This is a genomic window from Nocardioides sp. AX2bis (genome assembly GCF_902506435.1).
GTDB lineage: Bacteria > Actinomycetota > Actinomycetes > Propionibacteriales > Nocardioidaceae > Nocardioides.
Map to the genome: position 1 here is coordinate 1,759,467 of NZ_LR733215.1, position 56,777 is coordinate 1,816,243.

General features: G+C 74.0%; 53 protein-coding genes and 1 pseudogene (1 of these 54 only partly in view). 32 read left to right on the forward strand and 22 right to left on the reverse strand.

What is annotated here, in order from left to right:
* From GV155_RS08430 to GV155_RS08455, 6 genes are all read left to right on the forward strand, one after another.
* The coding region (locus GV155_RS08430; protein ID WP_236554170.1) for a bifunctional acetate--CoA ligase family protein/GNAT family N-acetyltransferase at positions 1–2,716 on the forward strand (2,716 nt) is incomplete at its 5' end.
* Between the two features lie 6 nt (positions 2,717–2,722).
* Positions 2,723–3,349, forward strand: coding sequence for a sulfotransferase family 2 domain-containing protein (locus GV155_RS08435; protein ID WP_160007079.1), 627 nt, complete (start codon positions 2,723–2,725; stop codon positions 3,347–3,349).
* A 32-nt stretch (positions 3,350–3,381) separates the two neighbouring features.
* The gene (locus GV155_RS08440; RefSeq protein ID WP_160007081.1) at positions 3,382–3,969 is read left to right on the forward strand and encodes a DUF5998 family protein; all 588 of its coding nucleotides are present in this window, start codon (positions 3,382–3,384) and stop codon (positions 3,967–3,969) included.
* Positions 3,966–5,120: an alkaline phosphatase family protein gene (locus GV155_RS08445; protein ID WP_160007083.1), complete on the forward strand. Its 1,155-nt coding sequence runs from the start codon at positions 3,966–3,968 to the stop codon at positions 5,118–5,120. The genes GV155_RS08440 and GV155_RS08445 overlap by 4 nt, the downstream gene beginning before the upstream one ends.
* A 237-nt stretch (positions 5,121–5,357) precedes the next feature.
* Positions 5,358–5,978, forward strand: a complete 621-nt coding sequence (locus GV155_RS08450) for an ANTAR domain-containing protein (protein WP_160007085.1) — start codon at positions 5,358–5,360, stop codon at positions 5,976–5,978.
* A 22-nt stretch (positions 5,979–6,000) separates the two neighbouring features.
* Positions 6,001–6,711: a GAF and ANTAR domain-containing protein gene (locus GV155_RS08455; protein ID WP_160007087.1), complete on the forward strand. Its 711-nt coding sequence runs from the start codon at positions 6,001–6,003 to the stop codon at positions 6,709–6,711.
* Between the two features lie 181 nt (positions 6,712–6,892).
* Here the strand turns inward: GV155_RS08455 and GV155_RS08460 are convergent, their stop codons facing one another.
* The gene (locus GV155_RS08460) at positions 6,893–8,179 is read right to left on the reverse strand and encodes an alpha-hydroxy-acid oxidizing protein (protein WP_160007089.1); all 1,287 of its coding nucleotides are present in this window, start codon (positions 8,177–8,179) and stop codon (positions 6,893–6,895) included.
* A 39-nt stretch (positions 8,180–8,218) separates the two neighbouring features.
* Positions 8,219–8,773, reverse strand: a complete 555-nt coding sequence (locus GV155_RS08465; RefSeq protein ID WP_160007091.1) for a type 1 glutamine amidotransferase domain-containing protein — start codon at positions 8,771–8,773, stop codon at positions 8,219–8,221.
* Positions 8,774–8,910: 137 nt separating this feature from the next.
* On the opposite strand from GV155_RS08465, the gene GV155_RS08470 reads away from it, so the two are divergent.
* Positions 8,911–9,588, forward strand: a complete 678-nt coding sequence (locus GV155_RS08470; RefSeq protein WP_160007093.1) for a response regulator transcription factor — start codon at positions 8,911–8,913, stop codon at positions 9,586–9,588.
* A 53-nt stretch (positions 9,589–9,641) separates the two neighbouring features.
* Here GV155_RS08470 and GV155_RS08475 read toward each other — a convergent pair whose 3' ends face one another.
* A complete protein-coding gene (locus tag GV155_RS08475; protein ID WP_236554172.1) occupies positions 9,642–11,111 on the reverse strand; it encodes a protein adenylyltransferase SelO in 1,470 nt (489 codons plus the stop codon).
* 130 nt (positions 11,112–11,241) lie between these two features.
* Between GV155_RS08475 and GV155_RS08480 the strand changes: the two genes are divergently transcribed.
* Positions 11,242–13,428 carry a glutamine synthetase III family protein gene (locus tag GV155_RS08480; RefSeq protein ID WP_160007097.1) on the forward strand — a complete coding sequence of 729 codons (2,187 nt, stop codon included), beginning with the start codon at positions 11,242–11,244 and terminating at the stop codon, positions 13,426–13,428.
* Positions 13,429–13,605: 177 nt separating this feature from the next.
* Here GV155_RS08480 and GV155_RS08485 read toward each other — a convergent pair whose 3' ends face one another.
* The gene (locus GV155_RS08485; protein ID WP_236554174.1) at positions 13,606–14,604 is read right to left on the reverse strand and encodes a 5'-3' exonuclease; all 999 of its coding nucleotides are present in this window, start codon (positions 14,602–14,604) and stop codon (positions 13,606–13,608) included.
* Between the two features lie 113 nt (positions 14,605–14,717).
* Here GV155_RS08485 and GV155_RS08490 point away from each other — a divergent pair, with 113 nt between their 5' ends.
* Complete coding sequence (locus GV155_RS08490) at positions 14,718–15,713, forward strand: glycoside hydrolase family 26 protein (RefSeq protein ID WP_160007099.1); 996 nt, start codon at positions 14,718–14,720, stop codon at positions 15,711–15,713.
* 51 nt (positions 15,714–15,764) lie between these two features.
* Positions 15,765–16,844 carry a phosphatase PAP2 family protein gene (locus GV155_RS08495; protein ID WP_160007101.1) on the forward strand — a complete coding sequence of 360 codons (1,080 nt, stop codon included), beginning with the start codon at positions 15,765–15,767 and terminating at the stop codon, positions 16,842–16,844.
* Here GV155_RS08495 and GV155_RS08500 read toward each other — a convergent pair.
* From GV155_RS08500 to GV155_RS08525, 7 genes are all read right to left on the reverse strand, one after another.
* Positions 16,771–17,037: a metal-sensitive transcriptional regulator gene (locus GV155_RS08500; protein WP_160007103.1), complete on the reverse strand. Its 267-nt coding sequence runs from the start codon at positions 17,035–17,037 to the stop codon at positions 16,771–16,773. The genes GV155_RS08495 and GV155_RS08500 overlap by 74 nt on opposite strands.
* On the reverse strand, positions 17,037–17,459 hold the full coding sequence (locus GV155_RS08505) for a DUF302 domain-containing protein (RefSeq protein ID WP_160007105.1): 423 nt from the start codon (positions 17,457–17,459) through the stop codon (positions 17,037–17,039). Before GV155_RS08505 ends, GV155_RS08500 begins: the two co-directional genes overlap by 1 nt.
* Before the next feature lie 98 nt (positions 17,460–17,557).
* Entirely contained in the window at positions 17,558–17,725 is a 168-nt protein-coding gene (locus tag GV155_RS20440; RefSeq protein WP_201300108.1) for a hypothetical protein, read from the reverse strand.
* A gap of 50 nt (positions 17,726–17,775) precedes the next feature.
* Entirely contained in the window at positions 17,776–19,971 is a 2,196-nt protein-coding gene (locus tag GV155_RS08510) for an MMPL family transporter (RefSeq protein ID WP_160007107.1), read from the reverse strand.
* Positions 19,972–20,009: 38 nt separating this feature from the next.
* Entirely contained in the window at positions 20,010–20,831 is an 822-nt protein-coding gene (locus GV155_RS08515; protein ID WP_160007109.1) for a sulfite exporter TauE/SafE family protein, read from the reverse strand.
* Entirely contained in the window at positions 20,828–22,201 is a 1,374-nt protein-coding gene (locus GV155_RS08520) for an MBL fold metallo-hydrolase (protein ID WP_160007111.1), read from the reverse strand. The genes GV155_RS08515 and GV155_RS08520 overlap by 4 nt, the downstream gene beginning before the upstream one ends.
* Positions 22,198–22,536, reverse strand: coding sequence for a rhodanese-like domain-containing protein (locus tag GV155_RS08525; RefSeq protein WP_160007113.1), 339 nt, complete (start codon positions 22,534–22,536; stop codon positions 22,198–22,200). Before GV155_RS08525 ends, GV155_RS08520 begins: the two co-directional genes overlap by 4 nt.
* Positions 22,537–22,733: 197 nt before the next feature.
* On the opposite strand from GV155_RS08525, the gene GV155_RS08530 reads away from it, so the two are divergent.
* Positions 22,734–23,150, forward strand: coding sequence for a BLUF domain-containing protein (locus tag GV155_RS08530; protein ID WP_160007115.1), 417 nt, complete (start codon positions 22,734–22,736; stop codon positions 23,148–23,150).
* A 103-nt stretch (positions 23,151–23,253) separates the two neighbouring features.
* On the forward strand, positions 23,254–24,003 hold the full coding sequence (locus GV155_RS08535) for a hypothetical protein (protein ID WP_160007117.1): 750 nt from the start codon (positions 23,254–23,256) through the stop codon (positions 24,001–24,003).
* Between the two features lie 77 nt (positions 24,004–24,080).
* Here the strand turns inward: GV155_RS08535 and glnA are convergent, their stop codons facing one another.
* The gene (gene glnA, locus GV155_RS08540) at positions 24,081–25,496 is read right to left on the reverse strand and encodes a type I glutamate--ammonia ligase (protein WP_160007119.1); all 1,416 of its coding nucleotides are present in this window, start codon (positions 25,494–25,496) and stop codon (positions 24,081–24,083) included.
* Between the two features lie 181 nt (positions 25,497–25,677).
* Here glnA and GV155_RS08545 point away from each other — a divergent pair, with 181 nt between their 5' ends.
* Positions 25,678–26,100 (forward strand): RDD family protein, encoded by a 423-nt coding sequence (locus GV155_RS08545; RefSeq protein ID WP_236554176.1) that lies wholly within the window; start codon positions 25,678–25,680, stop codon positions 26,098–26,100.
* Between the two features lie 190 nt (positions 26,101–26,290).
* Here the strand turns inward: GV155_RS08545 and GV155_RS08550 are convergent, their stop codons facing one another.
* The 5 genes from GV155_RS08550 to lipB all read right to left on the reverse strand — a co-directional run bounded on the left by GV155_RS08550 (position 26,291) and on the right by lipB (position 30,921).
* Positions 26,291–27,025: a DUF4191 domain-containing protein gene (locus tag GV155_RS08550; RefSeq protein ID WP_201300109.1), complete on the reverse strand. Its 735-nt coding sequence runs from the start codon at positions 27,023–27,025 to the stop codon at positions 26,291–26,293.
* Positions 27,026–27,087: 62 nt separating this feature from the next.
* Positions 27,088–28,032 (reverse strand): lipoyl synthase, encoded by a 945-nt coding sequence (gene lipA, locus GV155_RS08555; protein ID WP_160007123.1) that lies wholly within the window; start codon positions 28,030–28,032, stop codon positions 27,088–27,090.
* Between the two features lie 45 nt (positions 28,033–28,077).
* Positions 28,078–29,103 (reverse strand): ABC transporter permease subunit, encoded by a 1,026-nt coding sequence (locus tag GV155_RS08560; protein ID WP_160007125.1) that lies wholly within the window; start codon positions 29,101–29,103, stop codon positions 28,078–28,080.
* Positions 29,100–30,107 (reverse strand): ABC transporter ATP-binding protein, encoded by a 1,008-nt coding sequence (locus tag GV155_RS08565; protein ID WP_201300110.1) that lies wholly within the window; start codon positions 30,105–30,107, stop codon positions 29,100–29,102. The genes GV155_RS08560 and GV155_RS08565 overlap by 4 nt, the downstream gene beginning before the upstream one ends.
* A gap of 88 nt (positions 30,108–30,195) precedes the next feature.
* Positions 30,196–30,921, reverse strand: coding sequence for a lipoyl(octanoyl) transferase LipB (gene lipB, locus GV155_RS08570; protein WP_160007127.1), 726 nt, complete (start codon positions 30,919–30,921; stop codon positions 30,196–30,198).
* Between the two features lie 92 nt (positions 30,922–31,013).
* Between lipB and GV155_RS08575 the strand changes: the two genes are divergently transcribed.
* Entirely contained in the window at positions 31,014–31,703 is a 690-nt protein-coding gene (locus tag GV155_RS08575; RefSeq protein WP_160007129.1) for a hypothetical protein, read from the forward strand.
* 42 nt (positions 31,704–31,745) lie between these two features.
* Here GV155_RS08575 and GV155_RS08580 read toward each other — a convergent pair whose 3' ends face one another.
* Genes GV155_RS08580 through lpdA form a run of 3 tightly spaced genes read right to left on the reverse strand, consistent with a single transcriptional unit; the run spans position 31,746 to position 35,892 of the window.
* Positions 31,746–32,663, reverse strand: coding sequence for a TIGR01777 family oxidoreductase (locus GV155_RS08580; protein ID WP_160007131.1), 918 nt, complete (start codon positions 32,661–32,663; stop codon positions 31,746–31,748).
* Between the two features lies 1 nt (position 32,664).
* Positions 32,665–34,455 (reverse strand): 2-oxoglutarate dehydrogenase, E2 component, dihydrolipoamide succinyltransferase, encoded by a 1,791-nt coding sequence (gene sucB, locus GV155_RS08585; protein WP_160007132.1) that lies wholly within the window; start codon positions 34,453–34,455, stop codon positions 32,665–32,667.
* A 57-nt stretch (positions 34,456–34,512) separates the two neighbouring features.
* Entirely contained in the window at positions 34,513–35,892 is a 1,380-nt protein-coding gene (gene lpdA / locus GV155_RS08590) for a dihydrolipoyl dehydrogenase (RefSeq protein ID WP_160007133.1), read from the reverse strand.
* 153 nt (positions 35,893–36,045) lie between these two features.
* Here lpdA and GV155_RS08595 point away from each other — a divergent pair, with 153 nt between their 5' ends.
* Complete coding sequence (locus GV155_RS08595; RefSeq protein ID WP_236554178.1) at positions 36,046–36,435, forward strand: hypothetical protein; 390 nt, start codon at positions 36,046–36,048, stop codon at positions 36,433–36,435.
* A gap of 21 nt (positions 36,436–36,456) precedes the next feature.
* On the opposite strand, the gene GV155_RS08600 is transcribed toward GV155_RS08595, so the two are convergent.
* Positions 36,457–37,989 carry a leucyl aminopeptidase gene (locus tag GV155_RS08600; RefSeq protein WP_160007134.1) on the reverse strand — a complete coding sequence of 511 codons (1,533 nt, stop codon included), beginning with the start codon at positions 37,987–37,989 and terminating at the stop codon, positions 36,457–36,459.
* A 74-nt stretch (positions 37,990–38,063) separates the two neighbouring features.
* Here GV155_RS08600 and gcvT point away from each other — a divergent pair, with 74 nt between their 5' ends.
* The 17 genes and pseudogenes from gcvT (at position 38,064) to GV155_RS08685 (ending at position 55,288) form a co-directional block, all read left to right on the forward strand.
* Positions 38,064–39,173: a glycine cleavage system aminomethyltransferase GcvT gene (gcvT, locus tag GV155_RS08605; protein WP_160007135.1), complete on the forward strand. Its 1,110-nt coding sequence runs from the start codon at positions 38,064–38,066 to the stop codon at positions 39,171–39,173.
* Entirely contained in the window at positions 39,173–39,430 is a 258-nt protein-coding gene (locus tag GV155_RS08610; protein WP_160007136.1) for a hypothetical protein, read from the forward strand. Before gcvT ends, GV155_RS08610 begins: the two co-directional genes overlap by 1 nt.
* A gap of 4 nt (positions 39,431–39,434) precedes the next feature.
* The gene (locus GV155_RS08615; RefSeq protein ID WP_236554180.1) at positions 39,435–40,313 is read left to right on the forward strand and encodes a PhzF family phenazine biosynthesis protein; all 879 of its coding nucleotides are present in this window, start codon (positions 39,435–39,437) and stop codon (positions 40,311–40,313) included.
* A gap of 10 nt (positions 40,314–40,323) precedes the next feature.
* Positions 40,324–41,136, forward strand: a complete 813-nt coding sequence (locus GV155_RS08620) for a thymidylate synthase (RefSeq protein WP_160007137.1) — start codon at positions 40,324–40,326, stop codon at positions 41,134–41,136.
* Positions 41,133–41,642 (forward strand): dihydrofolate reductase, encoded by a 510-nt coding sequence (locus GV155_RS08625; protein WP_160007138.1) that lies wholly within the window; start codon positions 41,133–41,135, stop codon positions 41,640–41,642. The genes GV155_RS08620 and GV155_RS08625 overlap by 4 nt, the downstream gene beginning before the upstream one ends.
* Before the next feature lie 800 nt (positions 41,643–42,442).
* The gene (locus GV155_RS08630) at positions 42,443–43,267 is read left to right on the forward strand and encodes an amidohydrolase family protein (protein ID WP_160007139.1); all 825 of its coding nucleotides are present in this window, start codon (positions 42,443–42,445) and stop codon (positions 43,265–43,267) included.
* 55 nt (positions 43,268–43,322) lie between these two features.
* Positions 43,323–43,847 carry an MSMEG_0572/Sll0783 family nitrogen starvation response protein gene (locus GV155_RS08635; protein WP_160007140.1) on the forward strand — a complete coding sequence of 175 codons (525 nt, stop codon included), beginning with the start codon at positions 43,323–43,325 and terminating at the stop codon, positions 43,845–43,847.
* A gap of 8 nt (positions 43,848–43,855) precedes the next feature.
* The gene (locus GV155_RS08640; protein WP_160007141.1) at positions 43,856–44,953 is read left to right on the forward strand and encodes an MSMEG_0568 family radical SAM protein; all 1,098 of its coding nucleotides are present in this window, start codon (positions 43,856–43,858) and stop codon (positions 44,951–44,953) included.
* Entirely contained in the window at positions 44,950–46,422 is a 1,473-nt protein-coding gene (locus GV155_RS08645) for an MSMEG_0567/sll0787 family protein (protein WP_201300111.1), read from the forward strand. Before GV155_RS08640 ends, GV155_RS08645 begins: the two co-directional genes overlap by 4 nt.
* Complete coding sequence (locus GV155_RS08650; protein ID WP_160007142.1) at positions 46,419–47,285, forward strand: carbon-nitrogen hydrolase family protein; 867 nt, start codon at positions 46,419–46,421, stop codon at positions 47,283–47,285. The genes GV155_RS08645 and GV155_RS08650 overlap by 4 nt, the downstream gene beginning before the upstream one ends.
* A complete protein-coding gene (locus GV155_RS08655) occupies positions 47,278–47,580 on the forward strand; it encodes an MSMEG_0570 family nitrogen starvation response protein (RefSeq protein ID WP_160007143.1) in 303 nt (100 codons plus the stop codon). Before GV155_RS08650 ends, GV155_RS08655 begins: the two co-directional genes overlap by 8 nt.
* A complete protein-coding gene (locus GV155_RS08660; protein ID WP_160007144.1) occupies positions 47,577–48,890 on the forward strand; it encodes an MSMEG_0569 family flavin-dependent oxidoreductase in 1,314 nt (437 codons plus the stop codon). Before GV155_RS08655 ends, GV155_RS08660 begins: the two co-directional genes overlap by 4 nt.
* A gap of 3 nt (positions 48,891–48,893) precedes the next feature.
* The gene (locus tag GV155_RS08665; RefSeq protein ID WP_160007145.1) at positions 48,894–49,754 is read left to right on the forward strand and encodes a carbon-nitrogen hydrolase family protein; all 861 of its coding nucleotides are present in this window, start codon (positions 48,894–48,896) and stop codon (positions 49,752–49,754) included.
* Entirely contained in the window at positions 49,751–50,887 is a 1,137-nt protein-coding gene (locus GV155_RS08670) for an MSMEG_0565 family glycosyltransferase (protein ID WP_236554184.1), read from the forward strand. Before GV155_RS08665 ends, GV155_RS08670 begins: the two co-directional genes overlap by 4 nt.
* A 54-nt stretch (positions 50,888–50,941) precedes the next feature.
* Positions 50,942–51,760: pseudogene (gene dapA / locus GV155_RS08675) on the forward strand (4-hydroxy-tetrahydrodipicolinate synthase); the annotation flags it as partial.
* 1 nt (position 51,761) lies between these two features.
* On the forward strand, positions 51,762–53,432 hold the full coding sequence (locus GV155_RS08680; RefSeq protein ID WP_236554186.1) for a ribonuclease J: 1,671 nt from the start codon (positions 51,762–51,764) through the stop codon (positions 53,430–53,432).
* Between the two features lie 101 nt (positions 53,433–53,533).
* Positions 53,534–55,288, forward strand: a complete 1,755-nt coding sequence (locus GV155_RS08685) for a sensor histidine kinase (protein WP_160007146.1) — start codon at positions 53,534–53,536, stop codon at positions 55,286–55,288.
* Positions 55,289–55,394: 106 nt separating this feature from the next.
* Here GV155_RS08685 and GV155_RS21035 read toward each other — a convergent pair whose 3' ends face one another.
* Positions 55,395–56,777: the final stretch of a M4 family metallopeptidase gene (locus tag GV155_RS21035; protein ID WP_160007147.1), read on the reverse strand. 1,647 nt of this gene lie beyond the right edge of the window; only the last 1,383 of its 3,030 coding nucleotides appear in the window; its start codon lies off the right edge, out of view; it ends in the stop codon at positions 55,395–55,397.

The following is a 56,777-nucleotide window of genomic DNA, read 5'->3' on the forward strand; positions in this document are numbered from 1 at the left end:
CCCCGCTGCTCCGGCGGGCACGACCGCCCCGGCCCCCCAGCACTGGGAGGCCGACGTCCTGCTGCGCGACGGCCGCACCGCCCACGTGCGCCCGATCGTGCCCGAGGACGCCGAGCTGCTGGTGTCCTTCTACGCCCGCGTCTCCGACCGGTCGAAGTACTACCGCTTCTTCAGCCCGATGCCGACGCTGAGCGCGCGCGACGTGCGGCGCTTCACCGAGGTCGACCACGTCGGCCGGGTGGCGCTGGTGATGCTGCTCCAGGGCCAGATGATCGCCGTCGGCCGTTTCGAGGCCCTCGGCGACGGCGAGGCCGAGGTCGCCTTCCTGGTCGAGGACCGCCACCAGGGCCGCGGCATCGCCCAGCTGCTGCTCGAGCACCTCGCCGCCGCGGGGCGCGAGCGCGGCCTGGAGCGGTTCACCGCGGAGGTCCTGCCCGACAACCACCGGATGATCCAGACCTTCCGCGACGCGGGCTACCGGGTGGCCAGCGGCTACGAGGACGGCGTGCTGAGCCTGGAGTTCCCGATCGACGCCACCGACACGGCGATCGGCGTGATGCGCGGGCGTGAGCAGCGTGCGGAGGCCGCCTCGATCGAGCGGTTCTTCAACCCGCGCTCGGTCGCGGTGATCGGCGCCTCGCGCCGCCAGGACACGATCGGCCAGCAGCTGGTGCGCAACCTGGTCACCGGCGACTTCACCGGCCGGGTCTACGTGGTCAACCCCAGCGCCGGCGCCGTCTCGGGGCTCCCGGCCTACCAGAGCGTCGGCGACATCCCCGACGAGGTCGACGTGGCCATCGTCGCGGTCCCGGCCGAGGCCGTGACCGACGTGGTCCTCGACTGCGCGGCCAAGGGCGTGCACGGGCTGGTGGTGATCTCTTCGGGGTTCGCCGAGACCGGCGAGGAGGGCCGGCAGCGCCAGCGGCACCTGGTCGGGCTGTCCCGCTCGTACGGCCTGCGGCTGATCGGCCCCAACTGCCTCGGCGTCATCAACACCGACCCGGCCGTCTCGGTCAACGCCTCGCTGTCCTCGGTGATGCCCCCGCGCGGGCGGGCCGGGTTCTTCTGCCAGTCCGGCGCGCTCGGCTCGGCGATCCTGGAGAAGGTGCAGAACCGTGGCCTCGGGCTGTCCACCTTCGTCAGCGCCGGCAACCGCGCCGACGTGTCGGGCAACGACCTGCTGCAGTACTGGGAGGAGGACGACTCCACCGAGGTCGTGCTGCTCTACCTGGAGTCCATCGGCAACCCGCGCAAGTTCTCCCGGATCGCGCGGCGGGTCTCGCTGCGCAAGCCGATCGTGGCGGTGCGCTCCGGGCGGAGCACCCAGGGCGTCCCGATGGGCCACACCGTGCGCCGGATCGGTGCGCCGCCGCAGGCCGTCGACGCGATGTTCCGCCAGGCCGGGGTGATCCAGGTCGACACCCTCGAGGAGATGTTCGACGTCGCCCAGCTGCTGGCCCACCAGCCGCTGCCGCGGGGCCGCCGGGTGGCGATCGTCGGCAACTCCGACGCCCTGGGCCTGCTCGCGGCCGACGCGGCCGCCCCCATCGGCCTCGAGGTCACCCGGGCCGTCGCGCTGGGAGCCGACGCCGGGGCCGAGGACTTCGAGGACGCCATCGACGCCGCCATCGACGACCCCGAGGTCGACGCGGTGATGGCGGTCTACATCCCGCCGCTCAACGTCTCCGGCGAGGACGTCGCCAACGTGCTGGCCGCCGTCGGCGAGCAGTCCGACAAGCCCCTGGTCTCCACCTTCCTCGGCGCCGAGGGCGTGCCCGAGCTGCTCCGCGTGCCGGACGTGGCCGGGTCCACCGCCGGTCGCGGGTCGGTGCCGTCCTACCCGGCGGTCGAGTCCGCCGTCCGCGCCCTGGCCCGGGTCGTGGAGTACGCGGTGTGGCTGCGCACCCCCGACGGGCCGCCGCCGGACCCGGCGCAGAGCGACGAGCCGGCCGCCCGGGCCGTCGTGCGCCGTGCCCTGCAGGCCGACCCGGACGGGGTCAACCTCGGCGAGGACGCCCTGCGCGAGCTGCTCGCTGCCTACGGGATCGACCTGTGGCCCGTACGCCGGGTCGCCACGCTCGCCGAGGCGCGCGCCGCCGGGCACGACCTCGGCTGGGCCGGCGGCCACGACGTCGTGCTGAAGGCGACCGCGGAGCCGTTGCGCGAGCGCCCCGACCTGGCCCACGTGTGGCGCAACATCGCCGACGCCGACGAGATGGCCACCGCGTGGTCCTCCCTGGCGCACTCGGTGACCTCCGTGGCGGAGCCGGACTTCGTCGTCCAGCGCACCGCCCAGCCCGGCGTGCCGGTCTCGATCCGCAGCATCGAGGACCCGCTCTTCGGGCCGGTGGTCTCGTTCGGCATCGCCGGACCCGTCATCGAGCTGCTGTCCGACCTCTCCTACCGGATCCCGCCGCTCGGCGAGCGGGACGCCCGGGCGATGGTGCGGGAGGTGAAGAGCTCCCCGATGCTGTTCGGCTACCGCGGCGCGGAGGCCGTCGACGTGGCGCTGATCGAGCGGCTGATCGGCCAGGTCTCCCAGCTGCAGCTCGACTTCCCCGAGGTGGCCTCCCTCGAGCTCGGCCTCGTGGTCGCCGGCGCCGACCACCTCTCGGTGCTGACCGCCACGGCCCGCGTCCAGCGCGTGGCCACGCCCCGTTCCGACCTCTACGCCCGGCGGATGCCGGACCTGCCCGGCGACACCGCCCCGGACTGAGCCGCGGTGATCGTCTCCGACGCGGCGGGGCTGCTGTTCGTCCACGTCCAGAAGACCGGCGGGGTCAGCGTCGAGCGCTGGCTGCAGGAGGTGGCCCCGGACGCGCGCCGGGTGCCGGGCTGCGACCGGCACGCCGGCCTGCGGGCGATCCTGGCCGCCGAGCCGGCGCTGACCGACCACCTCGTCGTCGGGGTCGTGCGCAACCCCTGGGCGCGGTTGCTGTCGTGGCACCGGATGGTGCGCCGGTGGGTGTCCTGGGTGCCCGAGGGCGAGCCGCTGGAGTCGCTGGAGAACTTCCGCGGCAACGCCTTCGCGCGGCGGGTGGCCCTCGAGCTGCCCGACTTCGAGGACTTCGTGATGCGCGGGACCACCGAGATCCCCCGGCTGCGTCGCCCGCAGGTGGCCTACCTCGAGGCGCCGGGTCGCCGGGCCGACGTGGTGGCGCGCCAGGAGACCCTCGACGACGACCTGCGCGTGGTGGCGGCGCGCTGCGGCCTGCCGCCGCGCACGGGGGAGCGGTGGAACGCCGACGACGAGCGGGTCGACCACCGCAGGGCGTACACCCCGGCGATGCGCGACCGCGTGGGTGAGGTCTTCGCACGCGACGTCGCGACGTTCGGCTACGAGTTCTGAGCACCGCGGGACCCCGTGCGAGACTTCCTGGCATGCGCAGCACCCGCACCGACGACAGCGACCGCACCCGGGAGCTGCTCGGGGCCATCGAGCAGACCGGGTACTACCCCGAGGTGGTCGCCGACGGCGTCGCCGCCGCGGTGGCCGGCGAGCAGGTGGTCTCCTACTACGTCCACCACGAGCCGACCTTCGAGCACGACGAGGTGCGCCGCCACCAGAGCGTGGTCGTGCTGACGCCGAGCCGCCTCGTGCTGGCCCACACCGACGAGCACGCCCCCGACGACCTGCTCCCGGAGCCCTACACCTCGACCTCGACCGAGGCCGTGCGGCTGGACTCCGTGCGCTCGGTCGTGGTGACCCGGATGGTCGCGAACCCGACCCAGGGCCCCACCCCGCCGGCCGAGGCCGTGATGACGATCGGGTGGGGCGGGGTCAGCCACCTCGACCTCGAGCCCGCCGGCTGCAGCGACCCCGAGTGCGAGGCCGACCACGGCTACACCGGCTCGATGACCGCCGACGACTTCACCCTGCGGGTCTCGGCCACCGCCGACGGCCCCGACGCCGTGGCGGGCCTGCTCTCCTTCGCCGAGTCGCTCTCGGCGCGCACCCACCTGCGGTGACGCTGCTGGAGCCGGAGTACGGCCGCCGCTCCCTCGGCGACGTCGTCCCGGCGGTCGCCCGTGCCCTGGGCCGCCCGCTCGACCCGGCCACCGACCGCGACCATCGCGCCGGGGGTGCGCCCGGCGCTGCGCCCGGGCTCGTGCTGCCCGACGCCGAGGCGTACGTGCTGTTCCTCGTCGACGGGCTCGGCGCCCGCCAGCTGGCCCGCTACGAGCACGCCGCGCCGTACCTCTCCTCGCTGCAGGTCGTCGATGCCGCCGCGACCGCAGGGGTGCCGTCCACGACCGCCACCAGCCTTACCTCGTTGGGCACCGGCCTCCCGCCGGGCGCCCACGGGGTCGTCGGCTACAGCTCGCGGATCCCCGGCACCGACCGGCTGCTGTTCGCCCTCGGCTGGGACGCCGCGGTCGACCCCCGCGAGTGGCAGCCGCACCCGACCGCCTTCACCCGCCTGCAGGCCGCGGGCGTCACGACCACCGTGGTCAACAAGCGCGAGTTCGAGGGCAGCGGCCTGACCGAGGCCGCCCACCGCGGCGCCGACTTCGTGGGCGCCGACAAGGTGGGGGAGCGGATCGCGGCGACCCAGCGCGTCTCGGCCCGCACCCCGTCGCTGACCTACCTCTACGACGGCGACCTCGACTGGACCGGGCACCGCCACGGCGTCGCCTCGACCGCCTGGCTCCAGCAGCTGGCGATGATCGACAGCGAGGCCGAGCAGCTGCGCGAGTCGTTGCCGGCCTCCGTACGCCTGCTCGTGGTCGCCGACCACGGCATGGTCGACGCCGACCCCGCGCAGCGCTTCGACGTCGACGCGCTGCCCGAGCTGTCCGCCGGGGTCAGCCTCTTCGGAGGCGAGGCCCGCTTCCGCCAGCTCTACTGCCAGCGCGGCGCGGTGGACGACGTCGTCGCTGCCTGGAGGGGGACGCTGGGGGACGCCGCCGAGGTGCTGACCCGGGAGGAGGCGGTGGCCCGGGGCTGGTTCGGCCCGGTCTCGCCCACGGTCGTGCCCCGATTGGGCGACGTCCTGGTGGCGTGCCGCGACCGGGCGTCGGTCGTCTCCACCGTCGGCTGGTCCTACGAGTCCCGGCTGGTCGGCCTGCACGGGTCGCTGACGCCCGACGAGATGCTGATCCCGGTCCTCCTCGGCTGAGGCCCGGGCCGCGCTCGCGGGTCGGGCGTCCTGGGAGCGATAGGGTCGCCTGACCCGGTGACCCCGGGCACCGCCGACCGGAGGCAGCTCATCGACCGTCCCGCACACCCAGTGGACGCCCGCACCCGCGCGCGTGCGTTCCTGGACGCCCAGCCCCCGCCCCTACCTGGGCTGCCGCCCCTGCTCGACCGCGTGTGCTGTGCCGCGACGGAGGCGCTCGTGGCCGACGGTGCCACGGTGACGCTCGTCCCGGCGCGCGGCCTGGACCACGACGTCGCCGAGGTGCAGGTGGTGGCCGGCTCCTCCGGCGACCTCTACCGGCGCGCCGCCGAGGTCGAGCTGGACCTGGGGGAGGGGCCGGTCACCCAGGCGCTCCTGGGCGGGCACCCCGTCCTCGTGCCCGAGGTGGGCGCCTCCGACGGGTGGCGCTGGCCGGCGTGGGAGGCCCGTGTGCAGAACCTCGGCATCGGGGCGGTGCACGCGTTCCCGCTCCAGCTGGGCGCGGCGCGGTTCGGGGCCCTGTCGGCCTTCCACGGCCGACCGTTCGCGCTGGTGCCGGCCGTGGCCGGCCTCGGGGTGGCGCTCGCGGCGCTGACCACCGAGCTGCTGCTCGACCGCGCGGCCCGGACCGACCGGAGCGGCCGGCCCGGGGGACTCCCGCCGCTCGGGGACGACCTCGACCTCCGGATCGAGGTCTACCAGGCCCAGGGAATGGTGATGGCCGCGCTCGGCGTCACGATGGCCGAGGCGCTGGCCCGGATGCGCGCCCGTGCCTTCGCCACGGGCAAGGACCTGCCGGCCGTGGCCGCCGAGATCGTCGCAGGTCGTCTCGACCTGTCCGGGGACGGCACACGTTGAGCACCACCGAGAGGACCACGCCATGATCGACCTCCACCGCATCCCCGAGCTGTTCGTCGACGTGGCCGACACCCTGGTCGCGGAGTTCGACCTGCTGGAGTTCCTGCACCGCCTCACCGAGCACGCCGCCACCGTGAGCGGCGCCAGCGCGGTCGGGCTGATGATGCTCGACCAGAACGACGTCCTGCGCTACATGGCCTCGACCAGCGAGAGCGCCCGGATGCTCGAGCTGCTGCAGCTGCAGACCGAGGAGGGGCCCTGCTTCGACTGCTCCCGCACCGGGCAGGCCGTGGTCAACGCCGAGCTCGCCGAGGCGACCGGTCGGTGGCCCGTCTTCGCCCGGGCCGCCCTCGACGCCGGGTTCCGGTCGGTGCACGCCTTCCCGATGCGGCTGCGGGACGAGTCCATCGGCGCGCTCAACCTGCTCGGCGACGAGGACGGCACGTTCGAGCCCGAGGAGGTCCGCCTGGTGCAGGCGCTGGCCGACGTCGCCACGATCGCGCTCCTCCAGGAGCGCCAGCTCTCCCGTGCCGGCGCGGTGACCGAGCAGCTCCAGGGCGCGCTGAACAGCCGGATCGTGCTCGAGCAGGCCAAGGGAGTGCTCGCCCAGCAGATGGGCAGCACGCCCGACGCGGCCTTCGAGATCCTGCGTCGACGCGCTCGCTCCGAGCAGGTCCGACTGTCCGACCTCGCCCGCTCCATCGTCGACGAGGTCGAGCGCCGCGCCCGCTGACCGACCAGTCTCGTGTCGTCTGGCCCGCCGGGCCCGCCTCTGCTACTTTCTCCGCTGACCGCCCCAGACCCCGGTGGTCCGCACCCTTGCCGGCATCCGCGTCGTGACGACGCCCCGCTCTCCGGACGGTGCTGTCCCCGGGGGGAGCGACAGCGCCGTCCGGTCCCGGTGTCCGCGCCGCTCAGGCGTGCTGCGCCACCAGCGCGTCGCGGGTGATCGAGCCGAGGTCGGGCGTCCCCGCCAGGGCCATCGTCAGGTCGAGCTCGGCGACGACGTTGCCGAGCACCTCCTCCAGGCCCCGCTGACCGGCCACGGCCAGGCCGTAGATCGGCGAGCGGCCGAGCAGCACCGCGTCGGCGCCCAGCGCGCGGGCCACGAAGACGTCGGCGCCGGTGCGCACCCCGCTGTCCAGCAGCAGCGTGGGGTCCGGGCCCACCGCCTCCCGGACCTGCACCAGCGCGTCCAGGGAGGCCACGGCGTTGTCGACCTGCCGGCCGCCGTGGTTGGAGACCACCAGGGCGTCGGCCCCGAGGTCCAGGGCGCGTCGGGCGTCGTCGGGGTGCAGGACGCCCTTCAGGACCACGGGCAGCGAGGTGCGCGAGCGCAGCGTCGCGAGGTGGTCCCAGGACAGACCGGGGTTGGAGTAGACGTCGAGGAAGGTCTCCACGCTCGCGCGCGGCTCGGGGGCCCGCAGGTTGTCGCGGAAGCGCCCCGGGTGGTGCCGGGCGATGTCCAGCAGGGTGCGGACGGCGCCGACGGTGACCTCGACGGCGTCCCGCCCCTCGCGTGCGGCCGCAGCCACCCGGGTCCGCACGATCTCGGTGAAGCGGTCGTCGGAGGTGTACTGCGCGATCCCGATGCCCCGGCTGAAGGGGAGCGAGCCGAGGTCCAGGTCCTGCGGCCGCCAGCCCAGCACCGTGGTGTCGAGGGTGACGACCAGGGCCTGCGCCCCGGTGGCCTCCGCCCGCCCGATCAGGCTGTCGACCAGGCCCTCGTCCTTGCTCCAGTACAGCTGGAACCAGTGCGGGCTGCCGCCGAGCTCGGCGACGACCTGCTCCATCGGGCTGCTGGCCTGGTTGGAGAGGACGTACGTCGTGCCGGTCGCCGCCGCGGCCCGGGCGACCGCCAGGTCGGCGTCGCGGCGGACCAGACCGGCAGCTCCCACCGGGGCGAGCAGGACGGGGGCGGCGAGCCGGTGACCGAGGACGTCGAGCGAGAGGTCACGGACCGCATGGCCGTGCGCCATCCGTGGGAGCACGCCCCAGGCGTCGAAGGCCCGCCGGTTGCGCGTCATCGTGCGGCCCTGGCCGGCCCCGCCGGCGACGTAGGCCCACGCCCGGTCGCTCATCGCCCGGCGGGCGGCGCGTTCCAGGGCCGCGTCGTCGGTCGGGACCGCCGGGCGCCGCCCGAGCGCCCCCTGGCGGTAGACGTGACCCTGGCGTAGACGTCCGACCCCGGTGCTGACCATGGCCCGACCCTAGGAGACCGGACCCTGGGCGCGTGCTTGTCAGCCGGCGAACGCCGCCACGGAGGCCTCGACGAAGGCGTCCAGGTCGTCGGGGTTGCGGCTGGTCACCAGGGTCCAGCCGTTGGCCGGGCAGGTGAAGGACTGCTCGTCGACCCAGGTCGCGCCGGCGTTCTTGAGGTCGGTGCGGATGCTGGGGAAGCTGGTGAGGGTCTTGCCCCCCAGGACGTCGGCCTCGGCTAGGGTCCAGGGGCCGTGGCAGATGGCGGCGACGGGCTTGCCGGCGTCGACCAGCGTGCGGACGAGGGCCACCGCGGCCTCGTCGAGCCGCAGCTGGTCGGGGTTGGTCGTGCCGCCGGGCAGCACGAGCGCGTCGACCGTGGTCGGGTCGAGCTCGGCCACGGTGGTGTCGACGTCGAACGTGTCGGCCTTGTCGACGTCGTTCTCGAACGCCTGGACGGTCCCGGCCTCGGGCGCCACCAGCACGCACCGTGCACCGGCGGCCCGCAGCCCCTCCCAGGGCCGGGTCAGCTCGACCTGCTCGACGCCGGAGTTGGCGGTGAGGAAAACGATCGTCTTGCCGTCGAGCTGTGCCACGGTGGGTGACTCCTGGGGTGCGAGGTGGGTGGGTGGTCGTGCTCCTCCACCTCACTAGGCGCTCCGACGCCACCCAACACCCGCACGGGTGACGTGCCCGGGACGTGCCCGGGCGCGCTTCTCGTAGGATGGCGCTCATGTCCTCCTCGCCCGTGCGCATCGCCGTGGTCAACGACTACGCCATCGTGGTGGCCGGGACCGCGCGGGTCCTCGAGCCCTTCGCCGGGCGGGTCGAGGTCGTGGAGCTGGACAGCCGCAAGCCGGTCGCGAGCGACGTCGACGTCGTCCTCTACGACACCTTCGGCAAGCCGCAGGGTTCCGCGTGCCACCCCGAGCAGCTGATGGGTGCCGGCGGCCGGTTCCTGGTGTTCAGCTGGAACACCGACCCCGACCAGGTGCGCGCGGCGCTCGACCGCGGGGCGCACGGCTACGTGTCGAAGGCGTGCAGCGCCGAGGAGCTGGTCGAGGCGATCGAGCGGGTCCACCGCGGCGAGCGGGTCACGCCCGGCGGGGACACCGACCCCGAGCGCGGGGAGATGTTCGGCCGCTGGCCCGGGGACGAGCACGGTCTGAGCGCCCGGGAGTCCGAGGTGCTCGCCCTGATCTGCCAGGGCCTGAGCAACGTCGAGATCTCCCAGCGCGCCTACATCGGCATCAACACCGTCAAGACCTACATCCGCTCGGCCTACCGCAAGATCGGCGCCACCACTCGTCCGCAGGCCGTGATCTGGGGCCTCTCGCACGGCTTCGAGCCGGACCGCGTCCGGCGCGTGCTGCAGGACCGCACCCCGCCGTCGGCGTCGTCGGCCGGCTGACCCCGGCCACCTGACCTCGGCCGGCCGAGGACGCGGCCGCAGCGACAGCGGGCTCAGGTCCCGCAGAACGTCCGGAACCCGGCGCCGCCGTCCGGGTCCGGCTGGGCGAAGCGCTCCAGCCCCGGGCGCTCGTCGTACGGCGCGGCGAGGACGTCGATCAGCGTCCGCACCGGGCCGAGGTCGCCGCCCGTGGCCGCGGTCAGCGCCTCCTCGACCAGGTGGTTGCGGGGGACGTAGACCGGGTTGTGCCGGTCCATGACCGCGGGGTCCGGGTCAACCGCGCGCCAGCGCTCGCACCACGCGTCGAAGGCGGCGAGGTCGAGGACCATCGCGCGGGCCGGCTCGGCGTCGCCGCGGGCGGCGGCCGAGAGCCGACGCCAGAAGGAGGTGTGGTCGACACCGGTCTCGCGCATCAGTGCGAGCAGGTCGGCGGCCAGGGCGTTCGCGACGTCGTCGGCCAGACCCTCCGGCAGGCCGAGCTTGCGCCGCATCCCGGCGTCGAGGCGCGCGGTGTAGGTGGCGCTGTAGCCCTCCAGGGAGGCGGTGGCCAGGGCGACGGCCTGCTCCTCGTCGTCGTCGATGAGGGGCAGCAGGGCCTCGGCGAGGCGGGCCAGGTTCCACAACGTCACCGTGGGCTGCTGGCCGTAGGCGTAGCGGCCGCCCTCGTCGATGGAGCTGAACGACGTCGCGGGGTCGTAGGCGTCGAGGAAGGCGCAGGGCCCGTAGTCGATGGTCTCCCCGGAGATCGTGACGTTGTCGGTGTTGAGCACGCCGTGCACGAAGCCGACCAGCATCCACTGCGCCACCAGGGCGGCCTGGGCGGCGGTGACGGCCTCGAGCAGGGCGAGGTAGGGCCGCTCGGCGGTGCGCGCGTCGGGGTGGTGGCGGTCGATCGCCTGGTCGGCCAGGCGCCGCAGGAGGGCGGGGTCGCCGAGCGAGCGCGCGTACTGGAAGCTGCCGACCCGCAGGTGGCTGGCGGCGGTCCGGGCCAGCAGGGCGCCGGGCAGCAGCGTCTCGCGGCGCACCTCGCGCCCGGTGGCGACCACCGCCAGGGCCCGGGTGGTGGGGATGCCGAGGTGGTGCAGGGCCTCGCTGACGACGTGCTCGCGCAGCATCGGGCCGACCGCGGCCAGCCCGTCGCCCCCGCGGGCGAACGGGGTCCGGCCCGAGCCCTTGAGGTGCAGGTCGCGCATCCGGCCGTCGGGCAGCGCGAGCTCACCCAGGAGCAGCGCTCGGCCGTCGCCGAGGCGGGGGGACCAGCCGCCGAACTGGTGCCCGGCGTAGGCCTGCGCCACCGGGGTCGCCCCGGCGGGCACGACGGTCCCCGTGAGCAGGCCCAGCCCGGCCGGGCTGCGCAGGTGGGCGGGGTCCAGGCCGAGCTCGAGCGCGTGCTCCTCGTTGAGGGTCAGCAACGTCGCGGCCGGGACGTCCTCGGCCTGCCAGGCCATGGCCAGCTCGGGCAGGGCGTCGGCGAAGCGGTGCTCGAGGTGGACGTCGAGGGGGGTGGGGGCGGTGGTGCTCACCGCTTCAGCGTAGGCCGGGGGGAGGTCGCCGCCCGGTGTCACCTCGACGAAACAACCCCGACACCGGAGCCGCCTACCGTCGTGGTCGAGCGTCGGCGCCCGGCGGCGCCGCGTCCGTACGAGGAGTCCCATGACCGCCAACCCCGTCCGCCAGCAGGCCATCGCCGCCGTCGAGGCGCGGGTCGCCCCGCCGATCAGCTTCGACCCCGGCGAGGAGCCGGGCTCGATCTTCGGCGAGAACGTGTTCAGCCTCACCGTGATGCAGAAGCGGCTGCCGAAGAACGTCTACCGCTCGATGCTCTCGACGATCGAGAAGTCGGCGCCGCTGGACCCCGACGTGGCCGACGCGGTGGCCTCGGCGATGAAGGACTGGGCGCTGGAGAAGGGCGCGACGCACTACGCGCACGTCTTCTACCCGCTGACCGGCCTGACCGCCGAGAAGCACGACAGCTTCCTGGACCCGGTCGGCGACGGCACCGCCTTCGCCTCGTTCTCCGGCAAGACCCTGGTCCAGGGCGAGCCGGACGCCTCGTCGTTCCCCAACGGCGGGCTGCGCAACACCTTCGAGGCGCGCGGCTACACCGCGTGGGACGTGATGAGCCCGGCGTACGTCCTGGAGAACCCGAACGGCAACACGCTGTGCATCCCCACCATCTTCATCTCGATGACCGGCGAGGCGCTGGACCACAAGACGCCGCTGCTGCGCTCGCAGCAGGCCATGTCGGTGCACGCCCGGCGCGTGCTGGAGCTGTTCGGCCACGCCGACCCCGACAACGTGGTGGCCTACTGCGGCGCCGAGCAGGAGTACTTCCTCGTCGACTCCCACTTCTTCCTGGCCCGCCCGGACCTGCTGAACGCCGGGCGCACCCTGTTCGGGGCGAAGCCGCCGAAGGGCCAGGAGTTCGACGACCACTACTTCGGGGCCATCCCCGAGCGGGTGCTCGGCTACATGATGGACACCGAGCGGGAGCTGTTCAAGCTCGGCATCCCGGCCAAGACCCGCCACAACGAGGTCGCCCCCGGGCAGTTCGAGGTGGCGCCGATGTTCGAGCGGGCCAACGAGGCCTCCGACCACCAGCAGCTGCTGATGACGACCTTCAAGTCGGTGGCCAGGAAGCACGGCATGGAGTGCCTCTTCCACGAGAAGCCGTTCGACGGCGTCAACGGCTCGGGCAAGCACGTGAACTTCTCGCTCGGGAACTCGACCCTGGGCAGCCTGCTGGTGCCCGGGGACAACCCGCACGACAACGCCCAGTTCCTGGTGTTCTGCGCCGCGGTGGTCCGCTCGGTCCACCGCTACGGCGGCCTGCTGCGCGCCTCGGTGGCCTCGGCCTCCAACGACCACCGACTCGGGGCGAACGAGGCGCCGCCGGCGATCATCTCGATCTTCCTCGGCGACCAGCTCGCCGACGTCTTCGACCAGATCGCCAAGGGCGGTGCGACCAGCTCCAAGGACCGCGGCACCCTGACCATCGGCGTGGACACCCTGCCGAACCTGACCACGGACCCGGGCGACCGCAACCGCACCAGCCCGTTCGCCTTCACCGGCAACCGCTTCGAGTTCCGTGCCCCGGGCTCGAACCAGACCGTGGCCGGGCCGATGGTGGTGCTGAACACGATCATGGCCGAGGCGCTCGACCACTGCGCGACCACGCTCGAGGAGGCCGTGGCCGGCGGGACGGACTTCAACGAGGCCGTCCAGACGCTGCTGGCCTCGATCGTGGCCGACCACGGTGCGGTGATCTTCAACGGCAACGGCTACTCCGACGAGTGGCCGGTCGAGGCCGAGCAGCGCGGGCTGAAGAACCTCCGCACCACCGTCGACGCCCTGCCCGAGCTGATCACCCCGGAGGCCGTCGAGCTGTTCGGCACCTACGGCGTCTTCAACGAGCACGAGGCGCACAGCCGCTTCGAGATCGGCATCGAGCAGTACGTCCTCGCGGTCGCCGTCGAGGCCAACCTGACCCTCGAGATGGCCACCACGACCGTCCTGCCCTCCGCGATCCGCTACCAGACCGAGCTCGCCGGCAACGTGGCGGCGCTGCTGGCCGCCGGCGTCGAGGCCGACCGGTCGACGCTGGAGACGGTCTCGGCGCCGATCGGCGCGCTGCGGTCCGCCCTGGGGGTGCTCGGCGACGCCCTCGCCCAGGACCACCCGGTCGACGGCGGGGACCCGCTCGCCGCGGCGACCTTCTCCCGCGACACCGTGCTCCCGGCGATGGCGGCGGTCCGCACGGCCGCCGACACCCTCGAGACGCTGGTGGCCGACGACCTGTGGCCGCTGCCGACCTACCAGGAGATGCTCTACATCCTCTGAGCCTCACCGCCGGCGAGGTCCCGTCGTCCCGTCGCTTCGGGGCCGGGGCCGGGGCCGGGGCGCGGCCGAGCTACCGTACGGGCGCAATGGCGGACGTGTGACGCATTACTGGCCGGTAACCCTGCAGGAACCACGCAATTGTGCCAGTTCAGCAACCCCGGCGGTACGCCCGCCGCGTCACCGCCCGGCGCCGCCGGCCAGCACCCGGACCGCGAGGTCGGTGGTCGAGGGGACGCCGAGGTAGTCGACCGCGCGGGCGACGCGGTCGGCTGCCACCGGCAGCAGCCCGGGGGAGCCCGGCACCTCCGGGGTCAGGCCCAGGTCGACCTCGGTGCGCCCGGCCATGATGCCCAGGTTGAAGTCGAACCGCTCCCGGGCGCCCGCGGCGGACAGCTTGCGGACCAGTCCGGCGCCGGCACGGCGGCGGCCCTCCTCGCGGCACTGGTCGTCGACGGCCGCGGCCAGGGTCGCCCCGTCGCAGTGCTCGAGGTCGGCCCACACCTCCCGCATCGAGCCCACCTGCGCCAGCAGCAGCGAGGCCGCCTTCTCGCCGATGCCGGGCACGCCCGGCAGGTTGTCGCTGGCGTCGCCGCGCAGGGCGGCGTACTCGAGGTACTGCTCGGCGCGCACGCCGTACATCGCGTGCAGGCGGGCCGGTGTGAGCAGCGGGGAGCCGTCGACGCCGCCGGTGATCAGGCGCAGCACGTGCGTGCGCTCGCTGATGTGGGCGAAGGCGTCGCGGTCGGAGGTGACGACCACGCAGCGCCAGTCCCGCTCCTCGGCCCAGGCGGCGGCCGACGCGCTGACGTCGTCGGCCTCGAGCCCGGCCGGCGTCACCGCGCGCAGGCCCAGGGCCCCGAGCAGGGGCCCCGACCGCTCAAGCTGCTCGACCAGCGCGGCGTCCTTCTCCGCGCGCCCGGCCTTGTAGTCGGGGTAGGCCTCCCGGCGCACCGAGGCCTCCCGGTCGTCCAGGCCGAAGACGACGGCGTCGGGCGCGAAGCTCTCGACCGTCTCCAGGATCTGCAGCAGCATCCCGTGCAGCGCCCACGCCGGGCGGCCGCCCCGGTCGCGGAGGTCGGTCGAGGCCCGGGCGTGGTGGTGGCGGTGCAGCAACGAGGGCGCGTCGACGGCGAGCAGCAGTGGACGCTCGCGCGGCTCGTCGGTCGGGGTGGTCACGGTGCCCTCAGGGTACGCAGCACCGCGGTGGTCCGCCCTCAAGACGACGGTGCCCGCGACCGATACCACTCCAGGTGCCGCCGCGCCGCCCCGCCAGCCTCCTGGGAGCTCTCGTGCCTCGTCCCCGCCGCCGCCTGCTCGCCGTGCTCCCGGGGGCCCCCGTGCTCGCGGCCGCGGCCCTCGTCCTCGGGCTGCTCGCACCGTCCGGCGCCGCCGCCGCGGGGGCCGGTCGCACCGCCGCCGTCGTCGGCGCCACCGACCACGTCGTCGGCCTGGCCACCGCCGGGGCCCCGAGCGACCTCTCCGAGGTCACCGCCCTCGAGTCGGCCACCGGCGCGCAGGTCGACCAGGTCACCTTCTACGCCGCCTGGGCGCGCGGAGGCGACTTCCCGGCAGCCGACGCCAGCCGGATCGCCGGCATCGGCGCCGTCCCCGAGCTCACGTGGGAGCCGTGGGACCCCGCCGGCGGGCTGGTGCAGCCGGCGTACTCCCTGGACCGGATCGCCGCCGGCGCCCACGACGCGTACGTGACCCGCTGGGCCCGCCAGGTCAAGGCGTGGGGACGCCCGGTCGTGATCCGGTTCGCGCACGAGATGAACGGCGACTGGTACCCCTGGGCCCAGGGCGTCAACGGCAACGGTCCCGGCGACCACGCCGCCGCCTGGCGTCACGTGGTGAACGTCTTCACCAAGGTCAAGGCCACCAACGTCACGTGGAGCTGGTCGGCGAACGTGCCCTACCCGGGCTCGACGTCGCTGGCCTCGCTCTACCCGGGGGACCGGTACGTCGGCCGGGTCGGCCTCGACGGCTACAACTGGGGCACCACGCAGTCGTGGTCGACCTGGCAGTCGTTCGGCGAGGTCTTCGGTGCCGGTGTCGACGAGCTCACGGCGTTGAGCGCCCGCCCGGTGCACGTCACCGAGACCGCCGCCCCCGAGGGTGCCGGTGGCGACAAGGCGGCCTGGATCACCGACATGTACGCCTGGCTCGACGCGCACCCGGAGGTCGGCGGCGTCACCTGGTTCTCCCTGCTCAAGGAGGCCGACTGGCGCATCGACAGCTCGCCCGGGTCGCTGGCCGCCTGGGGCGAGGGCGCCCGCCTGCGGTGACGGGCCACCCGCGGTTCGCGGGCCGGTCGGCAGCAGGAGGAGAGTCCTGGTGTGACCCTGGAGGCCCCGCGCTCCCCACCGACCGACCCGCCCCGTCCGGCGGGGCGCGGCTGGCTGGTGGCCTTCTGGGCCCTGGTCGCGACGTTCGTGCTCGTCACCCTGGTCCGCTCCGCCCAGGTCGGGGTGCCGCTCCGCGACCCCGGCGGGGCCTGGTTCGCCGCCAGGATCGCCTCGTCGACGGTGGTCTTCGCGGTCCTCGCGCTGGCTGACGCCCACCACCGCACCGAGCGCGGGCACCGTGACCTCCGCGGCACGCTCGCGACGCTGCGCGGGCGGTGGTCGCCGCGCCGCCTGGTGCTCGCCGCCACCGGGGTGACGGGCTACTACGTCGTCTACGCCTGCTACCGCAACCTGAAGAGCTGGGTCGCCTTCCAGGAGCCGCAGGACGGGACGCTCCTGGCCTGGGACCGCTGGCTGTTCCTGGGGCACAGCCCGGCAGGGCTGCTGCACGACCTGCTGGGCGTGCAGGTCTCGGCGTACGTCCTGGTCGCGGTCTACGAGTCCTTCAGCACGCTGATCCGGGTCGCCGTGGTGGCGGCGGTGGTGCTCCCCGAGCGGGTGCGCGAGGGGTACGTGCTGCTCTCCTCGGCCGCGTGGGTCTGGATCCTGGGCGTCTGCTCCTACTACCTGGTCCCGTCGCTGGGACCGTTCTCCTCCGAGCCCGCGCAGTTCGCCGACCTGCCGGACACCGTCGTCACCGAGACGCAGCGTCGGTTCCTGGCCGAGCGGGCCGACTTCCTGGCCGACCCCGGCGCCCCGGGCGCGCTCTCGCAGGTCGCGGCGTTCGGGAGCCTGCACGTCGCGGTGACCTGCATGCTCCTGCTGATGGCGTACCACTACGGCCTGCGACGCACCCGCCGCGTGATGGTCGCGTTCGTGCTCACCACCATGGTGGCGACGGTCTACCTCGGCTGGCACTTCGCCGTCGACGACGTCGCCGGGGTGCTGATCGCCGTCGTCGCGGTGCTCCTCGGGCGGGCCACGACGGGGAAGCCCGTCACGCCAGGGCGAGGAAGAGCTTCTCCATCTTCTTCACGTCGACGCCGTCGAGGCCCTCGTCGGTCTCGGTGAGGCACTGCTGCAGCCCGGTGGCCACGATCGCGTAGCCGGCGCGCGACAGCGCCTTGTTGACCGCGGCGAGCTGGGTGAGGACGGCCTCGCAGTCGGAGCCCTCCTCCATCATCCGGATGACGCTGGCGAGGTGGCCGTTGGCCCGCTTCATGCGGGTGATGATCGGCTTGATGTCGGTCGGCTCGAGCTCCATCAGGCGTCCACCTCGACGGCGTCGAGCGCGGTGAGCACGGTGGTGAGCCGGGCGCGGGCGTCGGTGGCCACGCTCCGCAGCGCCTCACCGGCCTCGCCCTCGCCGGCGAAGGACATCATCACGTCCGGGTCCAAGGCCTCGACCACCGTGCTGGTGTCGTCCACCCCGTGTACGACCACGTTGCACGGCAGCATCGCGGCGATCGACGGCTCGACCTGGAGTGCCTGGTGCGCCAGCTGCGGGCGACAGGCCCCGAGGATGATCTGGGGTGCGACGTCGACGTCGAGCTTCTTCTTCAGTGTCGCCCGCAGGTCGATCTCGGTCAGCACGCCGAACCCGGCGTCCACCAGGCCGTCGCGCACGGCCTGGACGGTCTCCTCGTAGGGCCGTGCGACGGTGGTCCGCATCGTGTACTCCGCCATCGCGGGTCCTCCTCGGGCTGGTGGCTGCGGCCGGGCGCCGCTGCCGGGGTCGAGCATACAACCCCCTGGGGGGTTTCCTCCGGGTGCTGCGCCCAGGATCACGACCGCCTCCCGCGCAGACGGTCCAGGAGCCCGGCGCGGGCCTCCTTCGGGTGGCCGTCGCACCGGTCGGCGCGGGGCACGCGGGCCAGGACCTGGTCGACGTGCTGGCCGCAGCCGGCCCAGGTCGTCTTGCCGCACTTCTTGCAGGTGACTGCTCGGCACATGGTGGTGCTCCTTCTCGAGACGGGTGGGGTGGTGGTGGTGGTGGGCAGGGTCAGCCGTGGCTGAACGTGATCGTGGGCAGCACCCGCCGGAGCCAGGCCGGCGACCACCAGGCGGCCCGTCCGGTCAGCCGCAGCATCACCGGCAGCAGCACCAGGCGGACCAGGAAGGCGTCGAGGAGGACGGCGACGCCGAGCACGATGCCCATCTCCTTGGGCGGCAGCGGGCCGGAGAGCGCGAAGGTGAGGAACACCGCGACCATGACGGCGCCCGCCGCAAAGATCACCCGGCCGGAGTGGGCCAGGGAGCCGACCATCGCGTCCTTCGGGTCGCCGGAGCGCTCGTAGTGCTCCTTGGCCGAGGCCAGCAGGAAGACCGTGTAGTCCATCGCGATCGCGAAGATCATCGCGAAGAAGAACACCGGCGCCCAGGCGTCCAGGAAGCCCTGCGGTTCGAAGCCGAGCAGCCCCGAGCCGTACCCCTCCTGGAAGACCAGGCGGGCGACGCCGAACGCCGCGGCGGTGGACAGCAGGCTGGCCAGGGTGCCGAGCAGGGAGATGAGCGGTGCCTGCAGCGCGACCAGCAGGAGCAGGAAGCCGAGCACGAGCACGACGCCGATGACCAGCGGGGTGGACTCGTCGAGCTGGGTCTTCAGGTCGAGGTTCTCCACGGCGGCACCGCCGACGAGCGCGCTCGTCGGGAGGTCGGACCGGAGCCGGTCGACGGTCGCGCCGAGCGCGGGGTCGGACGGGTCGACGGTGGGGACGGCCTGGATCATCACCAGCCCGCTGTCGTCGGAGGCCGGCACGGCGGGCATGGCCCCGGCGATGCCGGCGTCCGAGGCGAGCACCGCGGACGCGGCGTCCGCGTCCTGCTCGCCGGCCACGACCTGCAGCGTGCCCGGTGCGCCCTCGCCGAAGGCCTCCTGCACGAGGTCGTAGCCGACCCGGGCGCTGGAGTCCTCGGGCAGGACCTTGATCGAGGGCATGGCGGTCGTGAGTCCGACGATCGGCGCGGCCAGGACCGCCAGCACCACCAGGGAGCCCAGGCCCCAGACGACCGGCCGCCTCCAGAGCCGCTCGCCCCACGCGGCGAAGCGGGCCGAGCGGTGCTCGCCGCTGTTCACCCAGGGCAGGGAGAGCTTGTTGATCTTGTGGTCGAGCTTGAACAGGACCAGTGGCAGCAGGGTGAGTGTGGCGGCAAGGACAAAGACGACGGAGAGCATGATCCCGCCGGCCATCGAGCGGAAGGACGGTGACGGCACGAGCATCACGGCCGACAGCGAGATCAGCACGGTCGCTCCGGAGAGGAGGACCGCCTTGCCGGCGGTGTCCATGGTCTCGGCGACGGCATCGCGGGCCGACCTGCCGGCCCCCATCCGGGACGCGCGGTAGCGGACGACCAGGAACAGCGCGTAGTCGATGCCGAGCGCCAGGGCGAACATCATCGCGAAGTTCATCGCCCAGATCGAGACCGGCACGAGCTCGTTGATGAGCACCAGGGACCCCGCGGAGGCGACCAGGCCGGCCAGGGTGAGCAGCAGGGGGAGGCCGGCGGCGACGAGGGCGCCGAAGGCGAGCACGAGGATCGCCATCGTGACCGGCCACGAGATCATCTCGGAGGTCAGCATCGCCTCGAGGTTGGCCTCGTTGAAGTCCGACCACAGCAGCGAGGACCCGGTCGGGTTGACCTGGACGCCCTCGACCGAGAGGTCCTGCAGATCGCCCTTGAGGTCGGTGGCGACCCGCACCATCTCGTTGGTGTCGGTGCCGGCGCCGGCGAGGACGATCGCGGTGGTCCCGTCCTGGCTGAGGGTCGCGCCGGGCATCGGCGCGACCACGTCGGCGATGCGGGGCTCGTCCTCGAGGACCGCGGTGACCTGGGCGAGCACCTCGGCACCCGCGCCGTCGGTCACCGGGCCGTCCGTCGAGTGGACGACGACCTGGATCGCCGAGGACGCGTTGCCGCCGAAGCTCTCCTGGGCCAGCTCGCGGGCGGCGACGGACTCGGAGCCGTCGGCCTGCCACCCGGCCCCGGAGAGGTTCTGCTCGACCTGGGGGGCGAACGCGCCGAGGCCGATGATCAGGATCAGCCACACCCCGGTGACGCCCTTGGCGTTGTCGGTGACCCAGACGCCGAGGCGCCCGAGGGGTCCGGGGCGTACGCCTGCCGCGGTGCCGGGTGCCGGGTCGGAGGCGCCGGCGCGCTGGGTGGCGGTGGTGGTGGTGGTGGTGGTGGTGGTGCTCATGGGAGGTCCGTCCTGTGAGGAGCGAGCATGGGTCAGGGTCAGAAGAGGGCGGGCAGGGCCTGGGCGGCGGTGTAGGCGGCGACGCCGAGCACCAGGGCCGTGAAGGCGGCCGCGAGGTGCCGGGTGTCGACCCGGCAGGCGAGCCGGGCGCCGCCGACGGCGGCCAGCGCCGAGGCGAGGGTGAGGACCAGGACGACGCCCCAGTCTGGAGCGGCGCCGACGCCGGCGCGCGTGGCCAGGGCCGCGGCGCTGGTGATCGTGATGACCACCAGCGAGGTGCCGGCGGCGTACGGCAGGGGGAGCGCGAGCGCGACCAGCAGCGCCGGGACGACCAGGAACCCGCCGCCCACCCCGAGGAAGCCGGTGAGCAGGCCGACGAGCGTGGCGGTGACCAGCACCTTGAGGGCACGGGGGCAGGCGCAGGCGAAGGTCGGGCTGAAGGTGAGGATCGGGTCGTCCAGCGTCGGTCGTGCGGCGTGGGCGGGCCCGTCGCCGTCGCGCGGCAGCAGCCGCCACGCCATCAGCGCGCCGACCAGCAGCATCAGCACCGAGAAGGCGGCGAGCAGCAGGTCCTCGTCGACGTGGGCCGAGGCCTTGGCCCCGAGGACGGCACCCCCGGTGGCCACGACCCCGAAGGTCGCGCCCCGGGCGAGGAGGACGGCCCCGGCCCGTCGGGCCGCCACCGCCCCGGTCAGCGACGTGAGCCCGACGACCACCAGCGACCCGGTGGTCGCCTGGGCGGGGGACTGGTCGAGCAGGTAGACGAGGACCGGCACGGCCAGGATCGAGCCGCCGCCGCCGAGCGCGCCCAGGCTGAGCCCGATCAGGGCACCGGCCGCGACCGCGAGGAGGAGCGTCACGCCGCCGGCCCGACGAGGTGCAGACCCACCTCCTCGGCGTGGGCGAAGGAGTCGTCGATCGCGACCGGCGTACGACCGTGGGCGTCGAGCATCGAGGCGGCGACCGACGCGCGGTAGCCGCCCGCGCAGTGCACCCAGACCTCCCCGGCCGGGACGTCGTCGAGGCGGGTCATGAGCTCGTGGAGGGGGATGTTGACGGAGCCCCGGATCGCGGCGGCGTCGTGCTCGTCGGCGCGGCGCACGTCGAGGACCACCACGTCGCGGTGGTGGCGGACGAGGGCGAGGTCGGCGAAGGTCGCGGTCGCGAACCCCGTCGGCTCGCCGACGGCCCAGTTAGCAGGCGAGCCCGTCGCGTGGGCGGCGGGACGGTCGATGCCGATCCGGACCAGCTCGCGCTGCGCCTCAGCGACGTCGTCGGCGGTCGCGCCGAGCAGCGTGAGCGGGGTGCCCCAGGGGATCAGCCAGCCGAGGTACGTCGCGAAGCCGCCGTCGAGGCCGAAGTTGAGCGTGCCGCGGGCGTGCCCGGCCGCGAAGGCGGTGCGGTCGCGCAGGTCGACGACCCACTCGCCGGCCTCGATGCGGCGGCGCAGCTCCGCGGCGTCGGCCCGCGCCGGGGGACTGAGGTCGGGCGCCGCGGGACCCGCGGCGTTCGCCGGGGCCATGTGCGCGTAGTACGCCGGCCAGGGGCCGAGACCCGCGAGCAGCGCGCGTACGTAGGTCTGCTCGTCCTGGGTCAGCACCGGGTTGGTCTCACGCTCGCGTCCGATCGTCGAGGAGGTCGCGTCGGACTGGGTGGCCGAGCAGAACGAGCCGAACCCGTGGGTGGGGAACACCGCTGCGTCGTCGGGCAGCAGTGCGGCCAGTCGGTGCGCGGAGGCGTGCTGGTGGTGGACCAGGGCGTCGGTGTGGTCGTGACCGAGCAGGTCGGGCCGCCCGGTCGCGCCGAAGAGCATCGAGCCACCGGAGAAGACGCCCACGTCCGTGCCGGTGGCGGTGTCGCGCAGGGCGTAGGAGAGGTGGGTGAAGGTGTGTCCGGGGGTCGCCAGGGCGGTGAGCAGCATCCGGTCGCCGATGGCGAGCTGCTCGCCGTCGCTGACGGGCGTGCGGTCGAAGGAGACGTCGTCGGCGCCGTTGACGACGTACGCCGCGCCGGTCGCGGCGGCCAGGGCGAACCCGCCGGTGACGTAGTCGTTGTGGAGGTGGGTCTCGAGCACGTGGGTCAGGCGTACGTCGTGCTCGGCCAGCAGGGTCAGCACCCGGTCGATGTCGCGCTGCGGGTCGACGACGAACGCGACCTCGCCGTCGTGGACGAGGTAGCTGCGGTCGCCCAGGGTCGGGGTCTCGATCGCGACCACGGTCAGGTCCTTCATCGGGACTCCTCCGTCCCGGCGCCGGTTCCCGCGCCGTGGGCGACCGGGCGCCCGGAGCGGAGCCAGGCGCTGGTGCCACCGACGACGTTCACGGCGTCGAACCCCTGGGCGAGCAGCACCTCGGCCATCGCGGCGCTGCGGTTCCCGCTGGCGCAGATCACGTGCACCGGGGCGGTGCGGTCGAGCTCGTGGAGCCGGGAGGTCAGGCGGCCCATGGGGATGTTGACGGCCCCCGGGACGTGGGCGTCGGCGTACTCGGTGGTCTCCCGGACGTCGACGACCGTCACGTCCTCCTCGAGCACCGCGGCGAGCTGGTCGGTGTCGATCTCACGCATGGGATGTCCTTCCTGGCCTGTCCGGGCCGGTCGCGGTAACCCCCTGGGGGGTTATGTGCAGGACGGTAGCAGAACCCCCCGGGGGGTTCCAAGTCGTGTGACTCGTCCCTGACTCGGCTGTTCTGCTGCGCGTCGGTCGGCGCGCGGGTGAGGATGCGGCGTCACCCGTCGCCGTCGCGGAGAAGGTCTTGAAACCCATGCGCTCGCTCACCTACGTCAGCTCCGCCCGCACCCTGTGGACCGAGGCCGAGCTCGACGGGCTGCTCGGCGCCGCCCGGGCGTGGAACGAGCCGCGCGGGCTGACCGGGATGCTGCTGTACAGCGGGGGCAACTTCATGCAGGCGGTCGAGGGCCCGGACGACGAGGTCTCGCAGGTGTTCGACCGGATCAGTGCCGACCGCCGGCACCGTGGCCTGCTCGTGGTGATGGACGACCAGGTCGAGGAGCGTGCCTTCCCGGGGTGGACGATGGGCTACCGGCGTAAGGACGCGGGCGCGCTCGGGCTCGACGGGCACACCGACTTCCTGCGCGACCCCTCCGGCGCGGCCGGCGCCGGCGCCGCCGGCTCGGCGCCGATGGTCGTGCTCGACAGCTTCCGGACGACGATGCGCTGAGCGCGCCAGGAGCGGGCCGCACGACGGCCCGCCGGGGCCCGCGAGCCGCTAGCCTGCGAGCGGACCAGGCCGTCGAGGGACGGTCACCAGGGGAGGCTGCGCCGTGACGACGACCGAGGTCGGGACCGTTCCGGTCCGGCGCGGCCTCGAGCGCCGGCGCCGGTGGTGGGCCGGGGTGGCGTGGGTGCTCCTGCTGGCGCACCTCGTGGCTGTCGCCGCGGTCCTCCTGACGGGCCAGCGTCCGGCCCCGCTGGGAGAGCTCCGCGAGCGCCTGGAGTCGGGCGAGGTGGGTTCGGTGGTCCTTCGCGGCGGCCTGCCGCCGGGGTCGACCGGCTTCTCGGTGGTGGAGGTTTCCTGGCGCGACGGGCTGTTCGAGCGCGTCACCGAGGTCAAGGAGCAGCGGAGCAGGTCGGACCGGGCCCCACGGACCGACCGGGCGTGGTCCTCGACCCTCGTCGACAGCGGGGTGCCGGTCGTCCGTGGATCGCTCGAGCAGGACCTGCTCGCCCGGCAACCGGGCCTCGAGGTCATCAGGGCCGACCCGGAGAGCGGCGCGCACGCCGCGGTCCTGGGCCTGCGGGTGAACGGCCCCCTCGCGCCCGCCCTGCTGGGGCTGGTCCTCGCCGACCTGCTGCTGCTCGCCCTCGGGCCCGAGCCCGTGCGGGCGACGCGGTGGGGGTGGGCGTGGCTGCTGTTCTCCCCGGCGGGCCTGATCGTCGGGGTGGCTCTGCTGCTGCTGGGCGGCCACCTGCGGCTGGTGCCGCGCCCGGCGCCGGGGTCGCGGCGCCTGACCGGCGGCTGGGCGTTCCTGCTGTTCCTCGTCCTGGTGCAGGTCCTCGGCAGCGACGTCTGACCGGGACGCGTCAGCGGCCCAGGACGAATCGAGGCCCCGCCGAGCAGTGCTCGGCGGGGCCTCGATTCGGTCAGGACTCAGATGTCGTAGTAGAGCTCGAACTCGTGCGGGTGCGGCCGCAGCTGCACGGGCAGGATCTCGTTGGTGCGCTTGTACTCGACCCAGTTCTCGATCAGGTCGGGCGTGAAGACGTTGCCCACCGTGAGGAACTCGTGGTCGCGCTCGAGGTTGTCGAGCACGGCGTTGAGCGAGGTCGGCACCTGGTCGATGTCGGCCATCTCGTCCGGCGGGAGCTCGTAGATGTCCTTGTCGATCGGGGCGGGCGGCTCGAGCTTGTTCTTGATGCCGTCCAGGCCGGCCAGCAGCAGCGCCGAGAAGGCGAGGTAGGGGTTGGCCGAGGGGTCGGGGCAACGGAACTCGATGCGCTTGGCCTTCGGGTTCGCACCCGTGATCGGGATGCGCACGCAGGCCGAGCGGTTGCGCTGGCTGTAGACCAGCGAGATCGGGGCCTCGAAGCCGGGCACCAGGCGGTGGTAGGAGTTCACCGTGGGGTTGGTGAAGGCCAGCAGCGACGGGGCGTGCTTCAGGATGCCGCCGATGTACCAGCGGGCCATGTCGGACAGGCCGCCGTACCCGGTCTCGTCGTAGAACAGGGGCTCGCCCTCGTTCCAGATCGACTGGTGGCAGTGCATGCCGGAGCCGTTGTCGCCGAAGAGCGGCTTGGGCATGAAGGTCGCCGAGCGACCGTTGCGCCAGGCCACGTTCTTGACGATGTACTTGAACTTCATCACGTCGTCGGCGGCCTGGAGCAGCTCGGCGAACTTGTAGTTGATCTCCGCCTGGCCGCCGGTGCCGACCTCGTGGTGGGCACGCTCGACCAGCAGGCCGGACTTCTCCAGCTCGATGACCATCTCGTCGCGCAGCTCACCGAAGTGATCGGTCGGCGCGACGGGGAAGTAGCCGCCCTTGTAGGGTGTCTTGTAGCCCAGGCTGCCCTCGGCGCCGGTGTTCCAGGCGCCCTCGATCGAGTCGAGCTCGTAGTAGCCCTTGTTCTGTTTGGTCTCGAAGCGTGCCTCGTCGAAGACGTAGAACTCGGCCTCGGGGGCGAAAAAGGCGGTGTCGCCGACGCCGGTCGTGGTGAGGTAGGACATCGCCTTGCGGGCAATGTTGCGCGGGTCGCGCGAGTAGGCCTCACCGGTGATCGGGTCGTGGATGAAGAAGTTGACGATCAGCGTCTTTGCGGTCCGGAACGGGTCCAGGTAGGCCGTCGTCGGGTCCGGGAACAGCGACATGTCGGACTCGTGGATGGCCTGGAACCCGCGGATCGAGGACCCGTCGAAGCTCAGCCCGTCGTCGAAGACGCTCTGGTCGAACGACGACACCGGCACGGTGAAGTGCTGCATGACGCCGGGCAGGTCGCAGAAGCGGACGTCGACCATCTCGACGCCTTCGTCCTTGACGTACTTGAGCAGCTCTTCGCTGTTCTGGAACATTCGGCCTCCTTGGTCACGCGCGCGCGTCGACCGGTGGATGAGTGCGAGGGGGTGCCCGGGCGGTTCGTACCCCGGGCTGGAGCCCGAACCTAGGCACGGGTGGTTTCTCGACCGTATCGTGATTGTTTCCCCCGTGTTACAGGTCGTCCCGGGGTGGGACGCCCTCACTAGGGTTGGGGTCGTGCCCGTCCAGACCCCGCCCTTCCCCACCGCGTCCTGGGGGCGCCGGATCCTCGCGCTGCTCGTCGACTGGTTCGCCTGCACGCTGGCGGTGATCGGCGTCGTCGGGCTCGACGCCTACACCGAGCCGGGCAGCACCGCCTCGTTCGCCGTGCTCGGCCTGTACGTCGCGGAGACGACGCTGCTGACCTGGCTGGCGGGCGGGTCCTTCGGCAAGCTGGCCACCCGGCTGCGGGTCGTCTGGGCCGGCGGGGGTACGCGCCCGATGAACCCGCTGCGACTGCTGGTGCGTCAGGTGCTGGTCGTCCTCGTCGTCCCGCCCCTGGTGTGGCGCCCCGACGGCCGCGGGCTGCACGACCTGGCCGCCGGGACCTGCACGATCACGCTGGACACGTACCGGAGCCTGGGCGCCGGCCGCGCCTGACGGAGGCCGCTGGTCGAGGTGTGAGTGCCGCTGGGCCGGAGCCTCGGGACCGGGCGCTGGGTCTCGTGACGCTCGCTTCGCTCGCTCCTCGACCACCGGGGTGGCGGTCGTTCGTGGTCCACCGGGGTGACGCTCGCTTCGCTCGCTCCTCGACCACCGGGGTGGTCGTTGTTCGAGCACCCCTGGAGGGTCAGCGGCCGCGCATGTTGCCGCGCATGCCCTTCATGTTCTGCGGGACCGGGCCCTTGGGCATCGGCACGGCGGAGCGGCGGGCGTCGAGCGCCTTGAGGCGGTGCAGCACGTCGGTGATCTCGGCCGGCTTGACCTTGCGGCCGAGCTTCCTGACCTTCTTGACCAGCTGGGGGAGCGGGACCTGACCCTCGGCGTTGCCGCACTGCATCTCGTGCACGGGCGTGCCGGCGGCGACGCGCTCGTGCTTGCGGCGCTCCTCGTTGAGCATCCCGCGCAGGCGGGTGGGGTTGCCCTCGCCGACCAGGACGATGCCCGGGGGGCCGACCACGCGGTGCACGACGTCCTGCTGACGGTTGAACGCGACCATCGGGTCGGTCTTCCACCCCCGGCGCAGCATCGTCAGCGCGCTCGCGCCGGCGCCGGTCTGGCCCTCCATCCGGGCGTATGCCGCGGCCTGGGCGCGGCGGCCGAAGACGAGCAGGGCCCCGAGGATGCCGAGCAGGATCCCGCCGACCACGGCGAAGACCGTGCTGATGGTGCCGTCGCCGGGGAGCAGCCAGAAGAGCGCGAAGCCGACCAGACCGGCGAGCAGGAACGACCCGAGCAGCCACAGGCCGATCTTCGGGTCGGTCTGCTTGGTCATCGAGTAGGTCGCCACGATCTGCTGACGGCGGCTCATCGTCGACGGGTCGTTCGGGTCGATCGCCTGCTTCTGCTTCTTCTTGCGGGCCATGGTCGGGCTGGTCCTCGAGTTCCTCGCGCGGGTGGGTCGGTCAGGCCCGGTCGGGCCGAGCGTCAGACGGTGGCGCCCTGGCGGGCGTCCATCGCCTGACGGTACAGCCGTCCGGCGCGGTAGGACGAGCGGACGAGCGGGCCCGACAGGACGCCGGAGAACCCGATCTCCTCGGCCTCGGTCGCCAGCTCCACGAACTCCTCGGGCTTGACCCACCGCTCGACGGGGTGGTGGCGGGCCGAGGGGCGCAGGTACTGCGTGATCGTGATCAGCTCGCAGCCGGCCTCGTGGAGGTCGCGCAGCGCCTGCGAGACCTCCTCGCGGGTCTCGCCCATCCCCAGGATCAGGTTGGACTTGGTGACCAGGCCGAAGTCGCGGGCGGAGGTCAGCACGCCCAGCGAGCGCTCGTAGCGAAAGGCCGGGCGGATCCGCTTGAAGATCCGCGGCACGGTCTCGACGTTGTGCGCCAGCACCTCGGGACGGGACTCGAAGACCTCGGCGAGCTGCTCGGGCACGGCGTTGAAGTCCGGGATCAGGTTCTCGACACCGGTGCCGGGGTTGAGCTCGTGGATCTGCTTGACCGTCTCGGCGTAGAGCCAGGCGCCGCCGTCGGGGAGGTCGTCACGGGCGACGCCGGTGATGGTGGCGTACCGCAGACCCATCGTCCGCACCGACTCGGCGACGCGGCGCGGCTCGTCGCGATCGAGCGCCTGCGGCTTGCCGGTGTCGATCTGGCAGAAGTCGCAGCGGCGGGTGCACTGGTCACCGCCGATGAGGAAGGTGGCCTCGCGGTCCTCCCAGCACTCGTAGATGTTGGGGCAGCCGGCCTCCTGGCACACCGTGTGGAGGCCCTCGGCCTTCACCAGCTTCTTCAGCTCGGTGTACTCCGGGCCCATCGAGGCCTTCGTCTTGATCCACTCGGGCTTGCGCTCGATGGGGGTCTCGGCGTTGCGGACCTCCAGACGCAGGAGCTTGCGACCGTCGGGGGCGGTGGAAGAGGTCGTCACGTCGGTCAACTGTACGCCCGGGGGCCCGACCCTCCGGGTGCGGACTCAGGCCACGTCGCGACGACCGAAGGAGACCAGCGACGCGCCGCCGGCGATCAGGAGGAGCCCGCCGAGGTAGACCACCGCGTCGGTGCGGTCGACGACCACGACGCACCCCGCGGCCACCCGGGCGTCCCGGTCGCCGCGGACGTCCTGGCAGGACGCGTCGAACTGCGGGAACGACAGCGGACCGGTCAGCCAGGCCAGCGCGTTGTACTGCGGCTGCAGGCGCTCGTTGCCGTCGATCCCGCTGACCGACAGCAGCAGCGGCACGACGACCGCGGCGACGAAGAGCAGCCCCAGCGTGGCCACCGTGCTGCGCATCAGCATGGTGAGGAAGTACCCGCCGAGGCCGGCCCCGGCCACCAGGAGCACCCCGCGCCACGACTGCGACCACACCAGGCCGGGGACGGCGTCGCCGACCGGCTCCCCGCGCAGCGAGGCCAGGCCGGCCAGCCCGCCCCAGAACGCGGCGAGCACGACGGCGGCGAGGACCAGCCCGACCAGCAGGACCGCGAGCCCCTTCGCGGCCCAGGTACGGGTGCGCCGGCTCTCCACGAGCAGCTGGTTGCCCATCGAGCCGGTGTTCCAGTCGTGGCCGGCGAAGGTGGCGCCGACCAGGATCATCAGCAGGCCCAGCACCGTGACGACCGCGACCCCGACGGTGTCGGCGTAGACCCGACCCAGGTCGAGCGGGCTGCGCTGCAGGAACCAGTCGACCTGGGGCAGGCTCTGCTCCTCGCAGGCCGCGGCCACCGCGGCCGGGTCGTCGAGGTCCGCGACGCGGGGGCCCACGCCGTACCGCTCGGGGCGCTCGGTGCAGCGCTCGAGCTGCCGCTGGTAGTAGGGCTGCTCGACCTCGCGCGCGACCTGCTGCTCGGCGCGCTCCAGCTCCGCGTCGGTGACCGGACGGGTCTGCCAGCCGATGACCACCGCGATGGCCAGCGGGACGACGACGGCGGCCACCAGCAGCAGGACGACCGCGCGGCGCCACCGCAGCCGCGTCAGCTCCACCCGGGTCGCGCGGATCACTGGACGCCCCCGTCCGTCGTGGTGCCGTCCGTCGTGGTGCCGCCCTGCGTGCCGCCCAGCGTGTCGGCGGAGGTGAGCTCGAGGAACACCGTCTCCAGGTCGCGGCGCAGCGGGACCAGCTCGGTGAGCCACACCCCGGCCCCGCCCAGCGCCCGGTTGAGGGCGGCGGGGTCGTCGGCCTCGACGACCCGGGCGGCGGGGTCGGTGTCGGGGCGGGCGCTGTAGCCGCCGGCCGCCAGGGCCCGGTCGAGCTGGTCGGTCCCGGCCGCCCGCACCCGCCAGGTCGACGTGCCGGTGCCGGCGACGAGGTCGTCGACACGGCCGCTGGCCAGCATCCGGCCCCGGCCGATGATGGTGGCCGCGTCGCACACCTGCTGCACCTCGGCCAGGATGTGGCTGGAGAGCAGCACCGTGACCCCGCTGCTGCCGAGGTCGCGGATGGTCTCGCGGATCTCCCGGATGCCGGCGGGGTCGAGGCCGTTGGTGGGTTCGTCCAGGATCAGCAGCTCGGGCTCCTTGAGCAGGGTCGCGGCGATGGCCAGGCGCTGCTTCATGCCCAGGGAGTAGCCGCGGTAGCGGTCCGTGCCGCGCTGACCGAGACCGACGGTCTCCATGGCCTCGTCGACGCGAGCGTCGGGGGCACCGATCCCACGGGAGAGCAGCAGCAGGTTCTGGCGTCCGGTGAACCCGGGGGAGAACTTCGGCGACTCCACCACCGCGCCGACCCGACCCATCACGACCGGCAGCCGGCTCGGCACCGGCTCCCCGAGCAGGCGCATCGTCCCGGCGGTGGGTCGGGCCAGCCCCAGCAGCATCCGGATCGTGGTGGTCTTGCCCGAGCCGTTGGGGCCGAGGAAGCCGTGGACGCCGCCCCGGGGGACCGCGAGGTCGAGGTCCTGCACCGCCACGTGGTGGCCGTGCCGCAGGCTGCGGAACTCCTTGCGCAGACCGCGCGTGGCGATCACCAGGTCCCCGGTGTCGCCCGGGTCGGCGAGGTCGCTCACGGCTGCTCCGTCCCGCCCGGGCGCCCGCCCGGGTCCGGCGCGAGTCAAGCAGCCCGGGACCCCGGACCCGCTGCGACGCGCGGACGGGTCAGAGGCTGAGGACCTGCACCCGTGGCCCGCGGCCGGGCTCGGGGCGCGGCTCGTAGTCGGGCGTCGGCTCGTAGGCCTCCCACGCGAGGAGGTCGCTCAGGTGCCGCTCGACGTGGGGGAGGACCTCGTCGATGCCGACGTGCCGGTCGAGCTCGCGGCTCAGGCTGGTGACCCCGGCGTCGGCGATGCCGCAGGGGACGAACCGGTCGTACCAGCCGAGGTCGACGTCGGCGTTGAGGGAGAAGCCGTGCATGGTCACCCCGCGCGAGACGCGGATGCCGAGGGCGGCGACCTTGCGCTCCGGGCCGCGGTCGTCGGCGCGCAGCCACACGCCGCTGCGGCCCGGGATGCGGGCCGTGGTGACGCCGAGCTCCCCGCAGGCGCGGATCAGCGCCTCCTCGACGCGTCGCACGTAGTCGACGACCTTGACGTGGTCGGGCAGCCGCACCACCGGGTAGCCGACCAGCTGGCCCGGGCCGTGGAAGGTGATCTTGCCGCCGCGGTCGACGTCGATCACGTCGGCGCCCCCCGCGTCGACGGGCTTCTCGTGCTCGTCGGTGCGCTTGCCGCAGGTGAAGACCGGCGGGTGCTCCAGGAGCCAGACGGTGTCGGGCAGCGACCCGTCGACGACCGCGGCGTGCAGCACGCGCTGGCGGTCCCAGGCGGCGCGGTAGTCCACGGCGTCGGGTCCGAGGCCGTCGCGGAGGTACGCAGGGGTGCTCACGTCGGTCGAGGCTACTCCGCGGACGAGGGGTGCCCGCGGGGCCTGTGGAGAGCCGCAGCGGCGTCGGCCGCGTCCGGGGTAGGAACGGGGGCATGCGCCACGTCGCCCGCCGTCCGAGCACCCACGTGCGGTCCTGGGCGCCCCGGCTCGCCCTGCTCGGCTCCGGCCTGGCCGCGCTCGTCGTGGCCGGGGTGGTGCTGCTGTCCGCGACCGGGACGCCGGGAGGGGCGGGGTTCCTCGGGCTCGGCGCGGGGGAGCCCGAGCCCCGGCTGGCCGCCGCGGACGGTCCGGTCCCGCCGGAGGAGGAGGACGAGCCCGAGGGCCGGCAGGCGCTCGCCGCCGGCGCCGCCCCGGTCCGCGCACCGCCGCCCGGCGGAGCCGCCGCCCCGAGCGCCGTGCGGTGGTCGGCCGGGCTGCTGAGGACGTGGGACCAGGCCCGGGAACGGGCCTGGCAGGCCGCCGACGCCGGCGCCCTGGCAGCGCTCTACGTCCCCGGGTCGACCGCCGGGGAACGCGACGCCGCGCTGCTGGAGCGGTGGCGGGCGGCCGGGGTCGAGGTCCGGTCGCTGCGGCTGCGGGTCGACGCGCTCGAGGTGGTCGCCCTCGACCGGCGGCGCGCCGTGCTGGAGGTCACCGACCGGCTCCGCGTGCACGCGGTGGCCGACGCGGCGCCGGGGGTGCTGCGGCTGGGGCGGGACCGCCCGAGCACGCGGGTCGTGGAGCTGCGCCGTGACGGCACCACCTGGCAGGTGGCCGAGGTGGTGCCGGCCGGGACCCCGTGAGGGGCCCCGGCCGGACCACGCCGTCGACGGGTCAGCGGCAGGTCAGCGCCGGCGGGCCAGCCCGCTGGCGACCACCGCGGTGACGTCGGGGTCGGCGAAGGTGAAGCCGCTGTCGAGCAGCGCCTGCGGGCGCACGTTGAGCGAGTTCAGCAGCTCGGTCGACAGGTCGCCCGCACCGACCTTGAGCAACGGCGCCGGCACGGCCGCGAACGACGGCCGGTGCAGGGCCGAGGCCAGGGCCCGGGTGAACGCGGCGTTGGTCGGGGTGTCGACGCAGCACAGGTTGACCGGGCCGGAGACCGAGTCGTGCTCGGCCAGGTGGACCACCGCGCCCACCCAGTCGCGCAGCGAGATCATCGCCATGTGCTGGCGCCCGCTGCCCAGGCGTCCGCCGAGGCCGAGCTTGAACAACGGCCTCAGCAGGCTCAGCGGCGGTGCGGCCGCGTCCATCACCGGGGCCGTGCGCAGCACGCACACCCGGGACCCGGCCGCCCGCGCCGGCTCGGCCGCCGCCTCCCACTCCCGGGTCACCTCGGTCAGCAGGCCGTGCCCGCGGGAGTCCGAGGACTCCGTGAGCAGGGCGTCACCGTGGTCGCCGTAGTAGGAGATCCCGTTGCCGGCCAGGAACGCCGGGGGAGCGGCGCCGCCCGCCGCCGCGGAGGCGACGGCCTCGGCCAGCACCGTGGTCGTGGTGATCCGGCTCTCCCGCAGGTCCCGGGCCCACTTCTTGGAGTGCGGGTTGCCGGCGGTGGGCGAGCCCGCGAGGTTGATCACCACGTCGGACGCGGAGACCACCGCGGCGTCGACCTCGCCGGCGTACGGGTCCCAGGTGGACTCCCCGGGACCCTCCGCGGGGCGCCGGACCAGCCGGGTGACCGTGTGGCCCCGGGTGGTCAGCGCCTCGCGGAGCTGGGTGCCGAGGAAGCCGGAGCCCCCGGCGAGGACGACGCGCAGCGTCATCTCAGACCTCGAACTGACCGGACTGGAGCCGGGCCTTGACGTCGGCCAGGAAGCGGCCGGCGTCAGCGCCGTCGACGAGGCGGTGGTCGTAGGTCAGCGCCAGGTAGACCATGTGGCGCACCGCGATGGTCTCGCCGAGGTTGGCGTCGTCGATGACGACCGGCCGCTTCACGACCGCACCCGGGCCGAGGATCGCGACCTGGGGCTGGTTGATGATCGGGGTGTCCCACAGGGCCCCGACGCTGCCCAGGTTCGTGATCGTGAACGTGCCGCCGGACAGCTCGTCGGGACCGATCTTGTTGGTCCGGGTGCGCTGCGCGACGTCGGCGATCTTCTTCGACAGGCCGGCGATCGAGAGGTCGCCGGCGTCCTTGACCACCGGGGTCAGCAGACCCTTGTCGGTGTCCACCGCGAACGCGACGTTCTCGCGGTCGAAGTAGGTCACCTCGCCCTTCTCGGCGTCGATCGTCGCGTTCAGCTTCGGGTGCTCCTTGAGCGCGTCGATCGCAGCCTTGGCGAAGAACGGCAGGTAGGACAGCTTCACGCCCTCGCGGGCCAGGAAGTCGGCCTTCACCGCGTCGCGCAGGCGCGCGATGTTGGTGACGTCGACCTCGACCACCTGGGTCAGCTGGGCCGAGGTGTGCAGCGAGTCCAGCATCCGCTCGGAGATGATCTTGCGCAGCCGCGTGATCTTCTCCGTGGTGCCGCGCAGCGGCGAGGGGGTCGGCTTCGCACCGGACGCCGCCGGGGCGGAGGCGGCGGCCGGGGCGGCGGGCGCCGCCGCGGGTGCGGGCTCCTCGGCCTTCTTGGCGGCGTCCAGGACGTCCTGCTTGCGGATCCGTCCGCCGACGCCGGAGCCGGTCACCGAGGACAGGTCGACGTCGTGCTGGGCGGCGAGCTTGCGCACGAGCGGGGTGACGTACTGGCCCGGGTCCTCGCTGCGCGAGGGCTTCTCGGCGGCGGGCTCGGACGGCTCGGTCTGCTTCGTCGGCGCGGGCGCCTCCTCGGTGGCCGTCTTCTTCTGCTCCGGCTCGGGCTCGGGGGCCTTCTCCTGCGGGGTCTCCTTCGCCTCGGGCTCGGGCTCCGGCTCCGGCTCGGGCTCCGGCTCCGGCTCCGGCTCGGGCTCGGGGGAGCTCTGCGCGGGCTCGCCGGAGCCGACGAGGGCCAGCTCGGCGCCGATCTCGACGGTCTCGTCCTCGGCGACCTTCTGCTCCAGCAGGGTGCCGGCCACGGGCGAGGGGACCTCGGTGTCGACCTTGTCGGTCGAGACCTCCAGCAGCGCGTCGTCGACGGCGACCTCGTCACCGACCTGCTTCAGCCAACGGGTGACGGTGCCCTCGGTGACGGACTCGCCCAGCTCGGGGAGCTTCACGACGGTCGCGTCGCCGCCCCCGCCGGAGGACGGCTTCGCGGCGGGCGCCTCGGCGGGCTCGTCGGCCTCGTCGGACGAGGCCTGCGGCTCCTCGGTGCTGGGCTCCGGCTCCGGCTCGGGCTCGGGCTCGGGCTCCGGCTCGGGGTCGCTCGACCCACCGTCGTCGGAGGAGGACGCCTCGTCGGAGTCGCCGACGAGGGCGAGCAGGCCGCCCACCTCGACGGTGTCGTCCTCGGCGACCTTCTGCTCCAGCAGGGTGCCGGCCACGGGGGAGGGGATCTCGGTGTCGACCTTGTCGGTCGAGACCTCGAGGAGGGCGTCGTCGACGGCGACCTCGTCACCGACCTGCTTCAGCCAGCGGGTGACGGTGCCCTCGGTGACGGACTCGCCCAGCTCGGGGAGGTTGACTTCGGTGGCCATGGGGTTCCTTCGGTGCAGTGGGTACGGGTGGCTCGTGGCGGTCGGGTGGGCGGTGGCTCAGCCGTGCGCGTGCAGCGGCTTGCCGGCGAGGGCGAGGTGGGCCTCGCCGAGCGCCTCGTTCTGGGTGGGGTGGGCGTGCACCAGCGGGGCGACGTCCTCGGCGTGCGCCTCCCAGCCGTAGATCAGCTGGGCCTCGCCGATCAGCTCGCCGACGCGCTCGCCGACGAGGTGGACGCCGACGACGGGTCCGTCGGTGCGGCGGACGAGCTTGACGAAGCCCTGGGTCTTGAGGATCTGGCTCTTGCCGTTGCCCCCGAGGTCGTAGGTCAGGGTCTCGACGCCGTCGGCGCCGTGCTGCGCGACGGCCTGCTCCTCGGTGAGCCCGACCGAGGCGACCTCGGGGTGGGAGTAGGTCACGCGGGGCACGGCGAGCTCGTCGACCGGGGCCGGGTCGAGGCCCGCGATCTCCTCGGCCACGAACATGCCCTGCGCGAAGCCGCGGTGGGCCAGCTGGAGGCCGGGCACGATGTCGCCGACGGCCCACAGGCCCTCGACGCCGGTGCGGCAGCGCTCGTCGGTGACCACGAAGCCCCGGTCGAGGGTGACGCCGTGCTCCTCGTAGCCGAGGTCCTCGGTGACGGGCGCGCGGCCGACGGCGACGAGGACCAGCTCGGCCTCGATGACGTCACCGCCCTCGACGGTGACCGCGACGCCGTCGTCGGTCTCCTTCAGGCTCTGGAACGGGGTCGAGGTGCGCACGGTGATCCCGCGCTTGCGGAAGGCGCGCTGCAGCGCGGCCGACGACGCGGCCTCCTCGCCGGCGACGAGCCGCGGCAGGGCCTCGAGGATCGTCACCTCGGCGCCGAAGCTGCGCCAGACGCTGGCGAACTCGCAGCCGATCACGCCGCCGCCGAGCACCACGACCGAGGCCGGCACGTGCCCGAGGCGCAGGGCGTCCTCGGAGGTCAGCACCCGGGTGCCGTCGACCTCGAGGCCGGGCAGGACGCGGGGGCGGGAGCCGGAGGCCAGCACGACGTGGCGGGCGGTGTACGCCGTGCCGTCGACCGTGACCTCGTGCGGGCCGGTCAGCCGGCCGGTCCCGGCGACGGTGGTGATGCCGCGACCCTTCACCAGCCCGGTCAGGCCCTTGTGCAGGCGGGAGACGACGCCGTCGCGGTAGGTGTTGACCGCCGGCACGTCGATGCCCTCGAGCGTGGCGCGCACGCCGAACTGGCCGGCGTCGCGCGCGGAGTCGGCGACCTCGGCGGCGTGCAGCAGCGCCTTGGTGGGGATGCAGCCCACGTGGAGGCAGGTGCCGCCGACCTTGTCCTTCTCGACCAGGGCGACGGTGAGTCCGAGCTGGGCGGCCCGCAACGCGCAGGCGTACCCCCCCGAGCCCGCGCCGAGGACGAGCACGTCGAAGTCCGGTCCGGGCACGCTGGTCCTCTCGCTGCGGGCGGTGGGCGCCGGCCGCCAGGGTCGGCGGGGCCCATCCTTGCACTTCCCACCAGGGTCCTGACCAGGGGCCGCAGGGGTGTGGCGTGCGGCGTTGCGCGCGGATGACCTGGGGCGGCAGGGCAGACTGGGGGCATGGCGATCTGGGACCGCTTCCGCGGCGGTGGGCGTACGAAGATGAGCAGACCCGCCAAGGACGGCGCACGCACGGGCTCGACCCGGGTGCGTGCGGCGTCCCGCGTCGACGAGCAGCACCTGCTCGAGTTCGTCACCGCACGCCACGGCGTCGAGGGCTTCGTCGAGCCGCGCACCGCGGTCAGCGAGGTGACGCTGCTGCTCGTCGCGCACGACGGCGAGTGGACCCGGCGCCGGGTGCCGTCGATCGGGTGGGCGCACGACTTCTGCAACCACCACCAGGTCCCGTCGTACGACGCCGGCCTGGTCGGCATCCCGCAGCGGATGCGCGACTGGAACTCGCGCGAGCACAAGCGCCAGAAGGAGCAGCGCCGCCAGCTCGGCCTCTGAGGGCCGAGCCGGCGGCCGGTCTCAGCCCTGGTCGGCCAGGCCGCGGACCAGCTCGACGAGGGTCGAGACGCCGTACCCGGTGCCGCCGGCGGTGACGTGGCCGTGCGCGGAGCTGCCGAAGGCGGGCCCGGCGATGTCGAGGTGCGCCCAGGGGCGCCCGGCGACGAACTCGCGCAGGAAGGCCGCGGCGTAGAGCCCGCCGCCCCAGCGCACCCAGTCGACCTGCGCGAGGTCGGCGACCTTGCTGGTGCGGACCCGCTCGTGCATCTCCTCGGGGATCGGCATCGGCCAGGACTCCTCGCCGGCGGCCAGCGCGGCCGCGCGCATCCGGGCCACGACCTCGTCGTCGCCCATCACCCCGGCGACCTTGTCGCCGAGCGCGACGACCATGGCGCCGGTCAGGGTGGCGACGTCGACGACGAGGTCGGGCTCGCCCTCCCCGGCCTTGACCAGGGCGTCGGCCAGCACCATCCGGCCCTCGGCGTCGGTGTTGAGGACCTCGACGGTGCGCCCGCCGTAGATCGTCACGACGTCGCCGGGGCGGGTCGCGTCGGAGCCGAGCATGTTCTCGGCCATCGCGGCGTACGCCGTGACCCGCACCGGCAGCCGCAGCGCGGCGACCGCGAGCGTGGCGGCGACGACCGCGGCGGCGCCGGCCATGTCGGACTTCATCTCGTGCATGCCCTGGGCCGGCTTGATGGACAGCCCGCCCGAGTCGAAGGTGATGCCCTTGCCGACCAGGGCCAGGTGGGTGGTGGCGCCCTTGGGGGCGTAGCTCAGCTCGACCAGGCGCGGCGGCTCGGAGGAACCGCGGCCGACGCTGATCAGGCCGCCGAAGCCCTGCGCGGCGAGCTGCTCCTCGTCCCAGACGGTGACCCCGACCTTGGGGGTCCCGCGGCCGTGGGCGTGCTCCTTGACGAAGTCGCTGCCGGCGGCCTCCACGGCGCGGGCGAAGGTGGGCGGGCGGAGGTCGCCGGGGGGCGTGTTCACCCAGTCGCGGGCGGTGGCCACGGCGGCGGCCACGACGCGGGCCTCCTCGAAGGCGGTGACGGTCGGCTTCTTGCGGGCGTCGGCGGTCAGGACCACCACGTCGGCCGGGTTGTCGTCGGTCTTCGCGGCGGTGCCGTCCTTGCCGGTGCCCTTGTAGGCGGTGAAGGCGTAGGAGCCGAGGAGGTAGCCCTCGGTGACCGCGCGGACCTCGGCGGGGCTCGTGGCCGGCAGGGCCAGGGCGAGGGACACGGCGTTGGTCGCGGCGCGGGCGGCGCTGCCCGCGGCGGCGCGGAGCGCGGTGGTCGAGACCTCGGGTCCGAGCCCGACCAGCAGTAGGACGGGGGAGGAGATGGTGCCCGCGGTGGGGATCCGGGTGACCTCCCCGGCCTTGCCGGTCACGCCGAGCGAGGCCAGCATCGGGCTGAGCTTGCGGCCCCAGGCCTTGGCGACGTCCTCGCCGCCGGGGGCGACCTCGGGACGGTCGTCGCCCTGGACCAGGCCGACCACCACGACGTCGGCTCGGGTCTTGGCGGGGCTGGCGGAGCGGAGGGTGTAGGTCGTCACCGACGAAGGATAGCGGGGGCGCCCTGCACCGCCGCAGGGCTCCGGGGGGTGCCCGCTGCGCTAGGTTTCCGGGCATGTCCGACGACGCATCGCTGCTCTCCCCGCTGCACGACCGGCACCTCGCGCTGGGCGCCAAGCTCTCGGAGTTCGGGGGGTGGAGCATGCCGCTGGAGTACCCCACCGGCGTCGTCGCCGAGCACACCGCGGTGCGCACCGGCGTGGGCCTCTTCGACGTCAGCCACCTCGGCAAGGCCACCGTGACCGGGCCGGGCGCGGCGGCGTACCTGAACGCGACCCTCAGCAACGACCTCGGCCGGATCGGGCCGGGCCGGGCGCAGTACACGCTGTGCTGCGATGACGAGACCGGCGGCGTGGTCGACGACCTGATCGTCTACTACCGCAGCGACGAGGACCTCCTGCTCGTCCCGAACGCCGCCAACACCGCCGAGGTGGTGCGCCGGCTCCGCGCCGGCGCGCCCGCCGGGGTCGAGGTCACCGACCGGCACCGCGACTACGCCGTGCTGGCCCTGCAGGGCCCGCGCAGCGACGAGGTGCTGGCCGCGGTCGGCCTGCTCGGTGGCTTCCCCTACATGAGCTTCGGCGAGCAGCACCTCGCCGGTGGTCCGGTCACGGTCTGCCGCACCGGCTACACCGGCGAGCGCGGCTACGAGCTGGTGGCCCCGAACGAGGTCGCCGGCGACCTGTGGGACGCGCTGCTGGCGGCCGGGGAGGCGTACGGCATCACGCCCTGCGGCCTCGGCGCCCGCGACACCCTGCGCACCGAGATGGGCTACCCGCTGCACGGCCAGGACGTCTCGATGGACATCACGCCGGTCCAGGCCCGCCTGGGCTGGGCCGTCGGGTGGAAGAAGGAGGCGTTCTGGGGCCGCGACGTGCTGCTCGCCGAGCGCGAGGCCGGCCCGCGTCGGCGCCTGTACGGCCTGCGGGCCACCGGCCGCGGCATCCCACGCCCGGGCATGGGCGTCTCGCTGACCGCCGACGTCCTGCTCGGCCAGGTCACCTCGGGCACCTTCTCGCCCACCCTGCGCACCGGCATCGGCCTCGCGCTGCTGTCCACGGTCGTCGAGGACGGCGGCCAGGTCGGCGTCGACGTGCGCGGCCGCCGCGAGGTCTTCGACGTGGTGCGCCCGCCCTTCGTCGCCACGACGGTCCGGGAGGACTGATGAACCTGCCCGAGCAGCCCGCGACCTTCCGCCCCGCCGTCGAGGGCGACCGCGCCTGGTGGTGGCGCTTCGAGGACGCTGCCGGCGCCGAGGTCGACGTGCCCGAGGAGTACGCCGGTCAGCGGTTCGCCAACCAGGGCGACGCCGAGTCCTGGGTCGGCGAGGTGTTCGCCGCGCTCGCCGCCGAGGGTGTCGAAGCGGTGACGCTGCTCGAGGACCAGCGGCGGGTCTACGGCCCGATGTCGCTGCATCCCTGACCCGGTGCGCGCCGTGGGGTCGTACCGCTTCTCCCAGGTCGACGTCTTCTCCGACGCCCCGCTGCTCGGCAACCCGGTGGCGGTGGTCCACGACGCCGACGACCTGAGCGAGGAGCAGATGGCCGCGTTCGCGCGGTGGACCAACCTGTCCGAGACGACCTTCCTGCTGCGCCCGACGGTCGCCGGCGCGGACTACCGGCTGCGGATCTTCACCCCGGGCGCGGAGCTGCCGTTCGCCGGGCACCCGACGCTCGGCTCGGCCCACGCCTGGCTCGAGGCCGGTGGGGTCGCGGCCGCGCCCGGCAGGGTGGTGCAGGAGTGCGGCGCCGGGCTGGTGGTCGTGCACCGCGGTGCCGGTGACGACGGTGGTGGGGGACGGCTGGCCTTCGAGGCCCCGCCGCTGCTGCGGTCGGGGCCGGTCTCGGCCGATGACCTGGCCCGGGTACGCCGCGCGCTGCGGCTGGACGAGGCCGCCGTCGTCGACGCGGCGTGGGTGGACAACGGCCCCGGCTGGGTCGGGGTGCTGCTGGGCAGCGCGGCGGAGGTGCTCGCGGTCGAGCCGGACTGGTCGGTCTTCGGCGACCTCGACGTCGGGGTCGTGGGGGCGTACCCGCCCGGCGCGGAGGCCGCCGTCGAGGTGCGCGCGTTCTGCCCCGGGCTGGGCGTGGTGGAGGACCCGGTGACCGGCAGCCTGAACGCCGGGCTGGGGCAGTGGCTCGCCGGGGACGTGCTCCCCGCGTCGTACGTCGCCTCGCAGGGCACCGCCCTCGGCCGCCGCGGGCGCGTGCACGTCGACCGGGTCGGCGAGGTGGTGCGGGTCGGCGGTGCGACGCGGACCACCGTGGCCGGGCACGTGGACCTCGGCGGGCCCGCCGCGGAGTAATCTCGGGCGCATGCAGGCCTACCTCGACCTCCTCACGCGCGTGCTCGACGAGGGCGTCGAGAAGTCCGACCGGACCGGGACCGGCACCCGCAGCGTCTTCGGCCACCAGCTGCGCTTCGACCTGACCGCGGGGTTCCCGCTGGTCACCACGAAGAAGGTGCACACCCGCTCGGTGTTCGGCGAGCTGATCTGGTTCCTGCGCGGCGACACGAACGTGAAGTGGCTCCAGGACCGCGGGATCTCGATCTGGGACGAGTGGGCCGACGAGCACGGCGACCTCGGCCCGGTCTACGGCGCGCAGTGGCGCAGCTGGCCCACCCCGGACGGCCACCACGTCGACCAGCTCGCCCGCGTCGTCGAGCAGCTGCGGGCCGACCCCGACTCGCGACGCCACGTCGTGTCGGCCTGGAACGTCGCCGACATCCCGCAGATGGCGCTCGCGCCCTGCCACGCGCTGTTCCAGTTCTACGTCGCACCGGCCGACGACGGCGGCCCGGCGCGGCTGTCGTGCCAGCTCTACCAGCGCTCGGCCGACGTGTTCCTCGGCGTGCCGTTCAACATCGCGTCGTACGCCCTGCTGACCCACCTGGTCGCGCAGGTCGTCGGGCTGCGGGTGGGCGACTTCGTGCACACGATGGGCGACGCGCACCTCTACTCCAACCACCTCGAGCAGGCCCGCCTCCAGCTGACCCGCGAGCCGCGCCCGCTGCCGACGCTGCGGCTGGACCCGTCGGTGACCACGCTCGACGGCTTCGACCTCGAGCACGTCGCGGTCGAGGGCTACGACCCGCACCCGGGGATCAAGGCGCCGATCGCCGTATGACCCCCGGTGGCAGGAGGGTCGTCCTAGTCGCCGCTGTGGCGCAGAACGGCGTCATCGGCGACGGCCCCGACATCCCGTGGCGGATCCCGGGGGAGCAGGCCACGTTCAAGCGGCTGACGCTCGGCCACGTGCTGCTGATGGGGCGTACGACGTACGAGTCGATCGGCCGCCCGCTGCCCGGGCGCACCACCGTCGTGCTCACGCGCGACCCGTCCTGGACCGCCGACGGCGTCCTGGTCGCCCACGACCTCGACCAGGCGCTGGCCCTGGCCGACGGCGTCGCCGGGCCGGGCCCCGACGGCGGGGACGTCGAGGTGATGGTCGCCGGCGGAGCCCAGGTCTACGCCGCCGCGCTGCCGGTCGCCGACGCCCAGGTGCTGACCGAGGTGCGGCAGTCGCCACCCGGCGACGTCCACTACCCGGCCTTCGACCGGACCGTCTGGCACGAGGAGCGCCGCGAGCCCCTCGACGGCTTCGACCGCGTGTGGTGGACCCGCCGCCCCTAGCCCCCGGTGGTCGAGGAGCGAGCGGTGGCGCCGGTGGTCGAGGAGCGAGCGCCAGCGAGCGTCACGAGACCAGGTCTCCCCGGTGGTCGAGGAGCGAGCGCCAGCGAGCGTCACGAGACCGGGCACGCCGCGGGGCCGGTCAGGTCGTGATCCGATGTCACCAGGTGGCACCAGATCGCGAGCTGGGTCTCGTGACGCTCGCTTCGCTCGCTCCTCGACCACCGGTGGTTGGCGCTTGTTCCTCGACCACCGGTGGCTGACCCTCGCTCCTCGACCACCGGTGGCTGACGAGGGCGTCGGCCCGGTGGCCCCGGTGGTCGAGGAGCGAGCGCCAGCGAGCGTCACGAGACCTCGACCTGCGGATTTCACGTACCTGGTGCGTGAAACGGTCAGGTCGACGAGCGGGCGGTGGCCCCGGTGGTCGAGGAGCGAGCGCCAGCGAGCGTCACGAGACCAGGCACGCCGCGGGGCCGGTCAGGTCGTGATCCGGTGTCACCAGGTGGCACCAGATCGCGAGCTGGGTCTCGTGACGCTCGCTTCGCTCGCTCCTCGACCACCGACGCTGGTGCGGCCGGTGGGGTCCCCGGTGCGGCGGTACGGCTGCTGCTGGGGTCTCGTGACGCTCGCTTCGCTCGCTCCTCGACCACCGGGGCTGGCGCTCGCTCCTCGACCGCCGCCGCGGGGGCGGTAGGCGCCGGAAACGTGGGCGGGGGACAGGTCACACGATCCTTACGTCCCCGGTCCGGCTCCGCATTCCTCTCGAAACCATTCCGAAACGATCGGCGCGCAGTGTCGTCGTCATGGGGAAGCACATCGACGACGCGCACCGCCACATCGGCGTGCTGCCGGCGTACCCGTTCTACGGCGGGCCGCCGGTCCGGCCGGACACGACCGCCAAGGCCACGGTCCGGGACTTCCTGGCCTCGCTCGACGCCGAGGGCGTCGAGCGGGCGCTGGTGCTGCCGAACTACGGCGTGCCCGACCCGCAGGTCGCCTTCGACCTGAACGCCCTGGCGCTCGAGGCGGCGCAGGCCGACGACCGGGTGCGGTGCGGCCTGTGGGTCTCGCCGAAGGCCTCGGACGCGGCGCGCAACGACGACGCCCTCGCCCTCGTCGGCGAGGAGGGGGTGGCCGCGCTCAAGACCAGCTTCCTGCTCGGCGGCGACCCCGACGACCCGGACTGCGCCGAGCAGCTCGACCGGATCTTCACGACCGCGGCCGCGCACGACCTCGTCGTGCACGTGCACACCAGCCCCGGCGCCGCCTCCGACGTCGACCGGATCGGCCACCTGGTCGACCGCTACGGCGACGACACCCGGATCCACCTCGTGCACCTCGGGGGCGGGATGAGCGGTCACCTCAAGCTCATCGGTGGCCGGCTCTTCGACTGGATCGAGGCCGGCAAGCAGGTCTACACCGACACCTCGTGGGCCATCGGCTTCGCCCCGACCTGGCTGGTCGCCGAGATCGAGCGGCGCGGGGTCGGCCACGACCGCGTCCTGTTCGCCACGGACACCCCCTGGGGCGACTTCGCCGGCGAGCACGCCCGCCTGAGCGCGGCCGCCGGCGACGGCGACCTCGCCCGCACCTTCTTCACCGAGAACTTCGAAGCCCTCTACGGCTGAGAGCAGCACCACCCGGCCCCACCCACCAGCACCGACCCGACCCACAGGAGAAGCGATGCCCGCGTTCGACGACGAGATCATGGCCAACATCGAGAAGTCCGTGGGGGAGATCCCGCACCCCTCGCAGGCCAAGGGGACGAACCTCTACGGCTCGACCAAGATCTTCCCCGACTACCAGGCCTCCGAGGGCCAGAGCTACCTGACGCTGGTGCACGGCATCCCGCACGAGTCGTCGGTCAGCTTCGTCGCCGTCCTCCAGGCCACCCGAGCGCTGCGCAAGGGCTTCGAGTCGGCGCTCTACTTCTACGGCCCCGGCGCCCTGGCCTGCATGGACACCCGCGGCTTCCCGACCACCGGGGACGTGGCCTTCCCCGGCAACCAGAACATGAACGACTCCGTGAAGACCTTCATCGCCGAGGGCGGCACGGTCTTCTGCTGCCGCTTCGGGCTCGCCCTGCACGGCTGCCGCGAGGAGGACGTGATCGAGGGCGTCATCCCGGCGCACCCGCTCGACGTCCAGGACGCGGTCATCCACTACGCCAACAAGGGCGCCATCATCAACTCCGTCTACAACCTCTGAGGCGCGAGATGGCCGCGCCGCACACCCCGTCCCCGCGCTCGACCCGCGTCGACGTCGCGATCCAGGGCATCCGCCTGCTCGACGCGCCCGTCGCGCGTCGCGCCGGCGCAGGCCCCAGCGACGACGGTCACGTGCTCCTCGACGGCGTCGGCGCGGCCGTCCCGCTCAACCCCCGCAGCCCCTACTCCGTGAGCGGTGGGCGCCTCCTGCTCGACGGTGCCGACACCGGGATGGGCGTCGAGTCGGTGGCCCGCCCCCGGTTCTACGACCTCACCACCGCCGACGGCGTGCCCTACGAGAAGCTCGCCCGCCTGCACTCCGCCAACGTGCTGGCCACCACGGTCGTGCAGACCTGCGTGCGCTACGAGGAGGCCGAGCGCTGCCGGTTCTGCGCGATCGAGGAGTCGCTGCGCCAGGGCTCGACCGTCGCGGTCAAGACACCGGCCCAGGTCGCGGAGGTGGCCCAGGCGGCGTACCAGCTCGACGGCATCCGCCAGATGGTGATGACCACCGGCACCTCCAACGGCCGCGACCGCGGCGCCACCCACCTCGCCCGCTGCGTGCGCGCGGTCCGCGAGGTGCTGCCCGACCTGCCGATCCAGGTGCAGTGCGAGCCGCCCGGCGACCTCGCCACGATCCAGGAGCTGTACGACGCCGGTGCCCGCTCGATCGGCATCCACGTCGAGTCGCTCGACGACGACGTACGCCGCCGCTGGATGCCCTCCAAGGGCGTCGTGCCGATGGCCGAGTACCGCGCGGCCTGGGCCGAGGCCGTCCGCGTCTTCGGCTGGAACCAGGTCTCGACCTACCTGCTGATCGGGCTCGGCGAGGACCCCGACGAGCTCGTCGCCGGCGCCCGCGAGCTGATCGCCCTGGGTGTCTACCCCTTCGTCGTGCCGTTCCGTCCCCTGGCCGGCACGCTGGCCACCGATGTCGACGGCGTCGGCGCCCCGCCCCACGAGCTGGTCTACGACGTCACCTCCCGCGTCGCCGAGGCCCTGCGCGAGGCCGGGATGGCCGGGGCCGACCAGGCCGCCGGCTGCGCGGCCTGCGGCGCCTGCTCGGCCCTCGGCGCCTGCCCGTCGGCCGCGGAGCAGGCGTCGTGACCGGGCTGGTCGGCGACGTCGTCCTCACCGGACGCCCGCGCACCCCCGCCGCCGTCGACCCCGAGGCGTACGTCGTCGTGCCCGCCGCCGGCGCCGACCTCGCCGCCTACCGCCGGCTGCGCCACGACGTGTTCGTGGCCGAGCAGGGCCTCTTCGCCACGACCGACGCGGACGACGTCGACGACGACCCCCGCACCCGCGTGCTCGTCGCCCGCTCCCCGGACGGCGACGTGCTCGGCGGGGTCCGGGTCCACCCCGCGCACCACCCTGCGGTCGCCCCGGGACGCGACCCGGGATGGTGGCGGGGCTCGCGCCTGGTCGTCGCCCCCGGCGCCCGCCTCGGGCTGGGGGTCGGTGCCTCCCTCGTGCGCGCGGCCTGCGCCGAGGCCGAGTCGGCCGGGGCCCTGCGCTTCGACGCCACCGTGCAGGCGCAGAACGAGGTGCTGTTCCGCCGCCTCGGCTGGCAGGTCCGCGGCCACACCCACCTGCACGGCCACCCCCACGTCGAGGTCGACTGGCCGGTCGCCCGGGTGCAGCGGCTGGTGGCCTCGACCAAGGCCGCGCTCGGCGGGCTGCTCGACGGCCTCGTCGCGAGCCCGGCCGGGTTCCTCGGCGACGACGCCTCACCGGTGCCCGGCAGCGACCTGGTGGCCGCCTGCGACGCGATCCTGCCCGCGATGGTCGAGCGCGACCCGGAGTGGGCCGGCTGGTGCGCGGTCCTGGTCAACGTCAACGACCTCTGCGCGATGGGCGCCACGCCCGTCGGGCTGCTCGACGCCGTCGCCGGGCGCGACGCCTCCTTCACCCGCCGCATCCTGCGCGGGCTCGGCGAGGCCTCCCGCGCCTGGGGCGTGCCGGTCCTCGGGGGGCACACCCAGACCGGTGTCCCCGCCGCCCTCTCGGTCACCGCGCTGGGCCGCGTCGCCTCGCCCGTCCCCGGCGCCGGCGGTCGCCCCGGCCACGCGGTGCGGGTCACCGCCGACCTCGGCGGCGGCTGGCGACCGGGCTACACCGGCGCCCAGTGGGACTCCTCCTCCCACCGCACGTCCGCCGAGCTGCAGTCGCTGGCCGGGGTCGTCCCGACCTTGGCCCCGGCCGCCGCCAAGGACGTCTCCATGGCCGGTCTCGTCGGCACGGTGGGCATGCTCGCCGAGGCCGGCGGCTGCCGCGCCGTGCTCGACGTCGCCGACGTCCCCGCCCCGGCCGACGCCGCGGCCGGCGACTGGCTGACCTGCTTCCCCGGCTTCGCCGTCGTCACCACCGACGCCCCGTCCCGCACGCCCGGCGCGCCCGGCGACGCCCTCCCCGGCTTCCTCACCTCCGCGACCTGCGGCGCGCTCGAGGCCGGTACGGGCGTCGGCCTGCGCTGGCCCGACGGCGTGGTCACCGAGGCCGTGGCCGCCGGGGTCACCGGGCTCGGCGCGGCCGGCCGTACGACCCTCCACCCCCATCGAGAGGACCACCGATGAGCACCAGCGTGGCGGCTGTCGCCGCCGGTTTCAGCCGGGACCTGGAGGCCGACCTGGCCCAGGTCGAGACCCTCACCGCCCAGGCCAGGGCACGCGGGGTGTCCGTCCTGGCGCTGCCCGAGGCCTGCCTCGGCGGCTACCTCTCGGCCCTGGGGCGGGGCCGCGACGGCACCCACGATGAGGCGCCCGACTCGCTGCCCCCGGTCCTCGAGCTCGACGGACCCGAGCTGCGGCGCGTCGCCGCGGCCGCGCGGGAGATGACGCTGGTGGTCGGGTTCTGCGAGGCGGACGGGCCCCGGCGCTACAACAGCGCCGCCGTCGTCAGCGGCGAGGGCGTGCTCGGGGTGCACCGCAAGGTCCACCAGCCGCTGGGGGAGGACCTGCACTACGAGGCTGGGGAGGACCTGCGCGCCTTCGACACGCCGGCCGGCCGGGTCGGGGCCCTGATCTGCTACGACAAGGCGTTCCCCGAGTCGGCCCGCGCCCTGGCCCTCGACGGCGCCGGGATCATCGCCTGCATCTCGGCCTGGCCGGCCTCGCGCACCGCCACCGCCGGCTCGATCGTCGAGGACCGGTGGACCCACCGCTTCAACATCTTCGACCAGGCCCGCGCCCTGGAGAACCAGGTCGTGTGGCTGGCCTCCAACCAGGCCGGCACGTTCGGCTCGCTGCGCTTCGTCTCCCACGCCAAGGTCGTCGGCCCGGGCGGGGACGTGCTCGCCTCCACGGGCGCCGACGCCGGGATGGCCGTGGCCACCCTGGACGTCGACGACGTCCTCGGCACCGCGCGCCGCTCGATGTTCCACCTCGGCGACCGCCGCCCGGAGCTCTACGACTACGACCGGGTGGCCGCGCATGCCTGAGATGAGCTTCGCCGTCCGCTGGCCCGACGGCCGGGTGGAGGAGTGCTACTCGCCGTCGCTGGTGGTGCACGACCACCTCGCCGCGGGCGCGACCTACACCGTCACCGAGCTGACCGACCGTGCCGCCCGCGCGATGGCCACCGCCAGCGACCGGGTCCGCGAGCGGTACGGGTTCGCCTGCACGTCCGCGGCCGCCACCACCGCCCAGGTCCGTCGTTCCGCCGCGGCCTACGACCCCACCGCCCTCGTCGAGGTGGTCGCGATGTGGCCACCGCTCCCGGAGGAGACCCGATGACCCCGTCCCACCAGACCGGCCCGTCCGACCGGACCGGCCCGACCGAGCACCACGAGGTCGTCGTCGTCGGCGGTGGCCAGGCGGGGCTGTCCACCAGCTGGTGCCTGACCCGCGACGGCGTCGACCACGTCGTGCTCGAGGCCCGCACCCTGACGCACGAGTGGACCGACAGCCGCTGGGACTCCTTCACCCTGGTCACGCCCAACTGGCAGTGCCGGCTGCCGGGCTACGCCTACGACGGCCCCGACCCCGACGGCTTCATGACCCGCGAGGAGGTCGTGGCCTGGCTGGCCGGCTACCCCGCCACCTTCGGCCCGCCGGTGCGCGAGCACACGGCGGTGACCCGGCTCGCCGAGCGTGACGGCGGCGGGTTCGAGCTCACCGCCCACGGTCCCGACGGCCCGGCGACCATGACCGCCGACCACGTCGTGGTGGCCACCGGCGGCTACCACCTGCCGATCGTCCCGCCCTGGGCGCCCGCGCTCGACCCGGCGGTCACCCAGCTGCAGTCGGCGGACTACCGCCACCCCGGCCAGCTGCCCGACGGCGCCGTCCTGGTCGTCGGCTCCGGGCAGTCCGGCGCCCAGATCGCCGAGGACCTCCACCTCGCCGGCCGCCAGGTCCACCTCGCGGTCGGCGACGCGCCCCGGGTGGCGCGCCGCTACCGCGGCCGCGACGTCATGACCTGGCTCTGCGACATGGGGCTCTACGACACCCCGGTCGCCTCCTACCCCGGCGGCTCCGCCGCGCGGGAGAAGACCAACCACTACGTCACCGGCCGCGACGGTGGCCGCGACATCGACCTCCGCGCGTTCGCCGCCGACGGGATGCGCCTCTACGGCCTGCTCGAGGGCGGCGAGGACACCCAGGTCCGCTTCCTGCCCACGCTCACCGCGGCGCTCGACGCGGCCGACGCGACGTACCGCTCCATCAACCGCGACGTCGACCGGTTCGTCGAGCGGGAGGGCCTCGACGCGCCCCCGGCCTCCTCCTACGAGCCCGTCTGGGCGCCGGAGGAGGACCCGGCCGTCCTCGACCTGGTGGCCGAGGGCGTCACCAGCATCGTGTGGGCCATCGGCTACCGCGCCGACTACCGCTGGGTGGACGTCGGCGTCTTCGCCGGCAACGGCCGCCCCGCCCACACCCGCGGCGTCACCGCCGTGCCCGGCCTCTACTTCCTCGGCCTGCCCTGGCTGCACACGTGGGGCTCGGGGCGGTTCTTGGGCATCGCCGCGGACGCCGAGCACGTCGTCTCCTGCATCACCGGGTCCCGCCGTACGGCCGCGCCCGCGACGGCCCGGGTCGGCTGAGACGTGCCCGCGCTCCGGATCGGCGCGGTCGCGGGCCACTTCGGGAGGGACGTGGGCAGGGCCCTGGACAAGGTGGAGGGCGTCGTCGGCGCCGCCCGCCAGGCCGGGGTCGGGCTGCTGGTCCTGCCCGACGCCACGCTCGGCGGCTACCTCTCGGACCTGCGCCGGCCCGACCCCGACTCGCTGCCGCCCGGTCTGTCCGAGGACGGCCCGGAGGTGGCCCGGGTGCGCGCCGCCGCCCGCGACATGGTGGTCTGCCTGGGGTACGCCGAGGAGGTCCCCGTCGGCGACCGGACCCTGCTCTACAACGCCGCGGTGTGCGTGCACGGCGACGGCGTCCTGGGCCGGCACCGCAAGGTCCACCAGCCGGCCGGCGAGGCGCTCGTCTACGCCGCCGGCGACACCTTCCGCGCCTTCGACACCCCGGTCGGCCGGCTCGGGATGCTCATCGACTACGACAAGACCTTCCCCGAGACCGCGCGCACCCTGGCCCTCGGCGGAGCGGAGACCGTCGCCTGCCTGTCCGCGTGGCCGGCCTCGGTCACCGACCGCGCCTCGAGGCTCCCGCGCGATCGCCAGGCCCGGCTCTTCGACCTGTACGACCAGGCCCGCGCCGCGGAGAACCAGGTCGTGTGGGCGTCGTCGAACCAGACCGGCGTGACGGGCGGGCTGCGGTTCCTCGGCCAGGCCAAGGTGGTCGGTCCGGGCGGTGACGTCCTGGCCCGGACCGGGGCCAAGGGCGGCCTGGCCGTCGCCGAGGTCGATGTCGCCGCCGAGGTCGCGCGCGCCCGCCGCGTGCTGCACCACCTCGACGAGCTCGTGCCCGCCGCCTACCGCGCGTCGGCAGCGGAGGTGCGCCCGTGATCGTCTCCGGCCCGGCCGTCGGCACCACACCGCCCCGGGTGGCCCTGCTGACCTACTCCACCCGCCCCCGCGGCGGGGTCGTCCACACGCTCGCGCTGGCCGAGGCGCTGGTCGCGCTCGGCGTCCGCGTCGACGTGTGGACCCTGGCCCGCGGCGGTGACGCCGCGTTCTTCCGCCCGGTCGACCCGAGGGTCGGCGTCCGCGCCGTGCCCTTCCCCGAGGTCGCCGACGAGACGGTGGGGGAGCGGATCGTGCGATCGATCGCCGTCCTCGGCGACGTCTTCGACGCGGCGCGGGAGGCGTACGACGTGGTGCACGCCCAGGACTGCATCTCGGCCAACGCCGCGCTGCCCTGCGTCCGCACGGTGCACCACCTCGACACCTTCACCACCCCCGAGCTGGCCGCCTGCCACGACCGCGCCGTCGCGGCGCCGAGCGACCTGGTCTGCGTGTCGGCCGCGGTGGCCGGCGAGGTGCGCGACGGGTGGGGCCGCGTGGCCACCGTCATCCCCAACGGCGTCGACGCCGCCCGGTTCGCGGCCGGGGCCCAGGACGCCGCCGGCCGGTCGCGGTGGGCCGACCGGCTCGGTCGCTACGTCCTGGCCCTCGGCGGCATCGAGCCGCGCAAGGCCAGCCTCGACCTGCTCGAGGTGTACGCCGCGCTGCCGCCCGACCTGCGCGCCACGCGCCGGCTCGTCCTCGGTGGCGGCGAGACGCTCTTCGACTACCGCGACTACCGCGCGGCCTTCGACCGGCGCTGTGCCGAGCTCGGCGTCGAGCCGGTCGTCCTCGGCACGCTCGGCGAGGACGAGCTGCCGGCGCTCGTGGCGCAGGCCGACGTGCTGGCGATGGTCTCGACCAAGGAGGGGTTCGGGCTGGCCGCGATGGAGGCGCTGGCCGCGGGCGTGCCCGTGGTCGCGCGGGACCTCCCGGTGCTGCGCGAGGTCCTCGGCGACGCCGTCGCCTACGCCGCGGACCCGCCGGGCACCACCGCGGCGCTGACCGGGGTGCTGGCCGGGGTGCTGTCCGCGCCGCCGGACCCGGCGCCGGGACGCGCGGTGGCGGCGTCCTACACCTGGGACCGCGCGGCGCGCGCGCACCTCGTGCTCTACGAGCGGCTGCTCGGGCGATAACGTGCCGCCATGACCTCCACCCCCGCGGCCCCGTTCGGCAGGGTCCTCACGGCGATGGCCACGGCGTTCGACGCGGACGGCGGGGTCGACCTCGAGGGCACCGCACGGATCGCGGTGCACCTGGTCGAGCACGGCCACGACGGCGTCGTCGTCTCCGGCACCACGGGGGAGTCCCCGACGACCACGGTCCGCGAGGACGGCGCGATCCTGGCTGCGGTCAAGGACGCCGTCGGCGACCGTGCCGTGGTGGTCGCCGGCGTCGGCACCAACGACACCGCCCACTCGGTGCAGCTGGCCCGCCAGGCCGCCGAGGTCGGCGCCGACGGCCTGCTGCTGGTCACGCCGTACTACAACAAGCCCTCGCCGGCCGGGGTGCTGCTGCACTTCCGCAGCGTGGTCGAGGCCACCGACGTGCCGGTGATGCTCTACGACGTGCCCGGGCGCACCGCCACGACCATCTCGATGGACGTCTACGAGCAGGCGATCGCCTGGGACCCCGTCGTCGCGGTCAAGGACGCGACCGCCGACCTCGCCCGGGGGCTGCGGCTGCGGCAGCTCGGCTACGCCGTCTACTCCGGCGACGACGCCATGAACCTGGCCTGGCTGGCCCACGGCGCGGCCGGCGTCGTCAGCGTCGCGGGCCACGTGGTCGGCGAGCAGCTGGCCGAGATGGTGCGCGCCTTCCACGCCGGCGACCCCGCCCGCGCGCTCGAGCTCCACGCCGCCATGCAGCCCGCGGTCGACGCCGTGATGGGGCCGGCCAACTACGGCGCCACCACCGCCAAGGCCGCGCTCGAGCTGCTCGGCGTCCTGGACAACCGCCGCGTACGACCCCCGCTGGCCGCCCTCGACGACGACGAGATGTCCGCGCTGCGTGCCGGGCTCGAGGCCGCCGGGGGTGAGCGCAGGCGGCCTCCGTGTCGTCCCGCTGGGCGGCCTGGGCGACATCGGTCGCAACATGACCGTCTTCGAGCACGAGGGACGTCTCCTCCTCGTCGACTGCGGCGTGCTCTTCCCCGAGGAGCACCAGCCCGGGGTGGACCTGGTCCTGCCCGACTTCTCCTGGATCCGCGACCGCCTCGACGACGTCGAGGCGCTGGTGCTGACGCACGGCCACGAGGACCACGTCGGCGCGACGCCGTACCTGCTGCGCGAGCGTCCCGACATCCCGCTCGTCGGCTCGCGGCTGACCCTGGCGCTGCTCGAGCCCAAGCTGCGCGAGCACCGGCTGCGCCAGAGCGTCCAGCACGTCGTCGCCGAGGGCGACACGATCTCCTTCGGCCCCTTCGAGCTCGAGCTGGTCGCGGTGAACCACTCGATCCCCGACGCGCTCGCCGTCGCGATCCGCACCACCGCCGGCCTGGTGCTGCACACCGGCGACTTCAAGATGGACCAGCTGCCCCTCGACGGCCGGCTCACCGACCTGCGCGCCTTCGCGCGGCTGGGGGAGGAGGGCGTCGACCTCTTCCTCACCGACTCCACCAACGCCGAGACCCCGGGCTTCACCACGGCGGAGACCAGCATCACCCCGGTGCTCGACCAGGTCTTCCAGCAGGCGCAGGGCCGGCTCGTGGTGGCCTGCTTCGCCTCCCACGTCCACCGCGTCCAGCAGGTCCTCGACGCCGCGGTCGCCCACGGACGCAAGGTCGGCTACGTCGGCCGCTCGATGGTGCGGAACATGGCCATCGCCCGCGACCTGGGCTACCTGCGGGTCCCCGAGGGCGTGGTCGTCGAGGCCAAGGAGCTCGCCGGCCTCCCGCCGGAGCGTCAGGTGCTGGTCTCCACCGGGTCCCAGGGTGAGCCGATGAGCGCGCTCAGCCGGATGGCCCAGGGCACCCACCAGCTCGTGCAGGTCGGCGAGGAGGACACGGTGGTGCTGGCCTCCAGCCTGATCCCGGGCAACGAGACGGCGGTCTACCGGGTGATCAACGGGTTGGCCGGGCTCGGCGCGCGGGTGGTGCACCAGGGCAACGCGCTGGTGCACGTCTCGGGTCACGCCAGTGCCGGCGAGCTGCTCTACTGCTACAACATCGTCCGCCCGCGCGCCGTCATGCCGGTGCACGGCGAGGTCCGCCACCTGCGCGCCAACGCCGAGCTGGTGCGGCGTGCCGGGGTCCCCGACGTCGTCGTGGCCGGGGACGGCGTGGTCGTCGACCTGGTCGACGGACGCGTCGACGTCGTGGGCCGGGTGCCCTGCGAGTACGTCTACGTCGACGGGTCCTCGGTGGGGCAGGTCACCGAGGCCGACCTCAAGGACCGCCGGATCCTCGGCGAGGAGGGCTTCCTCTCGGTGGTGGTCGTCGTCGACCTGGCCCGGGCCGCGGTGCTGGCCGAGCCGGAGGTGCACGCGCGGGGCAACGCGCTCCAGCACGTCGACCTCGGCGACGTCCGGGCGGAGGTCGTCGCCGCCCTGACCGGGGCGCTCGCGGACGGCACGACGGACGTCCAGCAGCTGCAGCAGGTGCTGCGCCGGACGCTGGGACGGTGGGTCAGCCGCACCCACCGCCGACGTCCGATGATCGTGCCCGTCGTGGTCGTCGCCTGACCGGTCGCGCCAAATACCGCCCGCGGCCGCGTCCCGGTGCCTAGACTCCGGTGTGCCACCTGGTCCGTCGGCGGTCCAGATCACTCTCGGGAGTCCGTTCCATGAACGTCGCTGCGTCGTCGCGACCGGAGGTGCTGACCCGTCTCTACCGGCTGATGCAGCGTGTCAACGCCTCGCCGGACCTCTCCGAGGTGCTCGACGAGATCGCCCACGGCGTGGTGGAGGTGCTCGGCTTCGGGGTGGCCGCGATCTCCCGGCTCGACGGCGACACGCTGGTGATGACGAACGTCGCGGCCCCGGGGCACGTGCGTGACCTGCTGCTGGGGCGGCGGACACCGGTGGCCTCGCTGGTCAACGAGTTCGACCTCGCCGACGAGTGGGGCGTGCTGCGCTTCCTGCCCCACGACCGGCTCCCGGCCCCCCTCGAGGAGGCCGCCTGGGTGCCCGACCTCGAGCCCAGCCCGGTCGAGGGGGCCTGGCACCCCCTGGACACGCTGTACGCCCCGCTGTGGTCGGCCACCGGCCGGCTCCTGGGCAACATGTCCGTGGACCTGCCCGCCGACGGCATGGTGCCGGCCGAGCTCGAGCGCGAGCTGCTCGAGATGTTCGTGGTGCAGGCCGGCCTGGCGATGGACAACGCCCAGCAGCGCGAGCGGCTGGCCGTCCAGGTGCGGATGGGCGAGGTCCTCAGTGCGGCCTCCGCGGCTGCCCGGCTGGCCGACCTCGACCTGACCCTGGAGGGTGTCGGCCACGCCGTGGCGGAGGGGTTCGACGTCGAGGAGGTCGCCATCCGCTGCGTCACCTCCGGCGACCTGGAGCGGCTCGAGGACTCCCACTTCTTCTCCACCCACGCCGGTGGCTCGATCGGCCTGGCCAGGGTCGCGGCCGGGATCGCGGTCGGTGCGGCACGCTCCGGCCACCCCGCCGTGCTGGGACCGGCCGAGCTCTCACGCGTCTCGGGGCTGGCCCGGGAGAAGTGCGACGCCACCGTGCTGCTGGCCCCGGTGGGCGAGCGCGAGGCGTCGGGCTACCTGCTGGTGGCACGTCGGCCCGGGTCGAGCACCTGGAGCGATCTGGAGCAGGAGACGGTCGGCGAGATCGGGCGGCTGCTGGGCCGGGTGGTCCTGGACGCCCGCGTCCTCGAGCGCGAGCGGCACCTCGTCGGCGAGCTCCAGGAGCTCGACCGCTACAAGGGGGAGCTGATCGCCACCATCTCCCACGAGCTGAAGACCCCGTTGAGCTCGATCGTCGGGCACGCCGAGCTGCTCACCGACCTCGACACCGGCATCGGCTCGGTCGAGGCGATCGCGCGCAACGCGCGACGGCTCGACCGGCTGGTGCAGAACCTCCTGGACTACTCCGCCCTGCAGGAGTCGCGGGTCCACGTCCCGCGCCCGGTCGACCTGCGCGCGCTCGCCGCCGCCAGCGTCGAGCTGATCGCGGTCCAGGCCGAGCGCGGGGGACTGGTGCTCAACCTCGACGTGCCCAGCGACACGGTGCCGGTCGACGCCGACCCCGACGAGCTGGGGACCGTGGTCGACAACCTGCTCGGCAACGCGGTCAAGTACACCCCTCGCGGTGGCGAGGTCACCGTGGGCGTGGGGTCCGACGAGGCCGGCGGGGTCTGGCTGGAGTGCACCGACACCGGTCTCGGCATCTCCGTCGCCGACCAGGTGCACCTGTTCTCCGCCTTCCACCGCTCGACCAACCCCGAGGCCCTGTCGCTGCCGGGCTCGGGGCTGGGACTGGCCATCTCGCGGCGCATCGTGCACCTGCACGGCGGGCGGATCATGGTGCGGTCCGACCTCGGCGCCGGCAGCACCTTCCGGGTCTGCCTGCCCCGCGGGCGCGGCTGAGTCCCACCGCCCCGGGCGGCGACCACCCGAACGGCGAGGGCCCCGAACGGCAAGGGCCCCGCCGGACGATCGTCCGGCGGGGCCCTTCCTGGTGCTGGAGCTGAGGTCAGCGGCGCACGACGCGCACCGTGAACTCGTCCGAGCTGCTCTCCTGCAGCTCGTCACCCACGAAGGTCGCGGTCATCGTGCGCGACCCGGCCTTCGCGAAGCGCTTCCTCGACTCGATCAGGGCCACGCCGTTGTCGTTCAGGCGACCCTGGCCGACGGTGGCGTCCTTGAACATCAGCTGGACGGGACCGGTGGGGACGGTGTCGCCGTCGGCGGCGACCTTCACCTTGGCCACGAACGGCTTGCCGGTACGCACCGGCTGCGGGATCGTCCGCTTGAAGGTCGTCGTGGTGGCCGTGGGCTCCACCGGGACCTCCTCGCAGAGCGAGACCGTGATGTTGTCGACGTTCCAGCCGAAGAAGCTGGCGCCGCCGCACCCGTCGCGGCCCATCGCGAAGCGGACCTGGATGGTGTCGCCCGGCGCGACGCCGGCCTCGCCCAGGTCGACGACCGAGGTGCCCCAGCTGCCGAACACGGTGCCGCCGTCGGTGCCGGTGAAGCCCGGCTGGCCGGCGAGCGGGTTGGTGTTGCCCTCCTCCACGGTCGAGATCTGGTCGGGGGCGTTGAAGGCGAAGGCGTCCGCCGGGACGGGGGCGAACTCGCCGCCGTCGACGGCGACCTGCACGTTGCCGCCGTCGTAGCCGACCTCGGTGGCGACGTAGTGCTCGAACGACATCCGCGGCGTGGTGCCGTCCGCGGGCAGCTCGATGTCACCGCTGGTCATCCAGTCCACCGAGGAGATGTCGGTGGGGGTCCCGGAGCAGTCACCCTCGTCCGGGCCGGGGGCGAAGGCCACCGTGGACTCGTGGTCGCCGCGGTAGGTGCGGGTCGTGGTCCAGGGGAAGGTCTCCCCGCCGTAGACGTTCTCGCCCTCGAGGGTCCAGGCGTCCAGGCCGTTCTCGAAGTCCTCCGAGAACACCTCGGTGCCGGTGAAGCCCTCACCGCAGGTGCCCGGGTCGCCCGGGGCGAGCAGCGGCTCGAAGTTGCACTTGTCGGTCGGGTCGAGACGCAGCTCGACGGCCTGGGCCATCGCCGCGACCTGGGCGCAGTCGTCGGCGGTGATCTTGTCGACCGCCCGGGCCGCGTCGTTGGGCGCGGTGGACAGCTCGTTGATCGCCTTCCCGGTCAGGTCGGCGCACGAGGCCTCCAGCGAGTTCGCGTGGTCCACGAAGTCGCTGGCCGGCGTCTGGTAGTCGAGCATCGCCTTGTAGTAGATGTTCAGCGACTTGTCGAGGCCGAGGCCGTCGACGGCGACGCCGTTGTAGGTGCCGCCGTCCACGAGCAGGGAGTAGCCGCGGTTGACCACGCCGGAGTTGGAGTGCACGCCGCCGTTGTCGTCGGTGGAGCACTTGTACTCGGCGTCGCTGACCTTGCCCGGGTC

What these genes read in the sequence shown, in the direction of transcription:
- GV155_RS08440 (WP_160007081.1), top strand. Translation starts at nt 3,382, where the DNA reads ATGCGCAGCACCCGCACCGACGACAGCGACCGCACCCGGGAGCTGCTC.
- GV155_RS08455 (WP_160007087.1), top strand. Translation starts at nt 6,001, where the DNA reads ATGATCGACCTCCACCGCATCCCCGAGCTGTTCGTCGACGTGGCCGAC.
- GV155_RS08460 (WP_160007089.1), bottom strand. Translation starts at nt 8,179, where the DNA reads ATGGTCAGCACCGGGGTCGGACGTCTACGCCAGGGTCACGTCTACCGC.
- GV155_RS08470 (WP_160007093.1), top strand. Translation starts at nt 8,911, where the DNA reads ATGTCCTCCTCGCCCGTGCGCATCGCCGTGGTCAACGACTACGCCATC.
- GV155_RS08480 (WP_160007097.1), top strand. Translation starts at nt 11,242, where the DNA reads ATGACCGCCAACCCCGTCCGCCAGCAGGCCATCGCCGCCGTCGAGGCG.
- GV155_RS08500 (WP_160007103.1), bottom strand. Translation starts at nt 17,037, where the DNA reads ATGGAGCTCGAGCCGACCGACATCAAGCCGATCATCACCCGCATGAAG.
- GV155_RS08505 (WP_160007105.1), bottom strand. Translation starts at nt 17,459, where the DNA reads ATGGCGGAGTACACGATGCGGACCACCGTCGCACGGCCCTACGAGGAG.
- GV155_RS20440 (WP_201300108.1), bottom strand. Translation starts at nt 17,725, where the DNA reads ATGTGCCGAGCAGTCACCTGCAAGAAGTGCGGCAAGACGACCTGGGCC.
- GV155_RS08510 (WP_160007107.1), bottom strand. Translation starts at nt 19,971, where the DNA reads ATGAGCACCACCACCACCACCACCACCACCACCGCCACCCAGCGCGCC.
- GV155_RS08520 (WP_160007111.1), bottom strand. Translation starts at nt 22,201, where the DNA reads ATGAAGGACCTGACCGTGGTCGCGATCGAGACCCCGACCCTGGGCGAC.
- GV155_RS08525 (WP_160007113.1), bottom strand. Translation starts at nt 22,536, where the DNA reads ATGCGTGAGATCGACACCGACCAGCTCGCCGCGGTGCTCGAGGAGGAC.
- GV155_RS08530 (WP_160007115.1), top strand. Translation starts at nt 22,734, where the DNA reads ATGCGCTCGCTCACCTACGTCAGCTCCGCCCGCACCCTGTGGACCGAG.
- glnA (WP_160007119.1), bottom strand. Translation starts at nt 25,496, where the DNA reads ATGTTCCAGAACAGCGAAGAGCTGCTCAAGTACGTCAAGGACGAAGGC.
- GV155_RS08550 (WP_201300109.1), bottom strand. Translation starts at nt 27,025, where the DNA reads ATGGCCCGCAAGAAGAAGCAGAAGCAGGCGATCGACCCGAACGACCCG.
- GV155_RS08575 (WP_160007129.1), top strand. Translation starts at nt 31,014, where the DNA reads ATGCGCCACGTCGCCCGCCGTCCGAGCACCCACGTGCGGTCCTGGGCG.
- GV155_RS08580 (WP_160007131.1), bottom strand. Translation starts at nt 32,663, where the DNA reads ATGACGCTGCGCGTCGTCCTCGCCGGGGGCTCCGGCTTCCTCGGCACC.
- sucB (WP_160007132.1), bottom strand. Translation starts at nt 34,455, where the DNA reads ATGGCCACCGAAGTCAACCTCCCCGAGCTGGGCGAGTCCGTCACCGAG.
- GV155_RS08595 (WP_236554178.1), top strand. Translation starts at nt 36,046, where the DNA reads ATGGCGATCTGGGACCGCTTCCGCGGCGGTGGGCGTACGAAGATGAGC.
- gcvT (WP_160007135.1), top strand. Translation starts at nt 38,064, where the DNA reads ATGTCCGACGACGCATCGCTGCTCTCCCCGCTGCACGACCGGCACCTC.
- GV155_RS08610 (WP_160007136.1), top strand. Translation starts at nt 39,173, where the DNA reads ATGAACCTGCCCGAGCAGCCCGCGACCTTCCGCCCCGCCGTCGAGGGC.
- GV155_RS08620 (WP_160007137.1), top strand. Translation starts at nt 40,324, where the DNA reads ATGCAGGCCTACCTCGACCTCCTCACGCGCGTGCTCGACGAGGGCGTC.
- GV155_RS08625 (WP_160007138.1), top strand. Translation starts at nt 41,133, where the DNA reads ATGACCCCCGGTGGCAGGAGGGTCGTCCTAGTCGCCGCTGTGGCGCAG.
- GV155_RS08630 (WP_160007139.1), top strand. Translation starts at nt 42,443, where the DNA reads ATGGGGAAGCACATCGACGACGCGCACCGCCACATCGGCGTGCTGCCG.
- GV155_RS08635 (WP_160007140.1), top strand. Translation starts at nt 43,323, where the DNA reads ATGCCCGCGTTCGACGACGAGATCATGGCCAACATCGAGAAGTCCGTG.
- GV155_RS08640 (WP_160007141.1), top strand. Translation starts at nt 43,856, where the DNA reads ATGGCCGCGCCGCACACCCCGTCCCCGCGCTCGACCCGCGTCGACGTC.
- GV155_RS08650 (WP_160007142.1), top strand. Translation starts at nt 46,419, where the DNA reads ATGAGCACCAGCGTGGCGGCTGTCGCCGCCGGTTTCAGCCGGGACCTG.
- GV155_RS08655 (WP_160007143.1), top strand. Translation starts at nt 47,278, where the DNA reads ATGCCTGAGATGAGCTTCGCCGTCCGCTGGCCCGACGGCCGGGTGGAG.
- GV155_RS08660 (WP_160007144.1), top strand. Translation starts at nt 47,577, where the DNA reads ATGACCCCGTCCCACCAGACCGGCCCGTCCGACCGGACCGGCCCGACC.
- GV155_RS08685 (WP_160007146.1), top strand. Translation starts at nt 53,534, where the DNA reads ATGAACGTCGCTGCGTCGTCGCGACCGGAGGTGCTGACCCGTCTCTAC.